Raw genomic sequence first — 57,671 nt, 5'->3', positions numbered from 1 at the left:
CGTACCGCCGGCCATCTTGTCGAACTGCGAACGCACCACGTACAGGTGGTTGTTGCGGCGCACCAGCGTCGTGGGCATCTCCAGCGTCGCGTCGACGACCTGGCGCTCCACGGTGAACGACGTGGCGTCGGCGTTCAGCCGCAGCCGGCTCAGGGTGTCGTTGCCGTAGTGCGCGAGCCACACCCGCCCCGACTCCAGGTGGAGCCCGTCGCCGTACTTGAGGCTGACGGTGCCCGTCACCTTCTGCATGGCGCCCGTCTTCAGGTCGATCCGGTACAGGCCGCCGCCCGCCGAGTCCACGGTGATCAGGTAGCCGCCGGTCGCGTCCGCCTCGATGCCGTTGAGGGTGACGGTCTTCGCCGGCTGCGGCGGTATGACGCCGGTGAGGTTGTACGCGGTGGTCAGCGTCCCCCCGTTGCCGCCGGCCCCGATCGCGGCCTGGAGCTGCGCCGGGGTGACGCGGTACACCACCGCCAGGTACGAGTCGGTGACGTACGCCGTCCCGTCCGGGGCGATGTCCAGGTCGTTGAGCAGGGACACCTCGGGGGCCGACACGGTGAAGTGCGCGACCCGCTTGCGGGTGGCGAGGTCGTAGACCATGACGCCCTTGGGGTCGGTGACCCACAGCCGGCCGGCCCCGTCGACCTTGAGCCCGGCCGCCGTCGTACGGCCGTCGGCGCCGTCCGGCAGGAACACCTCGGCGGCCTTCTGGCCGGCCGGGGTGCGGTAGATCGCGCCGGTGGCGTACGAGCCGACGTAGAAGTCGCCCGTTCTGCCGTCCACGGCGATGCCCTCGGGGAAGGCCCGCGCGCCCGGCAGCGTGAAGGCGGTACCCGCCGCGTACTTGGCGTCGGCCATGTCGTCGTCGGCGACGGCCGTACCGGCCATGCCGGTCAGGGAGAGCAGGCCGGCCAAGGACAGTCCGGCAGCCATCAGGGAACGGAAAGGACGAATGCGGTGCACGTGTGTCTCTCTTCTCTCGAAGGGCGGCTTCGGGCCAACCCGCCCAGGTGCGAGAGACCTTATGTTTCGGACGGCGCTCCCCGGCCGGGCCGAAATACGTCCCGCAAAACCTTCCGGGCGGCCGGAAAGCTCAGGTGGGGGCGGAGGTCGGGGCCGGAAACGAGCTGCGCATCCCGGGCCCGAGGACATTCGGACTTTCTCATGTCAAGGGCGGATTTTGCCGTTCCGCAGAGGTGACCGGAGGGCGGCGGACGTCCGGGGAACGAACGCGCGATCCGCTGTGCGCGCGACCTCATGATGTCCGGTCGAAATCTTCGACCGCCCGCGGGAGCGGCCGTTACCTTCACGACCATGTCCACGGAAGCCATTCCGAAAGGCACCCGGGAAGCCGGCGACGACGCGCCGCTGGATGACAAGGCGCGGGTCACCACCCTGGAGCTCTTCTTCGACCTCGCGTTCGTCTTCAACTTCACCCAGCTCGCCCGGGTCTTCAGCGACCGCATGAACCCCGAGGGGGTCCTGCAGATCCTGCTGATCTTCTGGCTGCTGTGGTGGATGTACGGCGGGTACGCCTGGCTCACCAACCACGTGCCGCCGCACGGCAAGCACCAGCGGCTGCTGCTGCTCCTCGGCATGGCGTCGTTCCTGGTGATCGGGCTCACCACCCCCAACGCCTTCGACGGCGACGGGGTCGCCTTCGGCGTCGGCTACCTGCTCATCGTCAGCGTCCACGCCGCGCTGTTCGCCTTCAGCGGCCCGCGCGCCGCCCGGAACATGCTGCGCATCGCGCCCTTCCACGTCACCGGGGCGCTCCTGATCATCTGCGCCGGGTTCCTCGACGGGGTGGCGGTCTACCTGTGCTGGGGCGGCGCGGTGCTGCTGGAGATCCTGGCGCCGGTCATCACCGGCGTCTCCGGCTTCGACCTGAAACCCGGCCACTTCGTGGAACGGCACGGCCTGCTGATGATCATCGCGCTGGGGGACTCGTTCCTGGCGCTGGGCATCGGCACCGACGGCGCCCCGGCGGGCCTGTCGGTCGTCACGACGGCCGTGCTCATCTTCGTCATCCCGGCCTGCCTGTGGTGGGTGTACTTCAACGAGTCCGAGAAGGCCCGGCGGGCCGAGGTCGCCCTGGAACGGCAGGACGCCACCACCCGGTCCCGGATGGCGCTGTCCGCCTTCTTCTACGCGCACGTCCCGATGCTGCTGGGCCTCATCCTGATCGCCGCGGCCGTGAAGAAGACCATCGCGCACCCCTTCGCCGAGCTGCCGCTCGCGCCGTCTCTGGCCCTCGCCGGCGGTGTGGCGCTCTACCTGGCGGGGATCGCCTGGTTCCACGGAATCCTCAAGATCGGCCCGCAGCGGTTCCACTTCGCCGCCGCCGCGCTGGCCTTCCTCACCGTGCCGGCCGGCCACTTCGGCGCGGCCGTCGGCGAGGTGATGTCCCTCGGGGCCCTGATCGTCTGCGCGCTGTTCATCGAGCACCGGTGGACCAAGCAGTCGGGCCACACCTGTTACGCACCCACGGAGAATCTGGAGGTGGTCGGCCGATGAGTACCACGGCGGACCGACTTGACGTCATCGACACCTGCACCCGCATGGGCTGGTACACCGACCAGCGCGACTGGGACGCCCTGGAGCAGGTGTTCACCGACGAGGTCCGGCTCGACTACACCAGTCTCAACGGCGGCGAGCCGGCCGTCGTCCCCGCCAAGGGCCTGGTCGGCGCCTGGTCCGGGCTGCTCGGCGCCTTCACCGCCACCCAGCACGTGTTCAGCAACTTCCTCGTCGACCTCGACGGCGACACGGCCGTGTGCACCGCCATGTTCCAGGCCACCCACCGGCTCCCCAACGAGCACGGCGGACCGCTGTGGACCCTGGGCGGCCACTACCGCTTCGCGCTCGTGCGCACCGGGGACGGCTGGCGCATCAACGACGTCGTCATGACCGCGACGTGGGCCGACGGCAACCGGCAACTGCTCACGCTCGCCGCCGAGTCGCAGAAATCCTGAAAACGACGGTCCCGGAATCTCAGGAAGTCGGCGGCAGCTTGTTGGTGAGCGGCCGGAAACGGAATCACTATCTTCTGGGAATTCTCTCGGGCTTATCGAGGAGTACACATGAGCGACCTCACAGAAGCGACCCGCGCGGTCGCCCGGCGCTGGTTCGACGCGCTCGCCTCCGGGGATTTCGAGACCTGTCTCGGACTGCTCGCCGACGACGTCGAGTGGATCAATTACACGCCGGTCCCCGGTTACAACGACGACATGAAGTGGATCGGCGCGATCCGCGGTCGTGACGCCGTACTCGCCAGCCTCCAGGTCTTCACCGGTGAGTGCGAGGTCAAGTTCGAGAAGCTCGTCGACCTGGTGGTCGACGGCGAAAAGGCCGCGGGCGTCATCCACGAACTCTCGGCGGTCCGGAACAACGGCGTCGAATTCGAGATCGAGTTCGTCCAGTGGCTGACCGTCCGCGACGGGCGGATCGTCCGCTGGAAGTCGTACACCGACCCGTCCCCGATCGTCCGCGCCCTGCGCGGGGACACGTCCGGACAGGTGGCCGCCTGATGAGCGCCGACCTGATCGCGGCCGTACGCGACCGTGACACCGCCAACGTGGCGGGGCTGCTGTCCGCCGGCGCCGACCCCTCCACCCGCGAGACGGCCACCGGCCTGACCGTGCTGATGATCGCCGCCGGGCAGGCCGACGCGCCGACCGTGCGGGCCCTGATCGGCGCGGGCGCCGACGTCCACACCGCCGACACCCGTGCCGGGGCGACCGCCCTGCACAAGGCCTGCCAGGGCGGCAGCCTCGACGTGGTGCGCGCGCTGGTCGAGGCGGGCGCGTTCGTCGACGCCGTCGCGCCCACCACCGGCCACACCGCCCTGATGGACGCCCTCTGGTACAAGTACCCGGACATCGCCGAGTACCTGCTCGCCCGGGGCGCGTCGCTCAAGGTGTACACGCACTACGGCTTCTCGCTGGAGCAGCACTTCGCGTACGAGCTGAACGTCAACACCTTCGGCAAGGACAAGCTGCTCGAGGCGGAGCGGCACCTCGACGCCCGGCGCGCGAGCGACGAGGCCGCGGTCGCCCGGCAGGAGCTGATGGCCGCCACCGCCGAGGGCGACACCGAGCGGGTGCGCAAGCTGCTGCACGCGGGCGCCGAGGTCGACGAGCGGGCACCCTTCCTGGGCGGGTTCAACGACTGGCACACGCCGCTGCTGGTCGCCTCCCGCGACGGGCACGGCGAGATCGTGGCGCTGCTGCTCGCGGCGGGCGCGGACGTCAACGCGGTCGAGCCGACGTTCGGTGCCGTGCCCCTGCACAAGGCGGTCTACAACGGCCACGCCGACATCACCGCCCAGCTCGTCGCCCGGCCCGGCATCGACCTGGACTTCCAGGGCGCCACCAACGGCTACACCCCGCTGCACGACGCGCTGTGGCACGGCTACGAGGAGTGCGTCCGCATCCTCGTCGGCGCCGGCGCCCGGCTGGACCTCGTCGGCCACGACGGCAAGACGCCGCTCGACCTGGCCGTCGAGGTGTTCGGCGCCGACCACGCGCTGACCGGACTCATCCGCGACACCGACGGGAAGTGACCCATGCTGTTCTACGTCCAGATGAAGTGGAAGCACGAGGGGCGCCTCACGCTCGACGAGCTGTGGGAGCTGGAGCAGGACGAGGCCGTCCACGCCCAGGAGACCCTCGACTCCGGTTTCTGCGTGGGGATCTGGAAGGTGGCGGCCCAGAAGCGGGTCATCGCCATCATCGACTCCCCGGACGCCGAGGAGCTCGACCGCACCGCCCTGGGGCGCCTCCCCATGCGCGAGTACCTGGAGTTCGAGCAGGTCTGGCCGCTGCGCGACTACCTCGGCTTCGCCGAGGACGTCAAGCAGCGCTACAAGGTCTGACCGGGACTCCCCGGCCCCCCGGGGCGCGCCCCCACCCCCACGGTGGCCGCGCCCCTCGTTCCCCGGGGCCGGGCGGGGGCCCGCACGGCCCCCGGCGCCCGGAGCCGCGGGGAGCCGGTACCGCCACCGGCTCCCCGTGAAGCCGCGCACCCGCCCCCACGCGCGCGCCGCACCCCACGTGCCCCCACGCGCGCGCCGCACCCGCCCGCCCGGGGCCGCAGGCCGCCGCCCCCACCGCGCGAAGGCACCGCCACCGCCCGCCCCCGGCGAGGAGCCGGGCCCCCGGGGGCGGGGCCCACACCGTCCGCACGGAAGACAGAAGGAGGGGCTCGCCGATGAGCGGGACCCGGAGCAGTACTCACGCGCTCCCCGCGCTCGGCCTCGGCGCGTTCGTCATCGGCACCGCCGAGCTGGTCGTCGTCGGCGTGCTCGGCCTCGTCGCGGGCGACCTGGACGTGTCCGTCGGGACGGCCGGGCTGCTGGTGACGGCGTACGCGCTGGGCATCTCGCTCGGCGGGCCCGTCGTCACCGCCGCGACCATCGGCATGCCGCGCCGCACCCTGCTGTGGCTCGCGCTCGCCGTGTTCGTCGTGGGCAACCTCGTCGCCGTGTTCGCGTCCGCGTTCGGGCTGCTGCTGGCCGCGCGGGCGGTGACCGGCGCCATCCACGGGCTCTTCATCGGCGTGGCCTCCGCCGTCGCCGCCGGGCTCGTCCCCGCCGAGCGCCGCGGGCAGGCCGTCTCCATGGTGTTCGGCGGCATCGCCGTGTCCACCGTCATCGGCGTGCCGCTCGGCACGCTCGTCGGCCAGTCGATCGGCTGGCGCGCCGCGTTCACCGGCATCGTCGTCCTCGGCGCGCTCGCGCTCGTCGCCGTCCTGGCCCTCGTCCCCACCGTCACCGGCAGCGGCGGCGGCGGGCTGCGCGCCCAGGCGCGGCACGCCTTCGCGCCCCGCGTGCTGGCCATGCTGGGCATCGGACTGCTGCTGCTCGGCGGCCAGTTCACCGCCTTCACCTACCTCGCGCCCTACCTGGAGGACGTCACCGGCATCTCCGGCGGCGGCGTCAGCGCCTTCCTGCTGATCTTCGGCCTCGCCAGCGCCGCCGGCACCTTCGCCGGCGGCAGGTTCGCCGACCGGAACGCCGACCTGACCCTCCTCGTCGGCAACACCGTGCTCGTCCTCGCCCTCGGCGCCCTCCACCTCACCGGTTCCCACCGGGTGCTCGCCGGGGTCGCCCTGGCCGCCTGGGGCCTCGTCGGGTTCGGCATCGTGCCGTCGCTCCAGCTGCGGATCATCTCCCTCGCCGGCCCCGGCGGCGACCTCGCCGCCACCCTCGGCGCCTCCGCCGTCAACGCGGGCATCGCCGCCGGAGCCGCCGTCGGCGGCTGGGCGGTCGCCGCGTACGGCGTCGACCGCGCCCCCCTCGTCGCGCTGACCGTCTGCGCCCTCGCCCTGCCCGCCACCTGGGCCGGACGCAAACTCACCCTCCCGACCGCCCTCGCGGGCCCCGCCACCCAACCCACCCCGTAGGAGACCTGCCGTGACCGAGGCAACCGGCCACCGGACCGTACGCGACGAAACACTGGACGTGCTGCGCCGGCTGGGCCTGACGACCATCTTCAGCAACCCCAGCCACACCGAGATGAAGCTCTTCGAGGCCTGGCCGGACGACGAGTTCCGGTTCGTCATGGGCCTCCAGGAGGCGTCCGTCGTCGGCATGGCGGACGGCTACGCCCAGGCCACCGGCGAGCCCGCGCTCGTCATCATCAACGGCGGCCCCGGCCTCGCCAACGCCATGGGCAGCGTCTACACCGCCGCCTCCGCCAAGACCCCCATGGTCATCCTGGGCGGCCAGCAGGCCCGCAAGATGCTCCTCGGCGACCCGTTCCTCATCGCCAAGGACGCCACCCAGCTGCCCAAGCCGTACATCAAGTGGGCCGCCGAACCCGCCCGCCCCCAGGACGTCCCGGCGACCATCGCCCAGGCGTACCGGATCGCCAAGCAGGCGCCGCAGGGCCCCGTGTTCGTCGCCGTGCCCGAGGACGACTTCGTACGCCCCGCCGACCCCCACCCGGTGCGCATCCCCACCGTCGAGGACGCCACCGTGCCGTCCCCCGCCGCGCTGGAGCGCATCGCCGCCGCCCTCGACGGCGCGCAGCGACCCGGTCTGATCGCCGGCGGGCCGGTCGACGCCCAGGGCGCCCGCGGCGCGCTGGTCGAGCTGGCCGAGAAGCTCAACGCCCGCGTCTGGGGCGCCCCCGTGTGGAACCGGGGCGCGTTCCCGGAGGACCACCCGCTGTTCGCCGGCGTCCTGCCGCCCATCCCGGAGCTGATCAACGAGCGGCTGTCCGCCCAGCACGACGTGGTCGTGGTCCTCGGCGGTCCCGCCTTCACGCTGTTCACCTCCTGGGACCTGTTCTCCACCGCCCCCGCCGACCTCGACCGGACCCCCCGGCCCACGCTGACCGAGGACGTCACGTTCCTGCACGTCACCGACGACCCGCAGGCCGCCGCCGCCACCCTGGCGGACGCGGCGTTCATCGCCCGGCCCGGTGACGTCGTCAGGGCCCTGGTGCCGCTGGTCGGCCGGCGCGAGCGGACCCCGCTCGCCCCCGTGCGCGAGCCCGTCCCCGTACCGGAGGCGACCACCCCGCTCACCCAGGCGTACCTGTTCCACCTGCTCTCCAAGGAGCTGCCCGAGACGGCCGTCCTCTTCGAGGAACTGCCCATCGCCCGGGCCGACTTCCACGAGCAGATCCCGCTCGGCGCCGGCAACGGCTACTTCGCCACCGCCAGCGGCGCCCTCGGCTTCCCCTTCGCCGGCGCCGTCGGCTACGCGCTCGCCCGCCCGGACCGCCGCGCGGTCGTGGTGGTCGGCGAGGGCTCCGCCCAGTACACCCTGCACTCCCTGTGGACCGCCGCCCAGCACAACCTGCCGGTCACCTTCGTCATCCCCGACAACGCCGGCTACCTGTCGCTGAAGTACTACCTCCAGGACCAGAAGTCGTGGGAGAAGGGCTACGACCTCAGCGGTGTCGACATGGCCCAGCTGGCCCGCGGCTTCGGGGTGCGCGGCGAGCGGGTCGAGACGCCCGAGGGCCTCCAGGCGGCGCTGCGCGAGTCGCTGACCGCCGACGGCCCCGTCCTCCTCGACGTCGTGGTCGCCGACCCCGGCCTGTTCCGCCTCTGACCGCCCGCCCCGACCCTGGGAGCCCCCATGACCACCGCACACCCCGAGGGCAAGGTCGTCCACCACCCGGCGGGCACCGGCCCGACGTACTGGTTCGGCGACGCCATCTACACCTTCAAGGCCACCCGCGAGAACACCGGCGGGTCCCTCACCTTCGCCGAGGCGTCCGTGCCGCCCGGCGGCGGCCCGCCGCCGCACATCCACCCGCACGCCGACGAGGCGTTCTACATCCTCAACGGCGACATCGAGTTCCTCAACGGCGAGAAGACCTTCACCGCCCACGACGGCGACTTCGTCTTCGTGCCGCGCGGCACCCGCCACCGGTTCCGCAACGTCGGCCTGCACGTCAGCCGCATGCTGTTCCTGTTCACCCCGGCGTACCTGGAGAACTTCTTCATGGAGATCGGCCAGGAGGCCCGCGCGGGCGAGGCGCCCGTCCCGCTCAGCGAGGTCCAGAAGCGGCAGATCGTCGAGTTCGCGCCCCGCCACGACCTGCACCTCGCGCCGTGACGCCGACCGTCATGCGGGCGGCGGTCATCGACGCCTTCGGCGCGCCGGACGCCCTGCGCGTACGGGAGCTGCCCGTCCCGCGGCCCGGCGAGGGCGAGGTGCTGGTCCGCGTCCACGCGGCCGGCGTCAACGCCATCGACCGGGCGACGCGGGCCGGGCGGGGCGTGGGCGTGGAGCGCTTCCCCGCCGTGCTCGGCTGGGACGTCTCGGGCACGGTGGCCGCCACCGGCCCGGGCGTCCGGCGGTTCACCGAGGGCGACGCCGTGTTCGGCATGCCCCGCTTCCCGGCCCTCGCCGGCGGGTACGCCGAGTACGCCGTCGCCCCCGAGGCCGACCTCGCCGCCAAGCCCGACGGCGTCGGCCACGTTGCGGCCGCGTCGCTGCCCATGGTGGGCCTCACCGCCTGGCAGACGCTGTTCGAGCACGGCGGGCTGCGGCCGGGCCACCGCGTCCTGGTGTCCGGCGCGGCCGGGGGAGTGGGGCACGTCGCGGTGCAGCTGGCCGTCGACGCGGGCGCCGAGGTCATCGGCACCGCGTCCCCCGCCAACCACGACTTCGTCCGCTCGCTCGGCGCCCACCGGGTCGTCGACTACCGGACGGTCCCCCTCCAGAAGGAGGTGGGGGACGTGGACCTGGCGGTCGACCCCATGGGCGGGGCGGAGTTCTTCCGCCTGCTCGACGTCGTACGCCCCGGCGGCATCGTCGTCACCCTCAAGGGGGAGGGGCCCGACCACCGCAGGACCGCCCAGGACCACGGCGTGCGCGCCGGCTTCACCTACGTGCACCCCGACGGACCGGTCCTCGGCCGGCTCGCCGGCCTCCTCGCCGCCGGCGCCGTCCGCCCCGTCGTCGCGCGGACCCTGCCGCTGGACGAGGTGGCGGCGGCGCACGCGTCCGGCGAGGACGGCCACGCCCGTGGCCGCCTCGTGCTCGACCTGACGTCCTGAGGCAAGGAGACCCGCATGATCCTGGTGACCGGAGCCACCGGCCACGTCGGGGGCGAGCTGACCGCACGGCTGGCCGCCTCCGGCCGGCCGGTGCGCGCCCTGGTCCGGAACGCCGCCGCACCCCCCGCGGGGGCGGAGGCGGCGGTCGGCGACCTCGACCGTCCCGACTCGCTGCGCCCCGCGCTGAAAGGCGCCCGCGGGGTGTTCCTGCTCCCCGGCTACGCGGACATGCCGGGCGTGCTCGGCGAGTGCGCCCGGGCCGGCGTGGAGCACGTGGTGCTGCTCTCCAGCATCGCCGCCGCGGACGGCGACATGGACAACGCCATCTCCCGCTTCATGATCCTCTCCGAGGAGGCGGTACGGGCCTCCCCGGTGCCCTGGACGATCCTGCGCCCCAGCGGCTTCATGTCCAACACCCTCCAGTGGACCGCCCAGCTCGCGGCCGGCGACGTGGTCCGCGCCCCGTTCCCCACCGTCCCGGTCGCCATGATCGACCCGTACGACATCGCGGCCGTCGCCGCCCGCGTCCTGCTCGACCCGGCCCACCACGGCCGCGTGCACGCCCTCAGCGGCCCCGAACCGCTGCTCCCCGCAGACCGGGTCCGCCTCCTCGGCGAGGTCCTCGGGCGCCCCCTGCGCCTCGACGGCCTCACCGACGAGGAGGCCCGCGAGGAGATGGCGGCCGACGGCACCCCGCCCGCGTACGTCGACGCCTTCTTCCGCTACTACGCGGACGGCACCCTCGACGACTCGCGGGTCCGGCCGACCGTCGCCGAACTCCTCGGCCGGCCGCCCCGCACCTTCACCCAGTGGGCCACCGCCCACGCCGACGCCTTCCAGGAGGACCACCGATGAGCACCGTGGAGACCGTCCGCTTCAAGCTGATGCCCGGCACCGACACCACCGACTTCGAGACCCTCGACCGGAGGGTCGAGGACGACTACATGGCCAAGCGCCCCGGCTTCCTGTCCCGCGAGGTGTCCCGCAGCGACGACGGCGAATACCTCGTCATCGTCCACTGGGCGACCCCGGAGGACGCGGACGCCACCATGGAGGGCTTCTTCTCCGCCGCCGAGACCCAGGACTTCCTCGCGGCCGTCGACAAGACCACGGTCGCGTCGGGCCGTTACGCGCGCGTCACGCGCTGACCCGGCGGCGACCCCGCCACCAGGGCGCCCGGCCAGGCCGGGCGCCCTTCGCCTTCCCCGACCCGAGGAGCGTCACCCATGACGGACGGCCGGTTCCTGCTGGCCCTCGCGTGCCTGCTGCTGCTCACCCGCACCGCCGGCCTGCTCGCCCGCCGGGCCGGCCAGCCCCCGACGGTCGCCGAACTGGCGGCCGGACTGCTGCTCGGGCCCTCGCTGCTCGGCGCGGTCGCCCCCGGCGTCCACCGCTTCCTGTTCGGCCCCGAGGTCCTGCCCGCCCTGGGCGCCCTCGCCGAACTGGGCCTCGTCCTCTACGCCTTCGGCATCGGCCGCCACCTCGCCGGACCGGCCGGCCCCGACCGCACCGCCCCGGCGGTCACCGCCGTCAGCGCGGCGTCCGTCCTGCTGCCGGCGGCCGCCGGAGCGGTTCTCGCGCTCGCCCTCGACGGCGCCCACGCCGGCCCCCGCGCCACCCCGGTCGCGTCCGCCCTGTTCCTCGGCTGCGCCCTGTCGATCACCGCCCTGCCGGTCCTCGCCCGGATCCTCGACGACGAAGGGCTGACGGCCACCCCCGCGGGGCGGGTGAGCCTCGCGGCGGCGGCCGTCGGCGACGCGGTGGCCTGGTGCCTCCTGACCGCCGCCCTGTTCGCCGCGGGCAGCCTCGGAACCCGGCACCTGCTGCCGGCGGCCGCCGGCCTGGCGGCGGTCGCCGTCCTCCTGCGCACCCGGCCGGGCACCACGAGCCGCGGCGCCGACATCACCCTCACCGTCGCCGGCTGCGCCCTCGCCGCCGCGGCCTCCTCCGCCGCCGGCCTCCACCAGCTGCTGGGCGCCCTGCTGTTCGGCCACCTGTTCGGCCGCCGGTACCCGGTGGCGGCCGGCGGCCCGGCGCTCAAGGGGCTCGACACGGTCACCACCGCGATCCTGCTGCCCTGCTTCTTCCTCGGCTTCGGCCAGCGCCTGGACCTCGGATCCGCCCCCTGGGACGCCACGCTCCTCGCGGTCCTCCTGCCGGTCGCCGTCCTCACCAAGACGGTGGGGTGCGCGGCGGCGGCCGCCCTCGCCGGGCTGCCGCGCCGCGAGTGGCTGCGCGTCGGGGCGCTGATGAACTCCCGCGGCCTGACCGAGATCGTCGTCATCTCCCTCGGCCACCAGGCCGGGCTCATCGACCGGACGATGCTCGTCGCCCTGACGGTGGTCGCCCTCGCGACCACCGCCATGACCTCCCCGGCGCTCCGCCTGGCCGACCGCCTGGCCGGCGGGCCTCAGTCGCGCACCGGCACCGGCTCGGGCTCGGCCCCCGCCACCGGCAGGGAGAGCGCGGCCCGCCGCTGAGCCCGGCGGCCGCTCACCCACAGCGCCACCGGCTCGGTGAACCGCGCCGTCACCGGCCCGAGGACGACCAGCAGCAGCACGTACGCCGTCGCCAGCGGCCCCAGCGCCGGTTCGACACCCGCGGCGACCGCGAGCCCCGCGATGACGATGGAGAACTCGCCGCGCGCCACCAGCGCACCGCCCGCCCGCCACCGTCCCCGTTCGCCGATCCCGGCGCGCTTGGCCGCCCAGTACCCCGTACCGATCTTCGTCAGGGCCGTGAGCACCGCCAGGACCAGGGCGGGGAGCAGGACGGGCGGGATGGTCGCCGGGTCCGTACTGAGGCCGAAGAAGACGAAGAACACGGCGGCGAACAGGTCCCGCAGCGGCATCAGCAGGTGGTGGGTGTTCTCCGCGACCTCACCGGACAGCGCGATGCCGACCAGGAACGCGCCCACCGCGGCCGACACCTGGAGTTCCTGGGCGAACCCGGACACCAGCAGCGTCAGACCGAGGACGACCAGCAGCAGCTTCTCCGGGTCGTCGCTGGAGATGAACCGCGAGATGTGCCGCCCGTAGCGCACCGCCACGACCAGCACCACGCCGACCGCGCCCAGCGCGATCGCCAGCGTCACGCCGCCCGCCGCCCAGCCGGCGCCGGCGAGCAGCGTCGTCAGGATGGGCAGGTACACGGCCATCGCCAGGTCCTCCAGGACCAGCACGCTCAGGATGGCCGGCGTCTCGCGGTTGCCGATCCGCCCGAGGTCGCCCAGCACCTTGGCGATCACCCCGGACGACGACACCCACGTCACCCCCGCCAGCACCACCGCCGCCACCGGGCCCCACCCCATCAGCAGCGCCGCGGCGGCGCCCGGCACGGCGTTGAGCACGAAGTCCACCGCCCCGGCCGGGGCGTGCGTCCTCAGGTGCCCGACCAGGTCACCGGCCGTGTACTCCAGCCCCAGCATCAGCAACAGCAGGACGACCCCGATCTCGGCGCCGATCTCGATGAACTCCTCGCTGCCGCCCAGCGGGACGATCCCGCCGTGCCCGAAGACCAGACCGGCCAGCAGGTACAGCGGGATGGGGGAGAAGCGCACCCGGGCGGCGAACCGGCCGAGCAGCCCGAGCGCCAGCACGACGGCGCCGAACTCGATCAGGAAGACAGCGGAATGCACGGCGTCACTTCCGTTCGAGGATGGCGTGCGCCGCGTCGACGCCCTCGCGCGTCCCGACGACGATGATCGTGTCCCCGCCGCGCAGCCGGAACTCCGGCCCGGGGGACGGGATGGGATGCGCCCGGCGCATCACGGCGACGATCGACGCGCCCGTCGCGGTACGCATCCGCGTCTCGCCCAGCTGCCGCCCGTTCCAGTACGAGTCGCCGGTCACCGTGACCCGTTCCGCCAGCAGCCCGAAGTCGCTGGTGTGCAGCAGGTTCGGGTTGTTGTGGCCCGGCAGCAGCGCCTCGGTCAGGGTGAGCGCCTCGGCGCCGGTCAGCCGCATCGACAGCCCGCACGAATCGGGATCGTCGTCGTGGTGGACGTTCAGGGTGCGGGTGCCGTCGCGGTGCGCGACGACCGACAGGGTGTCGTGCCGCCGGGTCGTGAGCTCGTACTGCACGCCGATCCCGGGCAGCGGGGTGGTCCTCAGTCGCGGTGCGGGCATGGCAGGTCGCCTCTCCAGTCGTTGTCAGCGGTACGGGCGGAGCCAGACGGCGCCGAGCGGCGGCAGGGTCAGCTCCGCGCTCGCGGGCAGCCCCTGCCAGGGCACGTCCTGCGCCCGCACCGGGTCCGGGTTCGTGACGCCGCTGCCGCCGTACGCCGCCGCGTCGGTGTTCAGCACCTCGGTCCACCGGCCGGCCGACGGCAGGCCGACCCGGAAGCCGGGGCGCGCGGCCGGCTGGAAGTTGAAGACGCACACCAGCGGCTCGCCCGACTCCCCGTGCCGCAGGAAGCTGTAGACGTTGTCCTGGGCGGCGTCGGCGTCGATCCAGCGGAAGCCCTCGGGCCGGGTGTCCCGGCTCCACAGCGCCGGATCGGCGAGGTAGTGGCGGTTGAGGTCGCGCACCAGGTCGCGGACCGCCGCGTGCGGGGCCTGCCCGGTCAGCGCCCAGTCCGGGCCCCGGTCGTGGGACCACTCGCTGTCCTGGGCGAACTCCTGCCCCATGAACAGCAGGTGCTTGCCGGGGAAGGCCCACATCCACGCCAGGTAGGCGCGCAGGTTCGCGAACCGCTGCCACCGGTCGCCGGGCATCTTGCCGAGCAGCGACCCCTTGCCGTGGACCACCTCGTCGTGGCTGATCGGCAGCAGGTGGTCCTCGGCGTACGCGTACATCATCGCGAAGGTCATCGCGTGGTGGTGGTACTGCCGGTGCACCGGGTCGTGGGCCATGTACGACAGCGAGTCGTGCATCCAGCCCATGTTCCACTTCAGGTCGAAGCCCAGGCCGCCCTCGTCGGTGGAGCGGGTCACCCCGTCCCAGGCCGTGGACTCCTCGGCGACGGTGACCACCCCGGGGCAGCGGCGCTGCACGGTGGCGTTCATCTCCTGGAGGAACTCGACCGCGTCGAGGTTCTCCCGGCCGCCGTAGGCGTTGGGCAGCCACCCGCCGTCGCCGCGGGAGTAGTCCAGGTAGAGCATGGACGCCACGGCGTCCACCCGGATCCCGTCGACGTGGAACTCCTCGCACCAGTACACGGCGTTGGCGACCAGGAAGTTGCGCACCTCCGCCCGCCCGTAGTCGAAGACGAGCGTCCCCCAGTCGGGGTGCTCCCCGCGGCGCGGGTCGGGGTGCTCGTACAGCGGCGTGCCGTCGAACCGGGCGAGCGCCCAGTCGTCGCGGGGGAAGTGCGCGGGCACCCAGTCCACGATCACCCCGATGCCGGCCCGGTGCAGCCGGTCCACCAGGTACCGGAAGTCGTCGGGGGAGCCGAGCCTCGCCATGGGCGCGTAGTAGGAGGTCACCTGGTAGCCCCACGAGCCGCCGAAGGGGTGCTCGGCGGGCGGCAGGAACTCCACGTGCGTGAAGCCCAGCCCCTTGAGGTAGGCGGGGAGTTCAGCGGCCAGCTCGCGGTAGCCGAGACCGGGGCGCCACGACGGCAGGTGCATCTCGTACACGCTCATCGGCGCCTCGGCGACGGGCCGTTCACCGCGCCGCCGCATCCACGCGCCGTCGCCCCAGCGGTACGCGGAGGCGTGGACGACCGACGCGGTGCCGGGCGCCGGCTCGGCCGACGTGGCCAGCGGGTCCGCCTTCTGGATCCAGCGCCCGTCGGGGGTGAGGATCTCGTACTTGTAGCGGCAGCCCGGCCCCACCCCCGGGACGAACAGCTCCCACACCCCGCTCGCCCCGAGCGACCGCATCGGGTGGGCGGCGCCGTTCCAGTGGTTGAGGTCGCCGACCAGGCGGACGGCCCGCGCGTCGGGCGCCCACACCGCGAAGGCGGTGCCGGCCGCCCGGCCGTGCCCGGACTCGTGCTCGCGGACATTGGCCCCGAGGACCCGCCACAGCTCCTCGTGCCGGCCCTCCCGTATCAGGTGCAGGTCCAGCTCGCCGAGCGTCGGGAGGTAGCGGTAGGGGTCGTCGTAGGTGAACACCTCGTCGCCGTAGGCCGCGGCGACCCGGTAGTCGGGGACGTCCCGGCCCGGCAGCACGCCGGCGAAGACGCCCCCGCCCAGGTGGGCCAGCTCGGCGAGCGTCCCGCCGGACGGGTCGGTGATCGTCACCCGGCCGGCCGCCGGGCGCAGCACCCGCACCGTCACCCCGGCGGGGCCGGGGTGGGCGCCGAGCAGCGCGTGCGGGTCGCTGACCTCACCGGTGGTGAGGCGCTTGAGGTCGGTGGCGGCCGGCTCGGTGCCGGCCAGTTCGCGGTTCACGAGGCGATGTCCCCGTTCGTGAAGACGTGGGCGACCTGCCGGCGCGGGTCGAGGCGTACGTAGTTGCTGCGGCCCCAGGTGTAGGTGGCGCCGTCGGCGGACAGCTCGTCGCGGACGGTGAACGTGCCGGTCCGCTCCAGGCCCAGTGCCGGCAGGTCCAGCGAGACCGTCGTCTCGCGGACGCCGTGCGGGTCGAGGTTCAGCACCACGAGCACCCAGTCGTCCCCGTGCCGCTTGGAGAAGCAGACCACCGCGTCGTCGTCGGCGCGGTGGAAGCGCAGGTTGCGCAGCTGCCGCAGTGACGGGTGGGCCCGGCGCACCTCGTTGAGGGTGCGCAGCAGCGGCGCCAGCGACGTCCCGGCCGCCTCCTCGGCGGCCCAGTCGCGGGGCCGGTACTGGTACTTCTCCGAGTCCAGGTACTCCTCGCTGCCCGGGCCCGCGGCCACGTTCTCGCACAGCTCGAAGCCCGCGTACACGCCCCAGGTGGGGGAGGCCGTGGCGGCGAGGACGGCCCGCACGGCGAACGCGGGCCGGCCGCCGTACTGGAGGTAGGCGTGCAGGATGTCGGGGGTGTTCACGAACAGGTTGGGCCGCAGGTACGCGGCGCTCTCCTCGCCGCCCAGCCCCGCCAGTTCGGACAGGTACGACTCCACCTCCTCCTTGGAGTTGCGCCAGGTGAAGTACGTGTACGACTGGTGGAACCCGACCCGCGCCAGGGCGTGCAGCATCGCCGGGCGGGTGAACGCCTCGGCGAGGAACAGCACGTCGGGGTCGGTGGCGTGCACCGCCTCGATCAGCCGCTCCCAGAACGCCACCGGCTTGGTGTGCGGGTTGTCCACCCGGAAGATCCGCACCCCGTGCGCCATCCAGTGCCGCAGGACCCGCAGGCACTCCGCGTGCAGCCCCTCGGGGTCGGTGTCGAAGTCGATCGGGTAGATGTCCTGGTACTTCTTCGGAGGGTTCTCGGCGTACGCGATCGAGCCGTCGGCCCGGTGCCGGAACCACTCGGGGTGCTCCTTCACCCACGGGTGGTCGGGGGAGCACTGGAGGGCGAAGTCCAGGGCGACCTCCAGGCCCAGCTCGCGGGCCCGGCCGGTGAAGGCGTCGAAGTCGTCGAGGGTCCCCAGGTCCGGGTGGACCGCGTCGTGCCCGCCGTCGGCCGAGCCGATCGCCCACGGCGAGCCCGGGTCGTGCGGGCCCGGCGTCAGCGTGTTGCCCGCGCCCTTGCGGTGGGAGGTGCCGATGGGGTGGATCGGCGGCAGGTACACCACGTCGAAGCCCATCGCGGCCACCGCGTCCAGCCGGTGCGCCGCTGTGCGGAACGTGCCCGAGCGGGGCGGCGGGACCACACCGGTCGCGTCCGGCCCGGCCGGGACCACCGCCCCCTCGGAGCGGGGGAAGAACTCGTACCAGGAGCCGTACAGCGCGCGCTCGCGGTCGACCCGCAGCGGCAGCTCGCCCGACGAGGTCACCAGCTCGCGCAGCGGCCGGGCCGCCAGCAGGCCGGTCACCACGGGGGCGAGGGCCGCGGCGTGGCGCTGTGCCGCGGACAGGGCGGGGTCGCGCAGCCGGGCGGCCGCCTCCGTCAGGGGGGCGCCCTCACCGGCGGGGAACGCCGCGGCGGCCCGCTCCAGCAGGACGGCGCCCTCCTCCAGGACCAGCTCCACGTCGATGCCCGCCGGGATCTTCACCTCCGCGGTGTGCCGCCAGGTCGCCACCGGGTCGGCCCAGGCCTCCACCCGGTACGTCCAGTCGCCCTCCCGGTCCGCCGACACGGGCGCGGCGTACCGGTCGGTGCCGGGGGCCGTCAGCCGCATGGGCGTCCACGGTCCGGGCTCCCCGTCCGGGCCGGTGAGCACCACGTTCGCGGCCACCGCGTCGTGCCCCTCCCGGAACACGGTGGCGCTCACCTCGAACACCTCGCCGGGCACGGCACGGGCGGGGCGCCGCCCGCCGTCCACCCGGGGCGTCACGTCCACCACGGGGATGCGCCCGACGGTGGGCGCGAACACCGGGGCGCCGGCGTCCGGCCGCGCCCCGGCCCCGGCCGTGGCTGCGTCGGCGGCACCGCGCGAGGGGCCCGCCGCACCGAGCGGGCGGGCGCCCCCGGCCCGGGCGTCCGCGGCCCGCGGGGTGCCCGTCTCGGCGGGCCGGGCCGCGCCCTTGGGCGTGGCGTTGCGCTGTCTGGTCCTGCCGTGCATCGTCGTGCCTCCTCGCACCGGGGTGCAGTCGCTGGAAGGGCGCCGGTGTCACCGGCGTATCGCGGTGGTGCCGTTGCTCACGGCGGAGATGATCCGGCGGTAGCCCGCGACCAGCGGGTGGTGCGGGTACGCCGGGCTGAAGAGCCGTTCGCCGGCGAGGGACGCCATCTCGGGGGCGTACGGCAGGACGGCCGTGATCCCGGTGGCGTACGCGGACTCGACCTCCTCGCGCATCCGGTCGTCGACCACGCCGTCGGGCACCATGCTGAGCGCCACGCTCACCCGTACGCAGCCGAGCCGGCCCGCCAGCGCCATGGTCTCGGCGGCGCCCGCGAGGTCGAGCCGGTCGGCCCGCGTGACGATCACCAGGGCGTCCGAGCTGGCCATCGCGGTGACGGTCTCGTTGTTGAACCCGGCGTGGGTGTCGAGGAGCAGCACGTCGAGGGCGAGCAGGTCGATGAGCCGGTCGAAGCCCTCGCGCAGCAGCCCCACGTCGTAGCCGCGCCCCATGATCTCGTTGATGCCGGCCGCCCCGCTCCTGGCCGGGACCAGGAAGACACCGTCGTGCCCCGCCTCCGCCCGGCAGGGGTAGGCCGCGTCCTCGATCTCGCAGTGGCCGACCAGGTAGTCGGCGAGCGAGCGGCGGGCGGCGGGCACGGTGTCACCGAACATCAGGTCCAGGGCGGGTGTCTGGATGTCCGTGTCCACGAGCGCGACCCGGCGGCCCCCGGACGCCAGGAGCAGCGCGAGGTTCGCGGCCGTGCTGGACTTCCCCGTACCCCCTCGGTAGGAGTGCACGGTGATGATCTGCGACATGGATCCCATCCGGTGAATCGGTCTAGTGGTCGTCCTGGTGGCCGTGGTGGAGCCGGTCGCCGGCGGTGGCGCTCCCCCCGGTGCCGTCCTTTCCCTCCGTGCCGTCGGCCCGGTGGTCCTCCGGCAGGCGCCAGTGGACGGCCATCATGGTGATGTCGTCCGACTGCTCGGACGGGCCGACGAACTCGCTCAGCACCCCGTCCATGTGGTCCAGCAGCTCCTCCCCGCGCACCGCCGCCCGCGCCAGCTCCGCGAGCATCTGGTCGTCGCCGAAGAACCGCCCCGACATCGAGCGGGCCTCGGTCACCCCGTCCGTGTAGACGAAGAGCGTGTCGCCCGGGCCGATCTGGGCGTACCCCAGCGAGAAGGTGCCGTCGGGGATGACCCCGACCGCGGGACCGGTCGGTTCGAGCAGCACCGGGTCCTTCCCCTCGCCGCTCACCAGCACGGGCGGGTTGTGGCCGCCGTTGATGTAGACGAGGTTGCCGGTGAGCGGGTCCAGTACGCCGAAGAACATGGTGGCGAAGTAGCCCTGCCGGATGTGGTTCCTGGTCAGGTAGTTGTTGGTGCCCACCACGGCGTTGAGCAGCGGGGTGGCGCCCACCACCGGGATGGCCCGGCTCTGCTCGCCCCAGCCGGCGTCCTCGCCCAGCAGGTCGGCGGCGATCAGACTCTGCAGCCCGCTCTGCTCGGCGGTGTGCCGCAGCAGACTGCGGATGAGCGCCATGAACAGCGCGGCGCCGACGCCCTTGTCGCAGACGTCGGCCACGACCAGCGCGAGACGGCGGTTGTTGACCAGCTCGAACACGTCGTAGAAGTCGCCGGCGACGGTCCGGGCGGGCCGGAAGCGGACGTGGATCTCCCAGCCGTCGGGGTTGGGCAACGAGTCGGGCAGGAAACCCATCTGGATCTCCCGCCCGATCTCCAGTTCCCGCTCGTAGCTGAGCAGTTCCGCGCGGGCGGTGACGTCCTCCATGGTCCGGGTGAAGTTGGCCCGCTCGTGGCAGTCCCGCAGCCGGGCCCGTACGAGGTCGGGGTAGAACGGCGGCACCAGGTAGTCGGAGCCGGCGTGGATGTGGCTGCCCAGCAGGTGCAGGTCGTGCTCCGCGAACGCCACGACGGTCGGCCGCTGCCCCTCGTCGTCCAGGCGCCGCGCCACGGCGCGGACGGTGTGGGGCGACAGCCCCGCGTACGCCAGCAGCACCTCGGTGGCGGGCAGCTGCCCGTGCTGGACGACCAGGACGTCGGCGGGCGTGCGGATGCGCACCACGGCACCCACGCTGTCCAGGGCCTTCAGCAGCTCCGGCGGCGCGCTGCGGTGCTCGTCCAGGAGCAGCACATTGGTCTGGAGCATGTCACCTCATCCCGTCCCGGGGCCGGCGGCCGTGGCCGAGCGGCGCATCACGAGCGTGCTGACATTGCGGCCGGCGACCAGCTCGTACTCGAAGGAGTCGACCGCCGTGAAGGCGAGGAAGACCCCGAGCCCGCCGATCTGCCGCTCGGCGAGCGGCACGTCGAGCGCCGGGGCGCGCATGCCCTGGCGCGGGTCGAAGGCCGGGGCGTCGTCCTCGAAGCGCACCCACACCTGGTCCGGGTCGATGCCGCCGTCCACGGAGATCTCGCCGGCGGTGCCCCGGTAGCCGTGCATGACGATGTTGGTCGCCAGCTCGTCGGCCGCGAGGCGCAGCCGGTACAGGGCGCTCTCCGGCAGCGCGGCCCGCGCCCCGAGCCCCAGCACGAACTCGGCCACCCGGTCCAGGCACGCCAGCCGCGCGGGGATGCGCAGCGCGTCCGGCGCCGCCGCCCCGGAGCTGCCCGCCGCCCCGCGGGCCCCGGGCACGCCGGAGCCCCCCGGCGCCCCCGCGCCGGCCGCCGCGGCGGACGCGCGGGCGGCAGGCGCACAGGTGGCCGGGGCGCGGGTGCCGGGGGCGCAGCCGGTGGCAGCGCCCGCGGGGCCGGCCGGGGCGCCGGACCCGGCGGAACCGCCGGACGGCGACGCGGCACCGGAGTCGAGGCCCATGTCTCCCGCCTCCTCAGGCGTCGATCAGGTCGATGCTGTGGTCGAACCCGGCCAGCCTGATCGTGTGGGCGACCGGCTCCTGGGCGCCGACGACGGCGATCCTGACGTCGTCGCCCATCTTCTGGCGGGCGAACACCAGGGACCGCAGCCCCGCGCTGGACATGTAGTCCAGCTTCTCGGCCCTGATGACCAGCTCGATCGACCCGGCCGCGGCGGCCTCGTCGATCGTGTCGTGGAAGCGGCCGGCGCTGGAGGCGTCCAGCTCGCCGGCGAGCTCGATCGTCGCCACCCGTTCGTTGACCCTGAGCCTCACGTCGAACGTCACGGTGCCATCTCCTTCTGCGTCGCTTGCGTCGCTTGTGTCGTGGGTACGGGGCGGCCCACGAGGATCACCGCCGAGTGCGGGCCCAGGTGGTAGCGCCCGGGGTGCTCCAGCAGGGGCTCCTCGCCCAGCGGGTGCATGCCGTACGGCATCAGGGCGCCCGTGTCGGCGAACAGGTGCCAGGCCTGGCCGTCGGGGAGTTGCGGGAGCTCCATGTCGTGGGGCTCCCAGTGGGCGTTGACGGCGACGTACACGTGGTCGTCGGGCACCCCGCCCTTGGCGTGCCGGCCGCACCGCATCAGGGCGACGACCCGGCAGTGGTCCGCCCAGTCCGGGTGCCAGGCGCGCACCCCGTGCCAGCTGACGTCCGGGTAGCCGCTGCCCATCGAGTCGATCCCGCGCGGGTGCTCGGTGTTGCGCAGCACCGGGTGCGCGTGCCGGAAGGCGATCAGGCCGCGGGTGAACTCCAGCAGCTCGGCGTTGGCCTCGACGAGACCCCAGTCGAACCACGACAGCTCGTTGTCCTGGCAGTACGTGTTGTTGTTGCCGAGCTGGGTGCGGCCCACCTCGTCACCGGCCAGGATCATGGGGACACCCTGGCTGGTGAGCAGGATCGCCATGAGGTTCTTCATCTGGCGCATCCGCAGGTCGCGCACGTGCGGTGAGGCGCTGGGGCCCTCCTCGCCGCAGTTCCAGCTGTAGTTGTCGTTGGCGCCGTCGGTGTTGCCCTCGCCGTTGGCCTCGTTGTGCTTGTCGTTGTACGAGACCAGGTCGTTGAGGGTGAACCCGTCGTGCGCGGTGACGAAGTTGACCGACGCGGCCGCCCCGCGGCCCCAGTACAGGTCCGGTGAACCGGCCATCCGGGTGGCCAGCTCGCCGGCGACCCCCGGCTCGCCCTTGACGAACCGGCGCACCGCGTCGCGGTACTTGCCGTTCCACTCCGACCAGCGGCCGTAGTTGGGGAAGTGGCCCACCTGGTACAGCCCGGCCGCGTCCCACGCCTCGGCGATCAGCTTGGTGTGCCGCAGGACCGGGTCGTACGCGAGCTGCTCCAGCAGCGGCGGGTTGGGCAGCGGGGTGCCGTCCGGGGCGCGGTCGAGGATGGCCGCCAGGTCGAAGCGGAACCCGTCGATGTGGTACTCGGCCACCCAGTGGCGCAGGCAGCCCAGCACGAAGTCCCGCACGACCGGGTGGTTGCAGTTGACCGTGTTCCCGGTGCCGCTGAAGTTGTAGTACTGCCCGTCGGGCGTGAGCATGTAGTACGTGGCGTTGTCGAGCCCGCGGAACGAGATCGTCGGCCCGTACTCGTTGCCCTCGGCGGTGTGGTTGAACACCACGTCGAGGACGACCTCGATGCCCGCCCTGTGCAGCTCCTTCACCAGCGACTTGAACTCGTCGGCCTGCATCCCGAACCGGCCCGTGGCCGCGTAGCCGGCCTTCGGGGCGAAGAAGGAAACGGTGTTGTAGCCCCAGTAGTTGTGCAGCCGCTCGCCCGTCACCGGGTTGGTGCGCGGGTTGTCCAGCTCGTCGAACTCGAAGACCGGCAGCAGCTCCACGCAGTTGACGCCGAGGTGCTTCAGGTACGGGATCTTCTCCCGCAGCCCGGCGTACGTGCCCGGCGCCGTCACCCCCGACGAGGGGTGCCGGGTGAAGCCGCGCACGTGCGTCTCGTAGATGACGAGGTCCTCGGTGGGGATCCGCAGCGGTGTGTCGTCGCCCCAGTCGAAGTCGTCGTTCACCACCTGGGCCCGGTAGGGGTAGACGTCGTTCCAGTCGGGCTCCCGCCCCCACACGTCCCGGCCCGAGACGAGCCGGGCGTACGGGTCGCTGAGCACCCGCCGGGCGTCGAAGCGGTCGCCGCTCACCGGATCGAAGGGCCCGTCGGCGCGGAAGCCGTACTCCAGGTTCTCCACGTCGAGCCCGAACACCGTCATCGCGTACACGCTGCCGGTGCGGAACTCGGCCGGGAAGGGAAGCTCCGCGGCCGGCTCGGGCGCGCCGCGCTCGAAGAGCACCAGGCTCATCGAGGTGGCGCGGTCCGAGTAGACCGAGAAGTTGACGCCGCCCGGCACCGGGGTCGCGCCGTACGGGAAGGGCCGTCCGGCCCGTACCCGGTAGCCGGCGATCCGGTGGGTGGGGTACGCGTCGACGCGTTCGCGCATCTCCGTCAGGTCCCGGGGGCTCATCGCGCCGCCCGCTCCAGCTCGGAGTCGACGTCCGCGCCTATCCGGAAGAAGTCCAGGAAGCCGGTGGCGTTCATGACGAAGGTGACCTCCTCCGACAGGCCGACGAGGGTGATCCGGGCGCTGAGCTGCTGGGCGCGCCGGTGCACGATGAGCAGGGTGCGCAGTCCGGCGCTGGAGACGTAGGACACCCCGGTGAGGTCGACGAGCACCTCGGCGCCCTGCCGGATGAAGGGCAGCAGCTGGGCCTGGAGGCCGCCGGAGGTGGTGCTGTTGATCTCCCCGTCGAGGGCGACGACGGTGACGTCGCCCTCGGAGCGCGCGTTGACCTTGACGGTCATCCGGTCACCTCCGTCCCGCCCCGGGGGGCGAGGCGGACCTTGACCTTCACACGGCCGGAGGTCTCGGGGAGCGTCACCGTCAGGGCGGCGGAGTCGAAGTCGGTGTGGGGTTCGCCCTCGATCTCGACGGACTCGATCCGCACCGAACCGGCCGGCAGCAGGTCGGGCGCGACCCGCAGCAGCCGGCCGTCCAGGTCGGACGGGTCGGGCTTGAACCAGAAGTCCATCGGCTTGCCGTTGACGAGCAGGTTGTTGTAGACGGCGGCCAGGTAGCACAGCTCCGCCGAGTGGTACATGCTCATCGAGTGGCTGCCCTTGAGCCGCTCCACGCCCAGCAGGTACGGCAGGCCGCTGGCCAGGGTGTTGAAGTAGACGGCGCCCTCGTCGTGGTCGAGGAAGAAGGCGTTGTAGAAGGACTGGGCGTCGCGTGCCTCGTCGCGGAAGTCCTCCCGGCCGGTGATGCCGTGCAGGATCAGGTAGGCGAGGATCGCCTGCTCCTGCTGCCACCAGGCCTTGCGGTCGTGCCAGGCGAAGCGGAAGTGCTCCTCGCCGTCCCGCTTGATCCGCTCGACCACGTCGTACCAGCCGCCGCGCTGCCGGTCGCCGCCGACCGCGGGCATCGTCTCGCCGAGGGACGCGGCGGTCTCCAGGTACTCGGCCTTGGGGCGGAGGCTGTGCATCCGCATCAGGTTCCAGGCGATCTTCAGGTTGTGGCCGACGACCGCCCGGTCCTGCTGCCAGCCGTGGGTGGTGTCGGGCGACCAGTCCTGGTGGAACCGCTCCTGGACGAACGGGCTGTTCTTCGGGTCGGGGAACCGCTCGACGATGGTGTCGAAGGTGTACTCCAGCATGTCGGCGTAGGCCTTCTCGCCGGTGGCCAGGTACAGGTTGATCAGGTAGGCGGGGGCGTGGTCGCCGACCGAGTTCCAGTTCTTGCGGGCCTTGTTCGGGCCCAGCGACTCGTGGTGCGGGCTCAGCAGGATCGGGTCGATGTGCGAGAAGTACCCGCCGTGCTCCGAGTCCAGGTAGAACCGGTCGAACAGCCGGATCGTGGCGTCGGCGTCGTTCCTGATCCGCGGGTCGCCGGTGATCCGGTACGTCTGGACGGGACCGGCGAGGGCGTAGATCTGCTCGTACGCCGGCAGGGCGTCGTAGTCGTCGGAGAACTCCGAGGTGAACAGCTTCTTCTCGACGTCGCCGTCGATGGACAGCCCGTGGTACCAGTACACGACGTTCTCGTCGGTGTCGACGAACCGCATGTGCTCGCGCAGGTACTCGGTGCCGCGCTCGGCGACCTCCAGGTACTCGTCGTCACCGGTCAGCAGGAACGCCGACGCCATGCCGTACACCAGCCGGGAGATCGTGTCGGTCTCCTGGACGTGGCTGGCGGTCTTCTCCCCGCCGAGCCGGATCTCGGTGCGGTACCCGGTGAAGTCGACCGGTCCGTCGCCGAACTGCGCCTTGCGGTAGAACGCGGCGATCTCCTTGATCTGCCGGACCCACCAGCCCGCCTCCTCGAAGCGGAAGTCGTCGCCCTGCCGGCCCGTGAAGATCAGCCGCTTGGCCTCGAACCGCAGCCGCTCCCCGCCGGGGTAGAAGACGCCGTACGCCAGGACGAAGGCGCCCTCGCGGAGCATGTCGTCGATGTGGCCGGTGGCGTCCTGGTACGGCTCTCCCAGGTTGTGCAGCAGCTCCGCGCTCGGATCGCCGTCCAGGGATATCCGGAACTCCGTGCCGCCCGGGGTGACCACGCTGACCACCCGGGCGTCGCGGTCGAAGCCGGTGACGCGGCCCGCGATGGTGTCGGAGAACGTGAAGTTCACGGTGTCGGAAGTGGTGGACATGGCATTCACGCCCCTCGCAGCACGAGCTCGTCGATGATGGTCCTGGCGAACAGATGGCAGTGGTCGCCCGTCCTCGCGGTCACCAGGTCCCCGTCCACGACGACGTCCTGGTCCACGTAGTTGGCGCCCATGTTGCGGACGTCCCCGATGAGGTTGTTGTGGCAGACCACCTTGCGGCCGCGCACCACGTACGGGATCGACGCGGCCAGCCACATGCCGTGGCAGATGATGCCCTTGACCACTCCCGACCGGGCGAACGCCCGGCGCAGCAGGTCGGTGGCCGGCGCCAGCCGCTCGATGTCCTCGGTGTAGCGCAGCCGGTCCGCGACCATGCCGGACGGCACGATCAGGGCGCTGTACTCGCGCAGCCGCCGGTCGTCGAGGTCCTCCAGGCTGCGGGTCACGGTCAGCGGCGCACGGTACTCGTGGCCGGTGAAGGTGATGGACCTGTTGCCCCACAGCCGGGTGAGGAAGTCGACGCGGGCGCCCTCCTCGGCGAACCGGCGCTGGTAGTAGGCGATCTCGGGCTCGTAGAAGTCGCTCTCCGCGAGGATCGCGATCCTCCGGCCGGTGAGCACCCCGTCGCGTACGGGTGTCTCAGCTGTGCCGGCCATGGGTCCCCCCTTCGGTTGTTCCCTCGGTGGTCCGCAGGTCGACGAGGAACGGCTTGTCGTCGGCGAACATCCGCTTGACCGCGTACGCCACCTGCTCGTGGTCGTCGACCCGCAGCGCCTCGACGCCGAACCCCTCGGCGATCCGGCTGAAGCCGATGTCGGGGTGGGACAGGTCGAACGGCGTCGGATGGGCGTGCTCGGGGATGTCCCGCTCCCGCCAGTACTGCTCGATGTTCAGGTCGAGCAGCTTGTAGCTGCGGTTGTTGCAGATCACGAACTTGGCGCCGATGCCGTGCCGGACGGCCGTGTACAGCGCCTGGAACGTGTACATCGAGCCGCCGTCCCCGGTGAAGGCGATCACGGTCTTGTCCGGGTGGGCCAGCTTGATGCCGAGCGCGCCGGGGATGCCCACGCCCAGCGAGCCGCCGCGGGTGGAGAACCAGTGGCCCGGCAGCCGCCCCGGCAGGTACGCGTTGAGCGGCCCGGCCGCCGTCAGCGCCTCGTCGAAGACCATCAGGTCCTCCGGGGCCTGCCCGGCCACCTCCCGCAGGAAGTGGTGCAGCAGCGAGCCGTCGTCCTCCGGTCCGGCCGGCTGCTCGCGGCGGCGCAGCTCCAGCCGCCCCGACGCCAGCGCCCGTGCCTCCGCCGACAGCCGGCCCTCCAGCTCGGTGGCGAGCGCGGCGAGCGTCGCCTTCGGGTCGGCGACCAGGCCGAGGGTGACCGGGTGGTTCTTGGCGATCTCGTACCCGTCGAGGTCGACGTGGACGATCCTGGCGTCCTCGCGGAACGGGTTGTCCAGCACCGGGAACACCTCGCCGAACACGTACGTGCCGACGATCAGCACCGCGTCCGCGTCCTTCACCGCCGCCCGGCTGACCTCGCCGAACATGTGGCCCAACTGGCCCCGGTACAGCGGGTGCCGGGCGTCCAGGTTCACCTCGGAGAAGTCCATGCCCCACACGTCGGCGCCCAGCTGCTCGGCCACCCGCACCAGCTCCGCCTGCCCGCCGGACGCCGAGACGCCGTCGCCCACGATGACGACCGGCTTCTCGGCGCCGGCCAGCAGCCGCGCCGCCTGCTCCACCAGGGAGGGCACCGGCAGCGCCCGGGTCTCCAGGAACGTGCTGGGGACGACCGGCTCGGTGTTGACCGCGTCCAGGACGTCCATGGGAAGGGAGACGAAGACCGGGCCGCGCGGCGGCGTCATCGCCATCTTCATGGCCCGGCGCAGCACCCGCAGCACCGAGTGCGGGTCGGTCACCCGGGTCGCGTACTTGGTGACGGGCGCCGCCATGGCGACCAGGTCGGCCGCCATCTGCGCGTCCATCGCGTCGTACCGGACCCCGGCCTCACCGGCGATCACCACGAGCGGCGAGTGGCCGCGCTTGGCCTGGTAGAGCATGCCGATCGCGTTGCCGAGACCGACGCCGCTGTGGAGCTGGAGCAGCGCCGGGCGGCCGGTGGCCCGGGCGTACCCGTCGGCGATGCCGGCGGCGACCGTCTCCTGCAGGGTCAGGATGTACTGGAGGCCGTCGTAGTCCTCCAGCGCGTCCAGGAATCCCTGCTCGACCGTTCCTGGATTGCCGAACATATAGGGAATTCCATCGGCGAGGAATTGCTCGATGATCGCCGCTTTGCCCTGCCTGGCCATGTCTTCCTTCTCTCGTCGGTCAACCGTTGAATTACCAGCCGAAGCGGCGCAGCCCGTCCTCGAGAACCTCGACGACCTTCTCGCCGGTGAGGTACGAGTCCGGCGTCGAACGCCCGGTGATGAACGGGTAGTCCACGATCACCGACGTTTCCTTGCCGAAATTGCCGTGGTAGCGGCCGTCCGGACCGGTGGCGTCGCGCAGGATGTACTCCAGCGGGTACGGCGGCGGCCCCATGACGAAGTCGGTGCCGAGGAATCCGGTCCCGTCCTTGTAGTCGTACTCCTTGCAGTGACCGGTGACGTGCTTGCCCCAGATGATCGACTTGCGGTCCTCCCAGTCACGGGCGAACGCGAGCGGGGCGACGCCGTAGCACTCGGCGGCGATCGGCTTCCCGGCGCGCAGGAAGGACAGGATGATCTGGTGCACCCGCTCGTTGTTGGCCAGGTCCACGATCGGGCCGGAGCCGCCGACGATCAGCAGCGCGTCGTACTCCTCCAGCTCCTGGGCGACCAGGTCCACGGCGCGGTGGTAGGCCTCCAGCTTGCGCAGGTAGTCCTCGTCCGCCGTGTAGGGGCGCTCCGGCACCCAGCCGGAGATGTCGATCGGGTCGGCCAGCCGGTCCGACTCGTCGATCTGCCGGGTGAGCTTGGCGACCTCCTCGGAGGTCACGGACTTGCCCAGCGGCGGGTCGATGTAGGTGGGGTCCATGCTCGGCGGGAGCGCGTGCGGCTGCCTGCCGGTCGGGGTGGCGAACACGACCTCGTAACCGCGCTGGTCGAAGTGGTGCAGCGGCCCGACGAGCTCCTCGCCCCAGTAGCCGTACTCCGACAGGATCACGAGGATCTTCTTGGCGTTCCTTCTGGCCACGCCTGCTCCTTCGGTATGCGGTGGTGGACCGGACCGGTGTGCCTCAACCGGTGCGCCGGCGGTGGGTCAGCGGTGGGTCGGCGGTGGTACGGGGCGGGTCAGCGGGCCTCGGGGCCGATGATCCAGTTCTCCTTCACGGCGAGGGAGAAGACGTACTTCGGGTCGGCCACCTCGTCGCGGGCGGCCGCCACCTGGCCGGTGAAGTACGGCGAGCGCAGCGCCTCCTTCAGGGCGTCGACGTCGTCGAACCAGAGCTGCTCGACGCTGTCGAAGCCGGCCTCGCCGAAGACGTAGGCGCCGTCCACGGTGTGGGCGTGCAGGTAGCGCCGCAGGCCCGGGGTGGCGCCGACGACGGAGGCGTAGCCGCCGAGGGTCCGCTTGCGGTACTCCGCCAGGTCCAGGCCCGGCCGGCGCTTCATCAGGACGGTGAGCTTCACCCACTCCTGGCCCTTGGCGAGCGCCGGGCCGGGGATGACCTCGTACGCCGTGGTGTCGACGACGATCGTCTGCCAGAACGCCGCCCAGTTGGGCTCGTCGAGCCGGGCGCCCTGGAGGAACTCCTCCGTCTGGAGCGAGGCGAGCTGCTCCTCGCCGTTGGCCAGCCAGATCTCCGCGATGCCCTGGTGGGGCAGGGCCGGCGTGCCGAGGTCGGCACCGGTCTCGACGCGGGTGTCGACCATGTACTTGCGGATCTGCGGGATCCTCGCGGCGTACTTCACGGCGTGGACGTCCACCCAGTAGTCCTGGAACTCCTGGGCGGTCATTCCCGGCTTGGGTGCCGCCAGAATGAACTGATGAATCATGGGGAAGTCTCCTTTTCGGCCCCGCGCGGTATGGCGCATGGAAATGCCACATTTCCGGGACGGTGCTCCGCCATCATTGGCGGCCGTCCGTTCGTGCGGCAATGAACCTCCGCCGACTTCCTGAACTGAGGTTCGGTCAGTCGGCCTTGAGTTCCGGTGGGTGCAGGAAGTAATGCGCGGCGGAGGCCGCCTGGGCCCCTTCGTGGACCGCCGCGGCCACCTGGTGGGAATGCAGGGACGTGACGTCGCCGGCCGCGTACACGCCGGGCACCGAGGTCTTCTGCTCGGAGTCGACCACGACGTAGCCGGCGTCGTTCAGCCGGACGCCGAGGGCGCGGGCGAGCGCGGTCTCGGGCGTGGCGCCCTGGAGGGAGAACAGGGCGTCGAGCCCGAGGCGCCGGCCGCCCCGGGTGACGACGGCGCGCAGGAGCCCGTCCGCCCCCTCGGCCTCCTGGATCCGGTCGTGCACCACCTCGATGCCGGCACCGGCGAGCCTCCGGCGAAACCTTTCGCTGATGTCGTCGCGGTGGCTGTTGGTCAGCAGCCGCACCCGGTCGGTCAGGGCGTGCAGCTGCATCGCCTCACCGGCGGCGGCGTCGGTGTGGCCGACGACCAGGATGTCGCGGCCCCGGTTCTCGTACCCGTCGCAGGTGATGCACCAGAACATCGAACGGCCCACGTACGAGCGCCAGCCGGGGAAGTGCGGGAAGTGGTCCAGCACCCCCGTCGCCAGCACGATCGTGCGCGCCAACCACCGGTGGCCCTGCGACCGCAGGGTGAAGCCGCCGTCCGCGTCCCGCTCGACGCCGGTGACCAGGTGGTGCACGACCCGCGCGTTGTCGTACCGGGCCAGCTGCTCGGCGGCGAGCCTGCGCAGGTCGACGGTGGCGATCCCGCCCGGGAAGCCCAGGTAGTTGTGGTTGACCTGGTGGTGCGTCGAGCGGCCGTGCCCGGTGTCGAACACCAGCACCCGGCGGTTGTAGCGCGCCAGGTAGATCGCCGCCGACAGCCCCGCGGGCCCGCCGCCCACCACGGCGGCGTCGACCCGCTCCGGCCCGGCCGGTGACACGCCCACGCCGCTCACCCCGCCGGGCGGTGGCGGCCCGCCAGGCGGCGCACCGCGGCCATCGGGATGGACAGCCACGCGGGCCGGTTGTGGGCCTCGTACACCGCTTCGTACACCGCCTTGTCGGCCTCGAAGGCGCGCAGCAGCACCGGCTGGCTGCGCGGGTCGGTCCCGCCCGCGGCCGTGTAACCCGCGCAGAACGCGCCCCGGTTGTGCACCGCCCACGCCGACGCCCGGCGCGCGAGCCGGGTGCCGTGCAGGTTCTGCGGCGACTGCTCGCCCGGCGGTACGCCCAGGACGTCGGCGAGCGCGTGGTGCGCGGCGTAGTCGAAGGACCGCAGCATCGAGGCGATGTCGCGCAGCGCGGGCTGGAGCCGCCGCCGCTCCGCCTCCGGCTGCCCCGGCTCACCCTCGAAGTCGATCACCACCCAGCCGTCCTCGGCGCGCAGCGTCTGCCCCAGGTGCAGGTCGCCGTGGACCCGCTGGACCAGCAGCGGCGCGTTGCCGCGCTTGGCCACCTCGCCCAGGTCCTGGTGCACCGCCCGCAGCTGCCGGGCGAACGGCAGCAGCGCCGGCACCTGGTCCACCGCCGCCTCCAGCCGCCGGGTCAGCGCCTCCACGAGCCGGTCGACCTGCGCCGGGTCCAGCTCCCGGGTCTCCAGCTGCTCGGCGAGCGCCGCGTGCACCCGGGCGGTGGCCCGCCCCAGCGCGTGGGCCTCCTCGGCGAAGCCGCCGAGCGGGGCGACGCTCTCGCACTCGCCGACCACGCAGGCCCGGGCCTCCTGGACGGCGATGGCCCAGCCGTCGCCCCGGTTGGGCACGAACTCCTGGAGCACGGCGAGGGTGATCCCGCCGCCCGGCGCCGACGGGGACGTCCGCATCCAGCCGAGGGGCGCCGCGCTCGGCACGTCACCGGCCCGCCGCAGCGCGGCCAGCATCTCCACCTCGGCGTTGGGGCCGGGGACGACGTGCCGCAGCACCTTGAGCATCATCCGGCCGCCGAACGCGACGGACGTGTTCGACTGCTCGGCCGTGAGCACCGCCGCCGGCAGCCCGGCCGGGATGTCCGCGCCGGGCAGCCGGTGGAACTCCACCGCACCCGCCGTCCCGCCCGCCGCGATCCGGTCGAGCAGCCGCCCCATCAGCTCGGGGTCGCCGGTCGCCTCGTACAGCAGCGCCCCGCCGCTCGGCCCGATGACCGCGCCGGTGAGGCCCGCCGGCACCGCGTCGCGCTCGCCGACCAGCAGCTGGTACCACTCGTCGTGCTCGGTGCGCACGACGACCAGCAGCAGCCGCGGCCCGTCGGCGCACACGGTCTCCACCAGTACGGGCTCCACTTCGGGCGCGGCCCAGTCCTTGCCGCCGAACCAGCGCTGCCGGGCCAGCCAGGCGGGCAGCAGGCGGTGCAGATCGGCGGCTATCCGCGCGGTCTCGGGCTCGGTCACGTCCGGGGACACGGTCATGCGGCGGACACCTTCGCGCTACGGGGGACGGAGGACTCCGGGACCGGACCGCGGTCCGCCCGGGAGAGCACGGTGATCGCGTGCGCGAGGGACACCATGGTCATGTGGTGGTGCCAGCCCCGGAAGGAACGCCCCTCGAAGTCGCGCAGTCCGAGCCGGTCGCTCACCTCCGCCTGGTCGCGCTCCACGCGCCGGCTGAGCATCGCGGTGCGGTACACCGTCCCGAGCCGGGGCCGGGACATGTTGGACAGCCAGTACTCGCTCGGCGCCCGCCGCCCCGGTGCGCCCCACGCGCCCAGGAGGACCAGGTCCTGCCGGCCGTCGCGGCCGCCGCCCGGGGAGCGCAGCCGCACCCGGGTGGAGCCGACGGAGGTGGCGCGGACGGCACCGGTGCGGTGGTCGAACCACTCGACGGGCATCCGGTTGCGGCTCAGCGCCCCGGTGAGGCCGGCGTCCGGGCCGGCCGCGGAGGCGGTGCCCGGGGCCCGGTCGGCGGGACGTAAGGACTCGACGAGCGTGTGCGACTTGGCCGGATCCACCCGTACCACGAAAGGCACCTGACGGTCCATCAGTTCGGTGCACAGCGGGAAGGGGGCGGTGTCGCGCAGGTCCATCACCACCGGCCGGGCGGGCATGTTCCATTCCTCGGTCATCCGGGCGACCGAGCCGATCGCGCACTGCTCCGGCGGGCAGGACCCGACGTGCTCCGGGATGGAGGCGCGCCGCCGCATCTCCGGCTCGTCGGTCCAGCACTCGGGCAGCGCCAGCCACCAGTCGACGGGGCTGCTGAGCTGGTCGGACGCGAGCCACAGGCCCATGCCCTGCTGGCAGTTGACGATCCGGCCGAGCTGGGCCACGAACTGCCGCTCGACGCCGACGGAGTGCTGGCCCACCTTGGTGATCACCAGCGGTCGCACCACCCAGGCCCGCGGTTCGGTGTGCCGGTGGAGGTGGCGGGCCATTTCCCGCCGCACCGGGACGCAGTCCCACGGCGACTTCGTGATGAATTGGTACAGGCTCTGTTCGACACCGCCGCCCGCGTGGGTGGCGAGGGCTCTCATGGTCTTCTTGCCGTCCACCGAGAGAAGGCCCCGCACATACAGCTCGCCCCAGCGGCGCTGGTCGCTCCGGGGAATGGAAGCGAGTGTCCGCGTGAGGAACTCGGCGAATATCGCGGGGGAATAATCCTCGGGCATATTCAGGTCTTCCACGACCGTTACCCAGCTCTCTCCACAGAAGTCTATGTCGGTCCGGAGGAAAAAGGCCAGCCGGTTTTTTACCGTGTTCACCGGGCCGTAACGGGAACCGTCACGACCGGCCCGCCCGCCCCGATCCGGATACCGGCGGCCGAGAACCGGAATTCGGAAACCGGACACACGGGAAAGGGGCCGGAAAGAGGACACGGTGATCCGGGCGCCGGCGCCCCGGCGAACCGGTGGCCGTCCCGGCGGCCGTGCGGCGCCGTTCCGGAAGCGGACCCCGGGGCCGGTGCGCGGGTGCGGCAGGTTCGGTACCGCGGCGCGTCACCGGCCCCGGGTCCGGCCCCGTCGCCTCGGGGGATGTGGGCGACGGGGGTGCGGACGGGGGCGGGGGATGGGGTCGGCCCGCCCCCGTCGGTCGTCGGCGCGCCCGGCCGGACACCGGGCCGGTGCCCTGCCGGGGCGCGCCCGGGGTCTACCGGCTGCGCTCCAGCTGCCGGTCGGCGCCGAGCCGGGCGAACAGCGGCGCCCAGTCGGTCGGCGTCTCGCCCAGCTCGTTGTACATCTCGAAGGTGCGCCCCACCGCGGCCGGCGTGCCGAGCGCCTGGACGCACGCCTCGGCGACCGCCGTGCGCGACACCCAGCCGTCGCCCCGGTCGCCCTGCTCCAGGCGCACCCGGTTGCCCGCGAAGCCCTCGTCCGTCAGCCAGCTGGGGCGTATCACGGTGTACGGCAGCCCCGACTCGCGTACGGCGTCCTCGCCGCGCAACCGCCAGTCCAGGAGCCGGCCGTAGGCGTTCATGGGGTGCTCGCGCCGCGTCACGAAGATCTGGCTGACCAGCACGAAGTGCGGCCGCTCACCGTGCTCGGTGGCCGCGGCCAGCACATTGCGCACCCCGTCGTACATGGTCGTCTCGGGGCTGTCGGGCCCCGAGTCGGCCGTGCCCGGCTCGACGCTGAACACCACACCGGCGCAGCCGCGCAGCGCGGTGGCCAGCGAGTCGGCGTACCGCACGTCGGCGCGGTGCTCCTCCACTCCGAGCGGCAGCCGTCCCCGTTCGGGGTGCCGGCTCACCACCCGTACCCGGGTGCCTTCCTGAAGCAGGCGGCGGGTCACCAGACTGCCCAGCCTGCCCGCGCCTCCGATAACCGCAATGGGACTCCGCATGGTCCCCTCCAAGGGTGATCCCCGCCGCTACACCCAGTTGAGGATGTCGTCGGCGCTCCTGAGTTCCGTTTCCGCGGGCACCCCGGTCATCGCGGGCACCCTGAGCCGCGGGTAGATGGTCACCCCGCAGAACCGCGACCCCGGCCAGAGCATGGCTCCGTCGCCGATGGCCGAGTAACGCTCCAGCCGTGCCGGCCGGGTCCGCTCCGAGCAGACCTCGGCCATGGGTCCTATGTAGGAGTCCTCGATCTCGGCGTACGCGCCGACGACGGCGGACTCACCGACGGCCGACCGGACCACGGCGGCGCCCTCGCGGACCTCGGCCCCGTCGCCGATGTCCGCGTGATCGAGCCGCACGCCGGGTCCGATCTCCACCTCGCGGCCGATCCGCACGCCCGGTCCGATCACCACCGAGCCCTCGTCGATCTTCTGGGCGAGGGTGGTGCCGGTGACGTCGTCCTTCGTGCGCAGGCTGCTCTCGTGGATCCAGCAGCGCGGCGAGGCGACGTCGGGCCGTGCCATCAGCCGGTTCATCTGCTCGTACGCGCCGTCGAGCACGAGCCCCAGGGTGTGCAGATAGTCCGGTACGTTGCCCAGGTCGCCGAGGCGCCCGATGGAGTGGGCCGCCACCGGCAGCCCGCGCGCGGCGAGCCACGGCAGCAGGTCCTGGCCCCAGTCGAGGCGCTGGTAGCTCTGCCGGAACAGTTCCGGTTCCCGGGCGAGCAGCCGCAGCCGGGCGCAGTCCACCAGGTACATCCCCGCGTTGGTGGGGAGGGTGACCTCCGGGTCCACCGTGGTGCGCGGGAACAGCTCCCCGAGCCGGGCCGGGTCGGGCTTCTCGACGAACCCCTGCACCAGGCCGTCGTCGTCGGTGCGCATCACCCCGTACTTGCCGGCGATCTCCTCGGCGGTGCGCCGCACGGCGGCCACGGTCACCAGGGCGCCGTGCCCGGCGTGCGCCGCCTCCATCGCCCCCAGGTCGAAGTCGAAGAGGGAGTCGACGGGCAGCACCAGGGCCCGGCCCTGGAGGTCCCACTGCTCGAGGTTGTGCAGGGTGGCGCCCGCCGAGCCGACGTTGTACCGGTCGAAGCGGGAGCGCGAGTAGGTGATGTCGACGCCGTAGCGCTCGCCGTGCCCGAGTAGGAGCTTGATCTGGGTACGGTTCTCCAGGCCGTGCGTCACCACGTAGAAGCGGCGGATGCCCTGCTCGCGGCAGGCGTCGACCACCCACTCCACCAGGCGCCGCCCGGCGAACGGGATCAGTGCCTTGCTGCGGATGTGGTCCGGGGACTTGAGCGTGATGGGCTTGGCCCGCTCGCCCCGGCCGCCGGCGAGGAGTATGCCGACCGTCTCCCGGTTCCTGTCCGTACTCATCCAGCGCCCCCCTCGATTCGGGCAATCATCGACGCCCGGGATTCACACCGCGGAAATCCGACGTTCCCGTCGACCGCCCGGCCGACCGTTCGCTCTACCAGTCGTCGTCGGGGTGCTCGGTCTTCATGGTCGCCTGCACGGTGGCGGAATTCGATCCTCCGAAGATGCCGGCGGCACCCTGCCCGCCGAGGCCCAAGATCAATGCCAATGCCACCGCGAGGAACACGGGTATGGAGATTGCCTTCTGCTGCATTTTCCCTCCCCTGGCTGAAAGGCCCCTCGGCCTCTCGCCACGAGAAATATGCCGTACGACAGCGCCCCATTGGGCGTTTGAGTAGCATCATGATCACGCAATGCGAGAATCGGAAGGAGAGGCAAATGTGCACAAGTTCGGACTTAGCCCCGCATTCGAACGTCACCAAGCTGTGTGCCCGTGGTCTCGAGGTCTACCGCCGCGCCCTGCTGCAAGGCCCGGTTTCCGAGGAAGTGCCCGACTGCCTCCTCCGCTTGGGGCTGATGCGGCCATTGGCCGAAACCCCCACACTCATGGCGGCCGTCCCCCCGGACATCGCAGGCCGCGAACTGACCCGCCCCATAGAGCGCGAGGTCCTGACCCACCAGCACACCATCGCGGCCATCCGTGACTCGATCGCAGCGGCCGAGACGGTCTACCGCTCCACCCGCTCGGCCACCACCGGCCCCGTACGGCTCCTCCAGGGCGCCGAAGTCATCCAGGCGGCACTCCAACAGGCCGCCGAGGCCTGCCGCGAGGAGCTCCTGACCTGCCAGCCGGGCGGCGGACGCGCCCCCGAGAACCTCGCCCGGTCCCTCTCCCGGGTCCTCGCCATGCACCGGCGCGGGGTCAAACAGCGCACCATCTACCAGCACACGGTCCGCGCCCACGGCCCCACGCTCGCCTACATCGAGCGGGCCACCGCGTCGGGCGCCCAGTTCCGCACCATCAACGAGGTCTTCGACCGCCTGATCATCTACGACCGCACCACGGCGTTCATACCGGACCCGCGCCACGAACTGAGAACCGCCGCCCTGGCCATCGACCACCCGGCGATCGTCCACTACCTGGCCAAGGTCTTCGACCACACCTGGGAACGGGCCGAGGCGGTCAGCATCACCCAGGAGTACGCCCGCCCCCCGCTCATGACCGACGAGACCCGTCGCGCCGTGCTGCGCCTGATGGTGGAGGGCTACACCGACGCGGCGATCGCCGGCCGGCTCGGCGTGAGCCCCCGCACCGTCTCCACCCACATCAAGAAGGCCTCCGACCTCCTGGGCGGCCGGAGCCGGGCCCACCTCGCCTACCTCCTCGCCCAGTCCGACCTCCTCGACACCGGCCCCGCCTGACCCCCGCACGCCCACCGACCCCACGCCCACCGCACCATGAGCCGGCCCCACCCCTCCGCCGATGTGCACCGCACATCCCCCCACCGGCCCGGGCCCCACTACAGTCCCCGGAAGGCACACGACCCACCCGAGGAGCCCGCGATGAACAGGCCGAGCACACCCGCACCGGCCCCTGCGCTCCCGGGCCCGCTTCCCGGTCCCCTCGTCGGCACCGACTGGCTCGCCCCACGTCTCGGCACGCCCGGACTCGTGGTGTTCGACGCCTCCGTGGGCACGCACCGGAACCTGCCCCACCGCATCCCCGGGGCGCGGCCCTTCGACCTCGACGGGCCCCTGTCCGACCACACGAGCCCCCTGCCCCACACCATGCCGGGCACCACCGCACTCACCGAGGAACTCCGGGCGCTCGGCCTGCACGACACCGACACCGTCGTCGTATACGACGGAGCCGGCATCCACTCCAGCGCCCGCGCCTGGTGGATGCTCCGGGCCCTGGGCTTCGACCGCGCCGCCGTCCTCGATGGTGGGCTCCCCGCCTGGACCGCGGCCGGTCTCCCGCTCGACCCGCGGCCGCCCCGTTACACGGGACCCCGCGGCGACCTCACCGCCCGCCCCCGGCCCCACCTGCTGGCCGACAGCGCCCGCGTGGCGGCCGCCCTGGTCGACCCGGACGCGGCGGTGCTCGACGCCCGCACCCCCGCCCGCTTCGCCGGCACCGCCCCCGAACCCCGCCCGGGCCTGCGCGGCGGCCACATGCCGGGCGCCCTCAACCTCCCGTTCGGCGACCTCCTCGACGACACCGGCCGGATGCGCCCCCCGGCCGACCTGCGCGCCCACTTCACCACCCTGGCCGGCCCCCGCCGCACGCTCCTTTTCACCTGCGGCTCAGGCGTCACCGCCTGCGTCCTCGCCCTGGCGGCCCACCTGTCCGGCTACACCGACACCGCGGTCTACGACGGCTCCTGGACCGAATGGGGCGCCCCGTCGAACCTGCCGGTGACGACCACGCCGGACACGGCCTGACCACCACTCGCGCTTCCCGCGAGCCACCGATAGAACGAAGGGCGATGACCACCCCACCACCGCCCTTCACCCGGCGCGCCCTTCTGATGGCGGCGGCGCTCGCTCCCCTGGCGGCATGCGCGAAGGACCGGACACCCGCGCCACCCCCGTCACCCCCACCACCCACCGCGACAGCCGCCACACACCCACGCCTGTACGACCTCGAACGGAACTTCGGGGCCCGGCTCGGCGTCTACGCCCTCGCCACCGGCACCGGCCGGACGATCGCGCACCGCGCCGACGAACGGTTCGCGTTCTGCTCGACCTTCAAGGCCCTCGCGCTCGCGGGCATCCTCTCCCGCCATTCCCTGTCGTACCTGGACAAGCTCCTCAGGTACACCGCGGCGGACCTCCAGAACACCCCCCTCACCAGCCGCCACGTCACCACCGGCATGACCCTCCGCGCTCTGGCCGACGCGGCGGTCCGCCACAGCGACGGCACCGCCGGCAACCTCCTGCTCCGTGACCTCGACGGCCCGGCCGGGCTGGCAGCGTACGTTCGCACCCTCGGCGACACGGTCACCCGCATGGACCGCACCGAACCGGCGATCACCGAAGCCACCCCGGGCGACCCTCGCGACACCACCTCACCCCGCGCGCTCGGTACCGACTTCCACCGGCTCGTCCTGGGCGACGCCCTCCCGCCCGGCGAGCGGCACTTCCTCAGCGACCTGCTGCGGCGCAACCGCACCGGTGACAACCGCATCCGCGCCGGAGTCCCCCGCGGCTGGCCGGTCGCCGACATGACGGGCACGGGCGACTACGGCACGCTCAACGACATCGCCATCGTTCGGCCCCCGAACGCCCCACCACTCCTGATGCGCCCTCATGTCGAGCAAGCCCGCTCGGGACGCCCACTACGACGAGGCTCTTCTCGCCCGAGCCGCCGCCTACGCCGTCTCGGTCCTCACCTGAGGGCGATGACGGTGACTCGACCACCGCACAGGGTCGTAAGATCTTCGGGGTCGGACGTGAGGATCGTGACCGGCCCCGGCGCGGCCAGGGCGGTGGCGGCAAGCATGGCGTCGATGGCGTACTTGTGGCCGTGCAGACCGGCGTCGGCGAGAAGGCCGGCGGCGTGGCGGGCTATCGGCTCGGTGACCGGTTCGACGACGAGCCGGGAGAGCGTCCACTCCAGGGCCGGCCGGTTGATACGCGGGTGCACGACCTCCACCAAGGTGGCCGCCGAGGTGATCACGCGCAGATCGTCGGTGCGGGCGAGGGCGAGCCAGCCGGTGATCGTCCGGTCGCGTTGCACGGCTTTGGCCAGCCCCTCGCTGTCCAGCACGAGGGTGCCACCGGGTGCCGCGGTCGACCGGGTCACGCGGCGCTCGCTCCACCCGGTGCCTGCTCGACCCGCGCCCGGGCCAACTGGTCTCGCAGCGACTGGATCTCCTCGTCCGTGACGGGGCCGTGTTCGGCCTCGGCCACGGTGATGAGCTCGTTGAGATTGTCCCGCTCGATCTGCCGGGCGACGGCCGCAGCCACGTAGCCCGACAGCCCGCCCGGCCCACTGCGGGCCTTGGCGGCCTCGGCGATGTCACGCGGCATGGTGATCGAGTACTTGCCGGTAGGCTCGCTCATGCTACCTATCCTACCTTCGATCCTCCCGGACGGCCGCCCCAGGCAACGCGTCGCCCCACCCGCGCTCGCCCGATGGGCCGGTGGACCCGCTCATGCTTCCGCCCTGCAGCAACCCCCGTCCATGGCGTGACGGGACCTGATTGGGTAGAGGTGATCCACCGATGCTCGCAGGTTGCGTCGACGACAGCGCCATGGCGCCGACCTTGCTCAGATGCCTCTCAATGCCCCGCCCGTCGTGGACGAGCGGGGTCGTTCGTTTCCGTGCTTGATGCGACGTGCGGCGTCGCTGCGCCGGCTGGATGTTCGCTCCGGTGGCCATACGGAGTACCACTGCAGGCTGAGAACTGCGGTTCGGGGCCAAGGTGAGTACATGGCACATGGTGACGAGGGGGCAACGCCGCGGCGAAGGGGCTGGTTCGGCTCCATCCACGCATGGGCGGCTACAGCTGCTGCTGTCGTCGCCCTGGCTATTTCGCTCTACAACTTGGCCGAGCTCCAGCAGGAGCCGACCATTGAGGTGAAACTTCCGCATCTCATGCGAATCGGCCCAGCAGGCAAGGGGACCTTGATCTACTTTCAGCCGACGGTATCCACCAGGCATAAGTCGCAAGAAGTCGAGGTAATCGGTGACGTGCGCTTGCGACTCAAACCCACCGGGTCAATCTCCTCGTCGCAGAGTCCAAAGTTCTACTGGCAGAGCAATGGGGTGCCTACTTTTGATTTCGAGACCGACGAAATCAGGATTGAGTGGTCTGGCGACCCGGCCCCATTCCTCGTCAGTCAGGACAAGCCTCAGCAGCCAATGTTTCAATTTCAGGACGACAGTTGGGCGCTTCAGCCCGGCCGATATGAAGGGTTCATTCAGCTGAGCCGGTCCGGGAATCGCAAGCCGTTGACCGAAGATTTCTGTCTGATTGTGTCAAAGAGAGCCACCGCCGAAATGCGCGGAGGGGGTGAGCGAGGAATCTACTTCTTCCGCAATGATCTGCCCAAGTTCACCTCCTCCAGCAAGTACTCGAGCTGCTACGTCAGGGAAACAGACTGAAAGTCCTGACGGGTAGCGGTAACAGTGTGTGCTTCAGGGGGGCGAGTCCCTGGACCGCTGGTTGGGCACGGCATTTCGGTGAGGATGCATCGAGCAGGCAGTACATCGTCTGGCTCGTCATTCGGAGAGGGACCACTCGAGCAACCTGCAACGGCCAATGATTCGAACCTGCGCACGCGGTTCTGGAGGGCGCGTGTGCCTCACGAGTCTCTGCAGGTCATCCGCCGGTGAGTGGCATTCCGAGCCCCGTCCCGGTCCACGAATAGGCCGTAAAGACGGAAGGCGCCCGGCGACCGTGGTGTACGAGGGAACGTAGCCTGACACCCCTGATCCGAGGCCTCTGCATCTGTCCGGGGCCTTTGGCGTTCACCTGCTGCGATCCCACACGGACGACGACTAGAACGGGGGAGTCCACGCCGACGGCCACTTCGTCACATGTCCGGGCGGGGGCCATATGTCCGAGCCGTTGTGTACGCGCCATTGACGGCCCAGCCACTCGCACTCCGGTATGGCACCTTCCCAGTCGTCGGTGCAGCGGTCGGCCCAGTCGCGACCCACCAGCACCGGCCGGGTCAGCACCCCGTTCGCGGTGTCCTGGACACGCAGAACCATGCCAACACCGTTGATCCCCGGGTTACCCCGCGGTCCGTACGACATGCTGTGAGCACCGGAGGAACAGAGGTCCAGGATCGTGTCTTTGAGCACGGCCGGCTCGCGGCCGGTCAGTTCCAGTCCGTCCAGGGTCACGCGCGGACCGTGGGCGGCGTCCGCTGCCACGCAGAAGAGCCGATCAACGCGGTTGAAATACGTGTAAACAGCGGGCACCGATGGGTGGAAGCCGAGTTGGAGGCCGTAGACGTCCGGGAAGAAGGGTTCAGCTGGGAAATGTTTGAGCTCAAAGGCTTCCGGAAGCGCAGCTCTGACCCCGTCGGCGGACATGCCGAACTGCAGCGGGCCGACGCTCTCCAGCGGATTCAGCAACCACACCGGCCGGCCTGGCTCCGTCGAGGTTCCCCCAGCTTCCGAAACCATTCGCTGTTCCCCTTGTTCGTCGTCCCGAGACCCGAACCTGACTTGTGTCGATGCCTTCCGGATCAGGCCGCGAATAGGCCGCCGCCCCCGTCATGCGGCTGATCGGCGTGGCACACGCCTGCATGCAACAAGACCCCGCGTCCAGCGTTTCCGCTGATCACGGGGTCCCTTGGCACTTCCTGTGAAGTGCCCCCGGCAGGATTCGAACCTGCGCACACGGCTCCGGAGGGCCCTTGTGACTATCGCGTTTCAGCACGTCAGAGGCCCGGTGGCTGGCTGAAGCCTCTCATGGGTCCACGGATAGGCCACAGGTGGAGAGACGCCTCAGTTCATCGGACGCGCTCTTGTACGGCGGGGAGGAGTGACTGGCGAAGCGGTGCTCTCCCTCCAGGACAAATGGCGATCGGACCGAAACGGGGACACTCGTCGAGTGCTGTCGCAGAGCCGCTGCCACGTGTACGGACGACTCAAGCGAAATAGCCGGGGAAGTCTCCGCCAGGTGTTCCGATGAGAGGGGCTCGATCGAGGAATGTGTTGTTCATTTCGCAACTGGTTTCGGGCAGTAGGAGGCATGCGTGGCAGGCGGCTAGGTTGAGCCCGCCGACCCCGTTGGCATCGGCCTCCATGCACAAGGGGTCGGAGGAGCACCGAGAGGCGCGTTCCAGGGCGGATGACAGGCTTCTCAACAGTTCCGCGATCTCTCCTCGCGCGATGATGCCGCCCAGGCTGCCCGCCGAGTCGCTGGTCGCGGTGTAGAGGAGGACGCCACTCATCTCGTCGCTGGCGTAGAGCCGTTCCCGTAGAGACGCTGCGGGATAGCCGCAGTCCAGGCTCCACTCGTTGATCAACACATGGGCCAGCGTGTGCAAAAGAACGAAGCGCGACGTCAGTGGCGAGCGGGGATTCTCCCACTCCTGTTCGCGGAGCAGGTCCTCGTGCGCGGCCCGCATGCGTTCGGTTCTGTCGGACTCGGTGCGGAGCACAGCCGACTCCCACTGTTGGAGTCGCTCTTGGTCCAAGGTGAGGAAGACGCCCTCGCCGACGACGTCGATAGCCGGGAGCCAGCCGAGGTCTGGGCTCTTGCTCAGGCGGCTGATGCGATCACGGTCGGCCTTCGAGCCTTGCGGGGGACGGATGCGGGTGAAGCCGGTGAGGGCACGAACCTCGCGGAGGCGTTTGACCAACATGACGCGGTCGATGCCGGGGAGGTCAGAAGGGTCCTCCTCGGGGGGCTCGCAGACGAAGTGCTTGTTCTCAGGCGTGTCCTCAGTGACCCTGCAGAGCTGTTCGTACTCCTCCTGCCGGAGTGGCTCGCCGGCGGCGAAACGGATCTGGTCCTCGTCGTCCTCTGCGGGTTCGGGGTGGGCTGCGTTCTCAAGGGTGCGGACGGTGCGTAGCACCTGGGAGAGGGAGTATCCGCTGGGCGTGAGCCAGCCTTCGTCCTCTGCGAACTCCTTGATGCGCTCGTCGCTCTTGTTGACGAGGTGCCTACGGTACGCCTCGATGAGTTCCATCAACTTCGTGTGCCACGGGGGGATGGACAAGGCGGACCGCAGGTCGGCGAACCACGCTGCCGAGGAACCACGCTGGAGGGTCCGGGGAGGACGGTTGCATCCGCTTTCTGTCGCGTTAGGGCCCAGCCACGGGCGGATCCCGTGGCAGCGAAGGCCCAGGGAGCGGAGAGCCATCTTGCCGAAGGCACCTTCCATCGATGCCTTCTGCCCGCAGCTACAACTGATGACGATGCCGCGGAGACTAGCGGTGCGACCGTCGGTCTCCAGTGTCAGCTCCGCGGTGGCTCGCGAGCATGTAGTGGGGCGAAGGCCTTTGCGCTTCGGATCGGCGTGGACCCAGTCCCAGTAGGGGAACTCGTCGAGGTGTCCGTTTTCGCAGGCCACCATGAATCGCGAGGGCACGAGCAGGGTCGAGCACTGGACGCAACGGTTGTTGTCCGGTCCCACGCTGAGGTCGCGGAATGCCTTGAGTGCCTTGCACTCGGGGCACGAGTACGTGGCTGGGAAACGACGCACGCGCACGCCACGCCCGGTGGCCACGCGGGCTGCGGGCGGGCGCCGAAAGCCGTTGACGTGCAGCATCGGTTCCAAGCGCTGGTCTCGCAGATCGGGTTCGCCGGTCACGTCCCAGGTGTCCAGACCGCTGACGATGTAGGACTGATCGGCGACGGCGAGCAGGCCACCCACGCCGTACGTGGTGATCTGTTGGGCACGCCGGATGGAGCCGATGGAGGGGCGCTTGCGATCGTCGCTGGCCGCCGCGGTGCCGGGGTTGGTTCTGCGAGGCATGTCAGCTCTCCAGGTACAGATGGGACTCGACGTCGACGTCGCGCAGGCTCCACAGGGTGGGACGGGCCTCGGTGAGATCGTGGTCCTGATGAGTGCGGAGCAAGGCGAGGTCCGGTCTACGCCGGGGATCGGCTTTGAACTCGAAAGCGGCCTCGTACTCCAGCCTCTCGTTCGTCTCGACGAGGTGGCGCCAGTGGTGGACGAAGGCGCGGATCTCCGCGTCTGCCTGGGCGGCCTCTGAGGGCGAGATGGCTTGGATGCGGTTCACCAACTGCTGCCGAACCGAGGAGAGCTGATGGGTGAAACTGTTCACATCCTTGGCGTCTGTGTTCTTCCGAAGCTCGGGGTGCAGCAGGCGGGCGAGGCCGAGGAACGTGGCATGAAGGGCCTTGTCACGGGCGCGGGCCGCGAACGGCGTCACGCTGGTCGATTCGACTTGGCGGTACAGAGCCGAGTGGTAGCTGACGAAGTTCTCGTAGTGGGAGAGGTCCCGGGACCGGGCTGCGTTAAACAGGGTGACGACGAGACCGGGGTGGGCTCGGCCGACACGGCTGGTGGCTTGGATGTACTCGGCGGTGGTCTGCGGCTGTCCCGCCACGGCCATGAGGCCGAGACGATCGAAGTCGACACCGACGGAGATGATGTTGGTCGCCAGCGGCACATCTAGAGCCGATCCAGTCCGTAGAGATCGGCCGAGGGCACCGAGGAGTCCTGGAAGGTCACTGGAGGGAACGCGGCTGGTGATTTCGGTCGGTAGGACCTGCCGCGGCTCCACCGCGTCCCGCATGGCCAGTGTCCGGAGCCGTTCGTTGACGTCTGCGTTGACCTGTAGCTCTGCGGCGCCAAGGAGTCGCAGACTGTTGAAGTATCCGAGCAGTGTCCAGTAGGTATCGCGTACGGCCTCGTCCGGGAACGGCAGGTGCTTGGCGGTGTGAAGAAGGGACGCGTAGGCGCGGATGAGGAGGGTCGCTTGGGATAGCCCGGGCGCGAGAAGGCCGACGTAGAGGCGTGAGGGCCTGCGTTCAGCGGGGGCCTCGACGGCGAACCATGAGTCGCGGGCGTCCAGGCCGGACGGCGGGAACTGAGCTACATCCCTGCCGAAGAGAGCCCGCCCTTGCTCTTGGGCTCGTCGAATCGTCGCGGTGGAAGCGATGATCTTCGGGTGGGCGCAGGCGATGTCCACGGCCACTTCGTACAGGCCGGCGAGGGTGCCGAGGGGGCCGGAGATCAGGTGGAGTTCGTCCTGGATGACGAGCTCGGGTGGTGGGGTGCCCTGCTGGAGTCGGTCCTCGTCCCGGTTGAACAGGGCGGCGACGTCCTCACGCCAGGCAATGCGGGCGAACTTGTCTGCGGTGGCGATGACGAGTGTGGGGCGGACCCGGTAGAGCTCGGTGTCGACGACATGTACGGGGAGCCCGGAGGAGAAGTCACATGTCTGGTCATCGCAATGGATGATCATGCGGTTCCCGGGCACGTCGACCTTGTGGTTGCGGACCAGGAGAGGGGTGCCGCACCAGGGGCAGTTCTTGAGTTGGACCGGGTTTTCCTCGTGGAGCTTCTCGCCTCGTGCCAGCTTCTTCAGCGCCTTGTCGGCATTCTTGAGCCTGTTGGGTGTGGCGGCCTTCCCCACCCACATGCCGATGGAGATCTTCTCTCCTCCCAGACGTTCGGGCTGCTCGGCACGTATGGTCTCCATCGCGCAGATCAGCAGGGCCGCCCGCTCGAACTGCTGCAGGGTGAGTAGACGCAGGGTGTACCGCATGAGCACGGTAACTCCGCCACCTGCTGCGCCATGACTCAGACGCCGGTGGAAGACGGTGAAGGCGATTAGCCCGAGGTAGGCCTCCGTCTTGCCACCACCGGTTGGGAACCACAGGAGGTCGGCGATGGCCCGGTCGGGGTGGGTTGCGTCCGCCATGCCGTTCAGGCACAGCAGCACGAACCCGAGCTGGAAGGGCCGCCATGTGCCCTCGGGCGAGGGCGCGCCGGCACGTTCCCGCTTGATCCATTGACCTCTGCCGCGCTGCAGCGCCATGACGCGGTTGGCCAGGCGGAAAGCCTCCAACGCACATGGATCGTTCTCCAGCAGATCGATCCCGGCGTTCATGCGCTGCCGCGCGATGCGGCAACGCTCCAGCTGTTCCTCGGCCAGGCGCAGGTAGGCGGGGTCGCTGAAGATTCCGTCGCGCAGCAGTCCCGCATCCTTGGCGCGGTCGTCGATCCAATTCCCGTACAGGGAGACGAATGTGCGCAAGGAGCGAATAAGTTCGCGCTTTGGCGCATCGGCGAGGTATCCCATCTCCAGGAGTGTCGCGGGGACGGAGGAGTTGGAGTCGGAGAGGAGGACCTCGCTAACGGGGACGTGCTCCGTCCACACGGAGCAGACTCCCGCGGGCGCATCGTGCCGCTGTGGCCGGCCGACCGGTGCGGGGGTCCAGGACCAGTCCGCCGCGCAGCCGTGGCCGACGGCGAACGTGGGGGCATGGCGATGCAGCAGCAGGGCGAGTCGGCTCTCTTCGTCGAGATCGCGGACTGTCGGACGTTCGACGAGCGCCGGGCTGTCGTCGGGAACCGTGATCTGTAGTCCCACCTGGAAAAAGCACTTCGGATCCTTGATCTCCTGCTGCTCCACGGTGTGAGTGTTCATCAGGGTGGCAGTTACGGAGATCGTTCTGCCAGGCCCCTGAGGAGGACGGACCCGCAGGTGCAGGTACAGGCCTTCGTCGAGTTTCAACGCTTTGTTGGGTGCAGCCAGAACGTCCACGGGTGTGGGTGAGAGCAGCAGGGGACGGCGGCGCCAGCGCACGTCGGGTTGCTGGGTGCTGCGCTGTTCGGCACGTTGGGGCTTGAGTGATTCGCCTGCGGCGTTCACCGGTTCGTACACGGCGGCGAACGCCTTCACAAGGATGTGACGGCTGCGCGCGGGGTCGACGGCGAAGGTGAGACCGGTGGCCGAGGGACGGGCGACCTTCGTGAGGACGATGCCTGTGTCGGGTATTTCATCCACCGTTACAGAGGAGTCAGCATCGTCAAGATCCTGTTCTGCGGTCTCCGGGTCGGGATGTTCCGTCTGCGTCGGGTCCACGACGCGGGGGAACAGGACCCCGGTGGAGTAAGTGCTCGCGGGCCAGTCGTGGAGTATCTCCACGTCATGGCGATGTTCGCCGTGGGGACCGAGCAGGTCCGATTTCAAACGCTCGGCCAGCTGCCCGCGAAACCAATAGTGTCCCGCATGATCATCCGTCATGTGTCCTCGCTCTTGCGATCGTAATGGAATCGGCCGATTCCGATCAGCCGTGGTGCGAGCCAAAGTCCGCAGGGACCGAGACCGGCACGGACGGCTGCGGCATCCTCGCCCGCTACGGTCTCGACGAGGTCGATTCGTGTGTCGGTGACATGGCGAGGCCAGCTCGCTGGCTGATGCGACCTCCATTGCTGCATGAAGCGATACAGGTCATGGCGGAAGACTTCGGAGGCGACACCAACGATCTGTTTGCCGTGCATGATGGCGTAGCCGGGAGCCATCCGGTTCTTGTGGTCCTCGGGCACATCGGTCAGTCTCGTCCAGACCACCTCGTCGCCGGAGCGGACGTTGTGCGCCAGGTATGCCTGTACCTGTCTGGGGTCGCAGGAGACCTGTTCCAATCCTGCCGGGTGATTACCACGGACATCCTCACCTAGGAACGAAAGCCCCAATCGTTGGCTCGGCCTGTAGCCGTATCGCCCCCATCGCTGCGTGCCTTTGACCTTGCGTACCAGCCGAAATCCGCGGTGACGAGTAGCGTATGCATCGGGCGGTTGCAGACGGTAGAGATCGTGGCGGGCCCGGGTCATCGCGACGTAGAGAGCCCGAGCAGCGTCGCAGCGATCGGCAGCCACTTGCTCGTGGTCGTCGTCCAGTGCGCCAGGGTCGACGACGAGCACCCGGTCGAACTCCAGGCCCTTGGCCCGGTGGAACGTGGATACGATCAGGCCGTCCTGCTGCTGTGCCACGAGGCTGTCCGGCAGGTTGCTGCGGACGATGGCTTCGTGAAGCCGCCCCAGCTCGACGACGCGCCCGCTCCGGTCGCCCGCGGCCCGCAGAAGCAATTGCCATGCGCTGCGACCCCGGTCGAGGTCGGGGGTGTGCGGCAGAGATTGCCAGGCATCCAGGAACCGGTCCTGCGAAATGGAGAGGGCATCGGGCAGGCGAGAAACGACCTGAGCGACCCACGAGGGCACAGAGTGATCACCGGTGCCTCTACGGACCCGGTGGTCGATGCCCAGATCGGCCAGCCACCGCGAGATGAGCAGTGCGTCACCGTTGGTGGCGCACAGGATGGCAGTGGTGAGGCTCGCGTCGCACAGGGAAGCCCGCACATATTGGACCTGCAGATTTCCGAACTCCAGCTTGGAGGCCAGCTCCGTGCGCAGTTGCTCGTGGACCGCGTCGGCCTCTGCGCGGGTGGAGCACGCGCGGACCGCGGCCTCGTACGGGTGGGCACAGGCGGCCTCGTCGGAAGCGGCTCGGAAATTCTCATCAAGGGCGAATTCCACGAGCTCGTCGGAGAACCGGTCGCGGAGCCAGGAGAAGAATCTGCCCGTCTCACAGGCTCGCTTTTCGGGGTCCTGGACCTGGAAACCATAGATGGCCTGGGCCGGGTCGCCGACAATGGTGAACCCGCACTCGTAGGCGTCAAGGAAGGTCTCCACGAGTTGTCGGCGATCACCGACGAGATCCTGGACTTCGTCGATGACGATGTGTCGGACCTCGTCGAGTGACTCGGGAGCTCGCATCTCGTCTTCGATGACTCGGGTGGCCGCACGGATCCTTTCGTCGAAGGCGCGCGCGTACCAGGTTTCGTCGTTCGCCGTCCCACAGAGCAGACTGAGGGCCCAGGCGTCGAACGTTGCAACACGCACATGTCGGGACCTGCCGCTCAGCGACCGCAGTCGCTCACGCAACTCCGCTGAGGCGGCGCGCGAGAAGGTCAAGACGAGGAGGTCTCCGCTGGCGAGACCTTCCGAGACCAGGTATTCGAGCCGTCTGACCAGTGTGAAGGTCTTGCCGGTTCCGGCACCGGCGGTGACCAGCGCCTTGCGTCCCGCCGGCTCCTCGACGATGCGGCGCTGGGCATCCGTCAGTTCCGGTGCAGTGGCCGTGGATGCGGTCATCGGTCCGTCTGGTGCCACAGATGTTCCATGCGAGTGTAGGCGAGTCCGCGACCAAAGTTCTTGATGTTGTCGGCGACATTGAGGATCAGGCAGGAGTCCTTGCCCCCGTTCAGTTCGCCTCGTAGGCCTCGGCCGATCATCTGGATGTAGGTATTGGGGCTGAAGGTGGGACGGGCGACCACGACGGCTCGAACGGCGGGCGCGTCGAATCCCTGCGTCAGCACCCTGTAGTTGGTCAACACTCTGATTTTCTTGTCCTTGAACGCGGCGATGCGGCGGCGCCGAATGCTCGGTGGTGTCCGTCCGTCGATCGAGGCCGCCGTGATACCGCGGTCCTGCAGCAGAGCGGCAAGGACCTGGGCGTGTTCCACCGAGGTGGCGAAGACCAGTACCGGCCAGTCGGGGTGCAGTTCCTCGATCCTGTCCACGATGCGCCGGGTGCGTTCGACGTCTTGTGCGAGGCTCCTGATGACGTCTGCTGGCAGGGCCATCGCGTGACTTCTCTGTATCTCTGTCACTTGATCTTTGCTGAGAGAATAGGAACCACCGAGGAGTTCCTCGTGTTCGACGTCGGCCAGGACCTTCAACGACTGCAGGTGACTGTAAGCATCGTTGTTCTCGAACACACCCTGATCCAGACGCTTTTGTCCGAATCGGGAGACCAGAGTTCGCGTCTCATCGTCGTTGTCCCCGCGGAATGCGGTGGCCGTCAGACCGACGAGATGACGTGAGGTCTGGTACTGGTCGATGCCCAGGGCGTCGAGGATTTGGGTGTAGGTCTTCGGTACGGCGAAGTGGGCCTCATCGACGATCACGAGGGCGCATGCACGTAGCCAGGCGTAATCCTCCTTCGGGAGCCGCTTGACGGCGGTGTCGTCGATGGCGACGACAACCTGCGGCCCTTCCGAGACGGGAACGGCATCCGGGATCCCGCCCCACAAGCGGGTGATGCGAAGCGGCTTGTCCGTTCCCTTGCTCTGCCAGACATACGCCCAGGTCTCGATGGCTTGTTCCGCCAGTTCCTGGCTCTGCGTGATCCACAGGATCGGCCCGTTGATGAGGCCGTCATGCAGGGCTCGGACGCCGGCCTCGGCTGCGATGCGCGTCTTGCCCGACCCGGTGGGGATCTGCAGCATGGCCCGCTTCTCAGCGTTCTGGGCGAGGTGCTCGTACATGCGCTGCACCAGGATTACCTGGTAGTCATGCAACTTCAGCGGCCTTCGCGGGCCCGGCACCGTCTCGTACGGCTTGGGGCTGTTAGGAGTCTGCGGATCACCGGCCCAAGACTCCGGAAAGCCATAGGTTCGAACGAAACGCCGTGCCGCTGTGCCGCCCGTCCAGCTCTGCGGTGCATCGAAGCCCGCCTCGGCGAGTGTGGGTGCGAGGACCCGCAGCACGTCTTCCCCGTGAGCGGCGAGCAGCAGTTCGGCCGCTCGCAGGCCATCGACCGGGGTTCCGCGCAACTCCGCGTCGGCCAGCGCCAGACCGGGGGGCAGCTCGGTCAGCAGCCGGTTCTCGCCGACGGCAAGCAGGAGCTTTTTGGATAGATCGGTCTCCTGGCGAACGAGAAGCAACTTTTTGTCGTCACGGTCTCGTGCCTGCTGACGCAGCAACTCCCGACAACCGTCGACCCCCAGTCGTAGCCCAAGGAGTCGGTCCACGGCCTGCAGGGTCGACTCATCGTCTCGCTCCCCGGACAGCAGCACTGTGAACCCGTCGAGCGTTTCGGTCAGGATCTGCTCACCTCGCCCCTCCGGGCTGCGGACGATCTTGACTAGCTCGGAACAGTGCGCCAGTTTCCAGGCGGCACCTCGAGGGAGCACCTGACGCAACCGAGGAAAGACATCCGTCACGGGGACCGGCTCTGTCAGCGGGACGGAGTGGATTTCCTCGACCAAGAGGTCGGAAGGGTTGCGGAAGCGGAACCGGTCGATGAGGAGTTGTGCGTCGGCCTCCGTGGGGACCAGAAGCGTCGGAACGCGTTCATGAACCAGAACCTCGTACTGGTCTTCCTCGAAGGTGACGGCGATGCTGTCGCTCTGTTGCATCTCCCAGTGCTCACCTACCTGGCAACGGAACAGGCGCCCCCCGTCCCCGAGAGTGCCGGCAGGGGCCGAACTGGCCAGGAAGACATAGGCGCTTCCCACGAAGGAGGCGTCCGTCCCCGTGTCCGCACGCTTGGCCAATTCGCTCCACAAGGCGGCGGGGACGTCCTGGATCGTGGATGGCAACCGGAGCACACGTGCGTAGGCCACGGCGATGTCGGCGACGGGCAGTAAGCGGTCGTCCACAGGCAACTCGGCGCTCACGGCTGCACTCGGCCGCCTCGCGCCGATCGAGGTGCAGAGCATGCCCTCCTGGTGAAGCATCCAGACCAGGGGCGACTCGACGCGAAGATCACCGCCCTGACCGGTGGTCCGGATGCATCTCCAGTCGGGCACGATCCCAGGGTCGGGAAGTTCTCGTGTGAAAGCGGCCCTTCCTTCCTGGGATAGCTCTGGCAGCAGGTGCAGGGGACCAGGAGTGTCCTGGCCGACCAGGCTCACGGAGGACGGCCGAGGACGGGAGGTATTGGGCGGCAGAGCTGAGCAGAATTGGTTGTACATGACGCTGTTGTAGTCGCTGAACCAAGGATCGGAACGAGGGTTCATCCGCAGTATCGGACGGTCCACCGCGCCAAGGACCTTGAGTACCTCGGTGTCAGCCGCATGGAAGACTGGGTCGACCAGCAGCGAGGCATCACGCCGTCCGTCCTCCGGCACCACAGGCCCCGCCAGGATGCAGTCGCGGACGAGACGGAACTGACCAGAGGCGGTGCGCACCTTGAGCGCCTTCTCCGGTTCGGGAAAGCGTTCTTTGACGACCTTGACCATCTCGACGCCATCGACCGTGCGCGCCAGAGCCCAAAATTCCTCCCAGTCGTTGTTCCGGTACCGGGTGAACTTGGATGCGACGGCGGCTCGCAGCCGTCCGACCGCGTTCGCCTCTTCCACGCCCAGTACCTGCAGTGCCTCCAGCGCCTCGGGGTCCTGTGTGATCGCGTCGTGCAGGTACACCGTGGGATCGTTGGGAAGGCGGACACCATCGTGTCGGCGGAACACCTTGCGCTCGGACGGCGAACGAAAGTCGCCCCGCTCGGTGAGCAGGACTCGGGCCGTACGCGCCTCGGTCGCTTGGAGTTGCGTACCGGTCTCGACGATGGAGGCAGCGAGCCTCAGCGCATACTTCGCTGCTTCCACGCTACGGTCCGCGACGAGCGCTTCGAGCCAGGTGCGCAGTGAGGACGGAGCCACGTCGACCTGGTGGAGGATGTCCCTTGCCCTTGATCGCCTTTCACGGCTCTCCACGCTGTGGTGACACCAGTTCTTGGGGCGCCCCGCGTGGGTAGCCCACTGTTCGAGCCAGGCCGGCTGGAGATTTTCCGGGTGCAGCAGCAGTTTTTTGGGGAGTCGGAGGATTCCGTCCTGGTCCGGCAGGGAGGGCCGGTGTGCGGCTGCTTGCAGTACCTTCTGGCTCAGCATCTCGTCGCCCCACTGAGAGGCCTCCCGACCACGAGCCGTGAGCAGAGTAAGGTAGGACCCCGGGTCCTTCTCCTCGTACAGGTCTGGGATGGAATCGACCACCAGCTCCGCCGCCCTGGTCACCAACTCCTCGTTGAAGTCGCTCTTTGTGAGGTTCTGGCGGTCCTCCGGAGTCTTCCAGGGCGCGTTGAGGATTCCGGTCAGAGTCGTGTCGTAGTGGGTTGGGAAGTAGGCCCAGAAGTTGCCACGTTTCCCGCGTTGCGGGACGCCCTTGTCGGGAACCGCCCAGGAGATAGTCACGACAGGTCGATCATGCAATTCTCCCGCCGTCCGCGCAGCGGTGGAGCTGGGCTCGTGGTCGACGCTGAAGACGAACCAGCGCTCGCTGCTGTGACGGATGCCGTTGCGGTGCTCAACGACGCGGTGCTCAACGCCCCGCGTCTCCTGCGTGATCTCTCGACTCAATTGGTGGCCGGCGCGTGTGTCCTCCAGCACCAGGCGATCCACGTGAGGGGAAAAAAGCATGAAGTGTGCTGGAAAGTTGACGATGTCCCGACCTAGCCGGTCATCCGCCCCACCATGCAGTCGAAGCACCACCGTCGTCGATGCCCAAGTCATCAGTTCGTCGAGCTGCTTGTCACGCAGACGCTCCGAGTTCAAGTCCAGCGGCTGCGCCATCCGCAATACCGGCGTGGGGTCCAGCGCCGAAAGATCCGGGATCGTTTCTCGGATACGACGCGACGACCACTCTTTGTCAAACCCGAAGGAGCCGGTTGTGCTGTAGAAGCGGGGAGTGTCCGACACGCTTAGGACCGATTTGACGCCGACCCCGAAGCGTCCGATCTTGCCGGTCCGCTTCCGGGAAACGGCCATGCGGAGGATCGTGTCGGCGCCGGCAGCGGTCATCGGTGTGCCGGTGTTGGCGCAGTAGAGGTGGGTGTCGGTGAGGAGTACGTGGATCGTGCCCACAACTCCGGGCGCGCGTTCCATATTCTCGTCCGCGCCGTTTTGGACGAGCTCGTAGATCTGTCGCTCGCCGTAGCCCCCCTGCGTGATACGTCGCTCGTTGTTCGCATGCTCCAGAACGTGGCCGGGATCCGCCCGATAGACGTTCAGGACACGCCGTGACAGGTCCTCAACAACATTTACGACGTCGTCCGACTCCGACGTTGAATTGAACATGGAAAACGTCCCCCTAGGCTGCGTTGGGAATTGCGGCCTTTGACATGGACGATGGGCTTCCAAACCACCGTCGGATGACTCGACATGAGCGAAGACCTCCAGTCGCTGGTACGGCGACATGGAAGCGCGATGCGGCTCTGAAACGTGGCGCCCCCAGGCGTACGGGAATCCACAGCATCGGGACGGATCCCTATCAGTTCGCACTTTAACCACCTCATTCGCGCCCAGCAAGGACTGTTGACAACAACAGGGGGATGTGGGACGCCCGCCTCTGTGACTTCAAGCTTCATTTATGGTGTTTTATGAAGCTTGAATCGAATTGTGATATATGCACCGTTTACGCCAGAATTTTCTTAATGTTTCAAATTGACTGTTTTGTGACACTGGCATTGTGAAGACATCCGCACCTCGGACGCCTCGTGGAATGGTGAGGAGAGTTTATTGTGGTGCGCGAGGGCAGTGGTGAACCAAGCAGTTCACTGGGCTAACCGCAGGCTATTCTGGAGATAATTTATCCCCAAGCATTTCGCCTGACGGTATCTCGCCCGTGACGCTTGGTGCACTCCCATGCCGATTCCCGCAGGGACGCTCTACGACTGCAAGCCCTTCATGCATGGCCTGCGCGATTATGGCGGTGCCGTAACGCCGGATTCGGCGAATGTTAGGCGGATAAAAGATGTTTTCGGTTCTCTTTCAGGGGTCCTCGTCCTCCCATCGCAGGGCTTCCTCCGTGCGACCTCGAGCGCCGCTGTGATGCCCGGCATGCCCTGGGTCCCGGTGCCGTGGTGGGCCGGCGCCCTCTTCACCGGTCTGCGTGCGATCCGGCAGACTGTGCCCGTGGATGACCGGTGCCCTTGCATCCAATCGCTATTCCGTCCTGCAAGACGCCTTGGCACTTTTTGAGGCGGACCTCAACACGGACGATCCAGTTCGTCGTCAAGCGGCCCAACTCGCAAACCTGTGCGTGCAAATCATCCGTGAGTAGGCCACGCTCATGCAGGAGGCAGACCAGCATCTCCCCAGAACAGCACGAGACCGAATCATCCCCGTACATGTGGAGCGGTCCCTTGAGGGGCTCCGCTGCAACAACCGTCGCGCCACCCGCTGCGCGGCCTGCGCGGAGGTCTACCGCCGAGACACCTTCCACCTGATCACCGCCGGACTCTGCGGCGGCAAGGGCACCGCCGAACAGGTCGGCACACACCCCCGCGTCTTCGCCACCCTCACCGCACCGAGCTTCGGCCCGGTCCATAACCGCCCCTCCAGCGGGCGGCCCTGCCGCTGCGGTGCCCACGACGACACAGACCCGGCCCTCGGTACGCCCCTCGATCCGGACGCGTACGACTATGAAGCGGCCGTGCTCTGGAACGCCCATGCCGGAGCCCTCTGGCGGCGCTTCTCGATCTACCTGCGCCGTGAGATCGCCAAGCGCGCCGGACTCACCCAACGCGCGTTTCGGCATCACGCACGCGTCTCCTTCGCCAAGGTCGCCGAGTATCAGAAGCGGGGTGCTGTCCACTTCCACGCGGTCATCCGCCTGGACGGCCCGGAGGGCGGCGATACGGCACCTCCGGCCTGGGCGTCCGCCGAGCTGCTGACCGGCGCCATCCATGCCGCCGTCGCCGCCACCCGTGTCAACGGCCCGGAGGTCGACGGTCGCGCCCACGCCTTCACCTTCGGCCGCCAACTCGACGTACGAACCATCCGCTCCGCCGACTTCGACGGCGGCCAGGAGCTGACCGACCGGGCCGTCGCCGCGTACATCGCCAAGTACGCCACCAAAGGCGCCGAAATAGCGACCGGCACCCTGGACCGGCCGATCCGCTTCCTCGCCGAACTGGCACAGGCACGGATCACCGACCACGCCCGCCGCATGATCCGAACGGCCTGGACCCTCGGCGCACGCAAGGACCTCGAACACCTCCGCCTGCGCGCCTGGGCCCACATGCTCGGCTTCCGCGGCCACTTCTCCACCAAGTCCCGCCACTACTCCACCACCCTCGGCGCCCTCCGCGACGCCCGCGCCGAATGGCGCCGCGCACAAGCCGCCACGGCCGCTCCCCAGGACGGCGAAACCACGCTCGTCCTCGCCCACTGGGTCTTCGCCGGAACCGGCCTGAGTAACGGCGAGGCCTGGCTCGCTGCGTCCCTCGAACCCGCCCCCGGAACGGAAGGAGGACCGACATGGACGCCCATCGCGACGAGCTCATGACCGTTCGCCAAGTCCTGGATGAGCTGGGCGGTGTCTCCCGTCGGACGTTCTACCGCTGGCGAGAACTGGGGTACGGGCCGGCCGCATTCAAGCTGCCCAACGGAGAGCTGCGGATTTGGCGGAGTGACTTCAACACCTGGCTGCGACAACTGGAGGAGGCGGCGTGAAGTCTCTCGATGTGAAGGTCTGGGGAGTCCGTAAGCGGGAAACCAAAACGCCCTCGTACGGTGTCCGCTGGTCCGTCGCGGGCAATGTGTTCTTGGAGTCATTCCGCACCAAGGCGCTTGCAGACCACTACCGCACGAAGCTCATGCGTGCGATGCGCGAGGGCGAGGAGTTCGACACGGAGTCGGGACTTCCGGCCTCGATGGAAGAGAAGAAGTCGGCCGTGTCGTGGTACGCCTTCGCCCTCCGGTACCTCGCCATGAAATGGCCTCATGCCGCCCCCAACACACGGGACGGCATCAACGAAGCCCTCACCAGCGTGACGCTGGAACTCCTCGACGAGCGCGCCGGACGACCGTCCGACGAGGAAATCCGCAGAGCACTGCGCAATTGGGCCTTCGTGCTGCCGGGGCCCGATGACCGGGAAGTCCCGGACGACGTGCGGAACGTTCTCCACTGGGTGTCCAAGGCGTCCCGGCCGATCGCCGATCTCGCTGAAGCGGCCACGGCTCGCACGGTCCTCGACTCGCTGAAGCTCAAGCTCGACGGCACGGCAGCAGCGGCGGAGACCGTGCGGCGCAAGCGTCGGACGCTCGTCAACGCCGCGAACTACGCCGTCGACCTGGGGGAGCTGCGGGAGAACCCCATCACGGCTGTCCGCTGGCAGAAGCCGAAGGTATCCAACCAGGTCGACCCGCGGGTTGTCGCCAATCCGGAGCAGGCACGGAACCTCCTGGCGGCGGTTTCCTACGTGGGCGGGTACCGGCGTGCTCGTGGTCGTCGCCTCGTGGGTCTGTTCGCCGCCATGTACTTCGGTGGCCTGCGGCCGGCGGAAGCGGTCGGCATCGTCGAGACGGACCTTAAGCTGCCCGAGCAGGGCTGGGGCTCGGCGCTGCTCCACCGGACCCGTCCGTCCGTCGGCAAGCAGTGGACCGACTCGGGGGAGACCCATGACGACCGCGGGCTGAAGAACCGGCCGACCGAGGACGTCAGGCGGGTGCCCATCCCGCCCCACCTCGTCGCCGTGCTCCGCGAGCACCTGGCCACCTTCGGCACGGCGGACGACGGACGGCTCTTCTTCAGTGAGAAGGGCTCGGTCGTCCCGTCCTCGACCTACTACCGCGTGTGGCAGGAAGCTCGGCTCCTCGCGCTTCCGCCGGCCGTCGCGGCCTCGCCGCTCGCGAGTCGGCCGTACGACCTTCGGCACTCGGCGCTGTCGACGTGGCTGAATGCGGGTGTCGACCCCACCGAGGTGG

46 protein-coding genes and 2 pseudogenes (2 of these 48 only partly in view) are annotated in these 57,671 nt (G+C 70.2%); 19 read left to right on the top strand and 29 right to left on the bottom strand.

The genetic code is table 11. The features are described from left to right. On the bottom strand, positions 1 to 933 hold the 5' portion of the coding sequence (locus A4V12_RS26275; protein WP_159028942.1) for an SMP-30/gluconolactonase/LRE family protein. The gene continues 42 nt to the left of window position 1, outside the view; the window shows 933 of its 975 coding nt (coding positions 1–933); its start codon is at positions 931 to 933; its stop codon lies beyond the left edge, outside the window. Positions 934 to 1,314: 381 nt separating this feature from the next. Here A4V12_RS26275 and A4V12_RS26270 point away from each other — a divergent pair, with 381 nt between their 5' ends. From A4V12_RS26270 to A4V12_RS26220, 12 genes are all read left to right on the top strand, one after another. Then, positions 1,315 to 2,517, top strand: coding sequence for a low temperature requirement protein A (locus A4V12_RS26270; protein WP_159028941.1), 1,203 nt, complete (start codon positions 1,315 to 1,317; stop codon positions 2,515 to 2,517). Further along, positions 2,514 to 2,975, top strand: coding sequence for a nuclear transport factor 2 family protein (locus A4V12_RS26265; RefSeq protein ID WP_064071884.1), 462 nt, complete (start codon positions 2,514 to 2,516; stop codon positions 2,973 to 2,975). Before A4V12_RS26270 ends, A4V12_RS26265 begins: the two co-directional genes overlap by 4 nt. 108 nt (positions 2,976 to 3,083) lie before the next feature. After that, positions 3,084 to 3,530 (top strand): nuclear transport factor 2 family protein, encoded by a 447-nt coding sequence (locus A4V12_RS38160; RefSeq protein WP_107415518.1) that lies wholly within the window; start codon positions 3,084 to 3,086, stop codon positions 3,528 to 3,530. Then, positions 3,530 to 4,564 (top strand): ankyrin repeat domain-containing protein, encoded by a 1,035-nt coding sequence (locus A4V12_RS26260; RefSeq protein WP_107415517.1) that lies wholly within the window; start codon positions 3,530 to 3,532, stop codon positions 4,562 to 4,564. The genes A4V12_RS38160 and A4V12_RS26260 overlap by 1 nt, the downstream gene beginning before the upstream one ends. A gap of 3 nt (positions 4,565 to 4,567) precedes the next feature. Next, positions 4,568 to 4,876 (top strand): muconolactone Delta-isomerase, encoded by a 309-nt coding sequence (locus tag A4V12_RS26255; RefSeq protein ID WP_064071883.1) that lies wholly within the window; start codon positions 4,568 to 4,570, stop codon positions 4,874 to 4,876. A gap of 335 nt (positions 4,877 to 5,211) precedes the next feature. Then, complete coding sequence (locus tag A4V12_RS26250; protein WP_064071882.1) at positions 5,212 to 6,405, top strand: MFS transporter; 1,194 nt, start codon at positions 5,212 to 5,214, stop codon at positions 6,403 to 6,405. A 10-nt stretch (positions 6,406 to 6,415) separates the two neighbouring features. Beyond that, a complete protein-coding gene (mdlC, locus tag A4V12_RS26245; protein ID WP_064071881.1) occupies positions 6,416 to 8,065 on the top strand; it encodes a benzoylformate decarboxylase in 1,650 nt (549 codons plus the stop codon). A gap of 27 nt (positions 8,066 to 8,092) precedes the next feature. Next, positions 8,093 to 8,575 carry a cupin domain-containing protein gene (locus tag A4V12_RS26240; RefSeq protein ID WP_064071880.1) on the top strand — a complete coding sequence of 161 codons (483 nt, stop codon included), beginning with the start codon at positions 8,093 to 8,095 and terminating at the stop codon, positions 8,573 to 8,575. Further along, positions 8,572 to 9,522 carry an NADP-dependent oxidoreductase gene (locus A4V12_RS26235; RefSeq protein WP_234372341.1) on the top strand — a complete coding sequence of 317 codons (951 nt, stop codon included), beginning with the start codon at positions 8,572 to 8,574 and terminating at the stop codon, positions 9,520 to 9,522. The genes A4V12_RS26240 and A4V12_RS26235 overlap by 4 nt, the downstream gene beginning before the upstream one ends. A 15-nt stretch (positions 9,523 to 9,537) precedes the next feature. Continuing rightward, a complete protein-coding gene (locus A4V12_RS26230) occupies positions 9,538 to 10,377 on the top strand; it encodes an NAD(P)H-binding protein (RefSeq protein ID WP_064071879.1) in 840 nt (279 codons plus the stop codon). Next, positions 10,374 to 10,670, top strand: a complete 297-nt coding sequence (locus A4V12_RS26225; protein WP_064071878.1) for an antibiotic biosynthesis monooxygenase family protein — start codon at positions 10,374 to 10,376, stop codon at positions 10,668 to 10,670. Before A4V12_RS26230 ends, A4V12_RS26225 begins: the two co-directional genes overlap by 4 nt. Before the next feature lie 78 nt (positions 10,671 to 10,748). Next, on the top strand, positions 10,749 to 12,002 hold the full coding sequence (locus A4V12_RS26220) for a cation:proton antiporter (RefSeq protein WP_064071877.1): 1,254 nt from the start codon (positions 10,749 to 10,751) through the stop codon (positions 12,000 to 12,002). On the opposite strand, the gene A4V12_RS26215 is transcribed toward A4V12_RS26220, so the two are convergent. The 21 genes from A4V12_RS26215 to A4V12_RS37710 all read right to left on the bottom strand — a co-directional run bounded on the left by A4V12_RS26215 (position 11,933) and on the right by A4V12_RS37710 (position 36,046). Next, positions 11,933 to 13,159 (bottom strand): cation:proton antiporter, encoded by a 1,227-nt coding sequence (locus A4V12_RS26215; RefSeq protein ID WP_064071876.1) that lies wholly within the window; start codon positions 13,157 to 13,159, stop codon positions 11,933 to 11,935. The two genes, A4V12_RS26220 and A4V12_RS26215, sit on opposite strands and share 70 nt — an antisense overlap. A 4-nt stretch (positions 13,160 to 13,163) precedes the next feature. Continuing rightward, on the bottom strand, positions 13,164 to 13,649 hold the full coding sequence (locus A4V12_RS26210; RefSeq protein WP_064071875.1) for a cation:proton antiporter regulatory subunit: 486 nt from the start codon (positions 13,647 to 13,649) through the stop codon (positions 13,164 to 13,166). A 24-nt stretch (positions 13,650 to 13,673) separates the two neighbouring features. Then, positions 13,674 to 15,860 carry a 1,4-alpha-glucan branching protein GlgB gene (gene glgB / locus A4V12_RS26205; RefSeq protein WP_199831392.1) on the bottom strand — a complete coding sequence of 729 codons (2,187 nt, stop codon included), beginning with the start codon at positions 15,858 to 15,860 and terminating at the stop codon, positions 13,674 to 13,676. Beyond that, on the bottom strand, positions 15,857 to 18,061 hold the full coding sequence (locus A4V12_RS26200; RefSeq protein ID WP_079137352.1) for an alpha-1,4-glucan--maltose-1-phosphate maltosyltransferase: 2,205 nt from the start codon (positions 18,059 to 18,061) through the stop codon (positions 15,857 to 15,859). Before A4V12_RS26200 ends, glgB begins: the two co-directional genes overlap by 4 nt. Before the next feature lie 48 nt (positions 18,062 to 18,109). Beyond that, positions 18,110 to 18,877 (bottom strand): MinD/ParA family ATP-binding protein, encoded by a 768-nt coding sequence (locus tag A4V12_RS26195; protein WP_064071874.1) that lies wholly within the window; start codon positions 18,875 to 18,877, stop codon positions 18,110 to 18,112. A 22-nt stretch (positions 18,878 to 18,899) separates the two neighbouring features. Next, positions 18,900 to 20,231, bottom strand: coding sequence for a PP2C family protein-serine/threonine phosphatase (locus A4V12_RS26190; protein WP_064071873.1), 1,332 nt, complete (start codon positions 20,229 to 20,231; stop codon positions 18,900 to 18,902). Positions 20,232 to 20,237: 6 nt separating this feature from the next. Further along, positions 20,238 to 20,897: an ATP-binding protein gene (locus A4V12_RS35635; protein ID WP_079137351.1), complete on the bottom strand. Its 660-nt coding sequence runs from the start codon at positions 20,895 to 20,897 to the stop codon at positions 20,238 to 20,240. Between the two features lie 13 nt (positions 20,898 to 20,910). Next, positions 20,911 to 21,222: an anti-sigma factor antagonist gene (locus A4V12_RS26180; protein WP_064071872.1), complete on the bottom strand. Its 312-nt coding sequence runs from the start codon at positions 21,220 to 21,222 to the stop codon at positions 20,911 to 20,913. Continuing rightward, positions 21,219 to 23,405, bottom strand: coding sequence for a glycogen debranching protein GlgX (glgX, locus tag A4V12_RS26175; protein ID WP_234372340.1), 2,187 nt, complete (start codon positions 23,403 to 23,405; stop codon positions 21,219 to 21,221). Before glgX ends, A4V12_RS26180 begins: the two co-directional genes overlap by 4 nt. Next, positions 23,402 to 23,743 (bottom strand): STAS domain-containing protein, encoded by a 342-nt coding sequence (locus tag A4V12_RS26170; protein WP_064071871.1) that lies wholly within the window; start codon positions 23,741 to 23,743, stop codon positions 23,402 to 23,404. The genes glgX and A4V12_RS26170 overlap by 4 nt, the downstream gene beginning before the upstream one ends. Then, entirely contained in the window at positions 23,740 to 25,587 is a 1,848-nt protein-coding gene (locus A4V12_RS26165; RefSeq protein WP_064071870.1) for an AGE family epimerase/isomerase, read from the bottom strand. Before A4V12_RS26165 ends, A4V12_RS26170 begins: the two co-directional genes overlap by 4 nt. Positions 25,588 to 25,592: 5 nt before the next feature. Further along, entirely contained in the window at positions 25,593 to 26,201 is a 609-nt protein-coding gene (locus A4V12_RS26160) for a DJ-1/PfpI family protein (RefSeq protein WP_064071869.1), read from the bottom strand. Next, positions 26,185 to 27,852 carry a thiamine pyrophosphate-binding protein gene (locus A4V12_RS26155; protein WP_064071868.1) on the bottom strand — a complete coding sequence of 556 codons (1,668 nt, stop codon included), beginning with the start codon at positions 27,850 to 27,852 and terminating at the stop codon, positions 26,185 to 26,187. The genes A4V12_RS26160 and A4V12_RS26155 overlap by 17 nt, the downstream gene beginning before the upstream one ends. Positions 27,853 to 27,883: 31 nt before the next feature. Beyond that, on the bottom strand, positions 27,884 to 28,720 hold the full coding sequence (locus tag A4V12_RS26150) for a type 1 glutamine amidotransferase domain-containing protein (RefSeq protein ID WP_064071867.1): 837 nt from the start codon (positions 28,718 to 28,720) through the stop codon (positions 27,884 to 27,886). 98 nt (positions 28,721 to 28,818) lie between these two features. After that, complete coding sequence (locus A4V12_RS26145) at positions 28,819 to 29,523, bottom strand: EthD domain-containing protein (protein WP_064071866.1); 705 nt, start codon at positions 29,521 to 29,523, stop codon at positions 28,819 to 28,821. Between the two features lie 136 nt (positions 29,524 to 29,659). Next, positions 29,660 to 30,598: an NAD(P)/FAD-dependent oxidoreductase gene (locus tag A4V12_RS26140; RefSeq protein ID WP_159028940.1), complete on the bottom strand. Its 939-nt coding sequence runs from the start codon at positions 30,596 to 30,598 to the stop codon at positions 29,660 to 29,662. Between the two features lie 5 nt (positions 30,599 to 30,603). Then, a complete protein-coding gene (locus tag A4V12_RS26135) occupies positions 30,604 to 32,052 on the bottom strand; it encodes a maltokinase N-terminal cap-like domain-containing protein (protein WP_064071865.1) in 1,449 nt (482 codons plus the stop codon). Further along, positions 32,049 to 33,248, bottom strand: a complete 1,200-nt coding sequence (locus A4V12_RS26130; RefSeq protein ID WP_079137349.1) for an IS701 family transposase — start codon at positions 33,246 to 33,248, stop codon at positions 32,049 to 32,051. The genes A4V12_RS26135 and A4V12_RS26130 overlap by 4 nt, the downstream gene beginning before the upstream one ends. Positions 33,249 to 33,726: 478 nt before the next feature. After that, entirely contained in the window at positions 33,727 to 34,419 is a 693-nt protein-coding gene (locus A4V12_RS26125; protein WP_064071863.1) for an SDR family oxidoreductase, read from the bottom strand. A 27-nt stretch (positions 34,420 to 34,446) separates the two neighbouring features. Further along, positions 34,447 to 35,793 (bottom strand): sugar phosphate nucleotidyltransferase, encoded by a 1,347-nt coding sequence (locus A4V12_RS26120; protein WP_064071862.1) that lies wholly within the window; start codon positions 35,791 to 35,793, stop codon positions 34,447 to 34,449. A gap of 94 nt (positions 35,794 to 35,887) precedes the next feature. After that, positions 35,888 to 36,046: a hypothetical protein gene (locus A4V12_RS37710; RefSeq protein WP_159028938.1), complete on the bottom strand. Its 159-nt coding sequence runs from the start codon at positions 36,044 to 36,046 to the stop codon at positions 35,888 to 35,890. A 293-nt stretch (positions 36,047 to 36,339) separates the two neighbouring features. Here A4V12_RS37710 and A4V12_RS26115 point away from each other — a divergent pair, with 293 nt between their 5' ends. The 3 genes and pseudogenes from A4V12_RS26115 (at position 36,340) to bla (ending at position 39,132) form a co-directional block, all read left to right on the top strand. Continuing rightward, positions 36,340 to 37,155 carry a helix-turn-helix transcriptional regulator gene (locus tag A4V12_RS26115; protein WP_159028937.1) on the top strand — a complete coding sequence of 272 codons (816 nt, stop codon included), beginning with the start codon at positions 36,340 to 36,342 and terminating at the stop codon, positions 37,153 to 37,155. A 141-nt stretch (positions 37,156 to 37,296) separates the two neighbouring features. Further along, positions 37,297 to 38,178, top strand: a complete 882-nt coding sequence (locus A4V12_RS26110; protein WP_064071860.1) for a sulfurtransferase — start codon at positions 37,297 to 37,299, stop codon at positions 38,176 to 38,178. A 44-nt stretch (positions 38,179 to 38,222) separates the two neighbouring features. Then, positions 38,223 to 39,132 (top strand): annotated as a pseudogene (gene bla / locus A4V12_RS26105) (class A beta-lactamase). Here bla and A4V12_RS26100 read toward each other — a convergent pair. Together A4V12_RS26100 and A4V12_RS26095 are read right to left on the bottom strand one after the other, a co-directional pair. After that, positions 39,125 to 39,541, bottom strand: a complete 417-nt coding sequence (locus tag A4V12_RS26100; protein ID WP_064071859.1) for a PIN domain-containing protein — start codon at positions 39,539 to 39,541, stop codon at positions 39,125 to 39,127. The pseudogene bla and the gene A4V12_RS26100 sit on opposite strands and share 8 nt — an antisense overlap. Next, complete coding sequence (locus tag A4V12_RS26095; protein ID WP_064071858.1) at positions 39,538 to 39,801, bottom strand: hypothetical protein; 264 nt, start codon at positions 39,799 to 39,801, stop codon at positions 39,538 to 39,540. The genes A4V12_RS26100 and A4V12_RS26095 overlap by 4 nt, the downstream gene beginning before the upstream one ends. Positions 39,802 to 40,171: 370 nt before the next feature. On the opposite strand from A4V12_RS26095, the gene A4V12_RS26090 reads away from it, so the two are divergent. After that, positions 40,172 to 40,846 carry a hypothetical protein gene (locus A4V12_RS26090; RefSeq protein ID WP_064071857.1) on the top strand — a complete coding sequence of 225 codons (675 nt, stop codon included), beginning with the start codon at positions 40,172 to 40,174 and terminating at the stop codon, positions 40,844 to 40,846. Positions 40,847 to 41,242: 396 nt separating this feature from the next. Here the strand turns inward: A4V12_RS26090 and A4V12_RS26085 are convergent, their stop codons facing one another. The 5 genes from A4V12_RS26085 to A4V12_RS26065 all read right to left on the bottom strand — a co-directional run bounded on the left by A4V12_RS26085 (position 41,243) and on the right by A4V12_RS26065 (position 54,038). Next, the gene (locus A4V12_RS26085; RefSeq protein WP_064071856.1) at positions 41,243 to 41,833 is read right to left on the bottom strand and encodes a hypothetical protein; all 591 of its coding nucleotides are present in this window, start codon (positions 41,831 to 41,833) and stop codon (positions 41,243 to 41,245) included. A 512-nt stretch (positions 41,834 to 42,345) separates the two neighbouring features. Then, positions 42,346 to 44,181 (bottom strand): DUF1998 domain-containing protein, encoded by a 1,836-nt coding sequence (drmB, locus tag A4V12_RS26080; RefSeq protein WP_064071855.1) that lies wholly within the window; start codon positions 44,179 to 44,181, stop codon positions 42,346 to 42,348. 1 nt (position 44,182) lies between these two features. Next, on the bottom strand, positions 44,183 to 47,428 hold the full coding sequence (locus A4V12_RS26075; RefSeq protein ID WP_064071854.1) for a helicase C-terminal domain-containing protein: 3,246 nt from the start codon (positions 47,426 to 47,428) through the stop codon (positions 44,183 to 44,185). Further along, positions 47,425 to 49,335, bottom strand: coding sequence for a UvrD-helicase domain-containing protein (locus A4V12_RS26070; protein ID WP_064071853.1), 1,911 nt, complete (start codon positions 49,333 to 49,335; stop codon positions 47,425 to 47,427). The genes A4V12_RS26075 and A4V12_RS26070 overlap by 4 nt, the downstream gene beginning before the upstream one ends. Beyond that, on the bottom strand, positions 49,332 to 54,038 hold the full coding sequence (locus A4V12_RS26065) for a DEAD/DEAH box helicase (protein ID WP_064071852.1): 4,707 nt from the start codon (positions 54,036 to 54,038) through the stop codon (positions 49,332 to 49,334). The genes A4V12_RS26070 and A4V12_RS26065 overlap by 4 nt, the downstream gene beginning before the upstream one ends. Positions 54,039 to 55,092: 1,054 nt before the next feature. Between A4V12_RS26065 and A4V12_RS26060 the strand changes: the two genes are divergently transcribed. From A4V12_RS26060 to A4V12_RS26050, 3 genes and pseudogenes are all read left to right on the top strand, one after another. Then, positions 55,093 to 56,250: a replication initiator gene (locus tag A4V12_RS26060; protein ID WP_064071851.1), complete on the top strand. Its 1,158-nt coding sequence runs from the start codon at positions 55,093 to 55,095 to the stop codon at positions 56,248 to 56,250. Beyond that, positions 56,247 to 56,417 carry a helix-turn-helix transcriptional regulator gene (locus tag A4V12_RS26055; protein ID WP_031107406.1) on the top strand — a complete coding sequence of 57 codons (171 nt, stop codon included), beginning with the start codon at positions 56,247 to 56,249 and terminating at the stop codon, positions 56,415 to 56,417. The genes A4V12_RS26060 and A4V12_RS26055 overlap by 4 nt, the downstream gene beginning before the upstream one ends. Further along, positions 56,414 to 57,671: pseudogene (locus tag A4V12_RS26050) on the top strand (tyrosine-type recombinase/integrase) (it continues 115 nt past the right edge of the window). The gene A4V12_RS26055 and the pseudogene A4V12_RS26050 overlap by 4 nt, the downstream one beginning before the upstream one ends.

Origin of the sequence: Streptomyces noursei (assembly GCF_001646665.1) — a bacterium.
In the GTDB taxonomy this organism is placed as follows: Bacteria; Actinomycetota; Actinomycetes; order Streptomycetales; family Streptomycetaceae; genus Streptomyces; species Streptomyces lavendulocolor.
The sequence above is the reverse complement of the archived record's forward strand: the minus strand, read 5'-3'. Positions and strand labels throughout refer to the sequence as shown.

Bases quoted from the DNA above. Each gene is read 5' to 3' on its own strand.
- A4V12_RS26270 (WP_159028941.1), top strand. From the start codon at position 1,315: ATGTCCACGGAAGCCATTCCGAAAGGCACCCGGGAAGCCGGCGACGAC.
- A4V12_RS26265 (WP_064071884.1), top strand. From the start codon at position 2,514: ATGAGTACCACGGCGGACCGACTTGACGTCATCGACACCTGCACCCGC.
- A4V12_RS38160 (WP_107415518.1), top strand. From the start codon at position 3,084: ATGAGCGACCTCACAGAAGCGACCCGCGCGGTCGCCCGGCGCTGGTTC.
- A4V12_RS26260 (WP_107415517.1), top strand. From the start codon at position 3,530: ATGAGCGCCGACCTGATCGCGGCCGTACGCGACCGTGACACCGCCAAC.
- A4V12_RS26255 (WP_064071883.1), top strand. From the start codon at position 4,568: ATGCTGTTCTACGTCCAGATGAAGTGGAAGCACGAGGGGCGCCTCACG.
- A4V12_RS26250 (WP_064071882.1), top strand. From the start codon at position 5,212: ATGAGCGGGACCCGGAGCAGTACTCACGCGCTCCCCGCGCTCGGCCTC.
- A4V12_RS26240 (WP_064071880.1), top strand. From the start codon at position 8,093: ATGACCACCGCACACCCCGAGGGCAAGGTCGTCCACCACCCGGCGGGC.
- A4V12_RS26230 (WP_064071879.1), top strand. From the start codon at position 9,538: ATGATCCTGGTGACCGGAGCCACCGGCCACGTCGGGGGCGAGCTGACC.
- A4V12_RS26225 (WP_064071878.1), top strand. From the start codon at position 10,374: ATGAGCACCGTGGAGACCGTCCGCTTCAAGCTGATGCCCGGCACCGAC.
- A4V12_RS26220 (WP_064071877.1), top strand. From the start codon at position 10,749: ATGACGGACGGCCGGTTCCTGCTGGCCCTCGCGTGCCTGCTGCTGCTC.
- A4V12_RS26210 (WP_064071875.1), bottom strand. From the start codon at position 13,649: ATGCCCGCACCGCGACTGAGGACCACCCCGCTGCCCGGGATCGGCGTG.
- A4V12_RS26200 (WP_079137352.1), bottom strand. From the start codon at position 18,061: ATGCACGGCAGGACCAGACAGCGCAACGCCACGCCCAAGGGCGCGGCC.
- A4V12_RS26195 (WP_064071874.1), bottom strand. From the start codon at position 18,877: ATGTCGCAGATCATCACCGTGCACTCCTACCGAGGGGGTACGGGGAAG.
- A4V12_RS26190 (WP_064071873.1), bottom strand. From the start codon at position 20,231: ATGCTCCAGACCAATGTGCTGCTCCTGGACGAGCACCGCAGCGCGCCG.
- A4V12_RS35635 (WP_079137351.1), bottom strand. From the start codon at position 20,897: ATGGGCCTCGACTCCGGTGCCGCGTCGCCGTCCGGCGGTTCCGCCGGG.
- glgX (WP_234372340.1), bottom strand. From the start codon at position 23,405: ATGAGCCCCCGGGACCTGACGGAGATGCGCGAACGCGTCGACGCGTAC.
- A4V12_RS26170 (WP_064071871.1), bottom strand. From the start codon at position 23,743: ATGACCGTCAAGGTCAACGCGCGCTCCGAGGGCGACGTCACCGTCGTC.
- A4V12_RS26165 (WP_064071870.1), bottom strand. From the start codon at position 25,587: ATGTCCACCACTTCCGACACCGTGAACTTCACGTTCTCCGACACCATC.
- A4V12_RS26160 (WP_064071869.1), bottom strand. From the start codon at position 26,201: ATGGCCGGCACAGCTGAGACACCCGTACGCGACGGGGTGCTCACCGGC.
- A4V12_RS26155 (WP_064071868.1), bottom strand. From the start codon at position 27,852: ATGGCCAGGCAGGGCAAAGCGGCGATCATCGAGCAATTCCTCGCCGAT.
- A4V12_RS26145 (WP_064071866.1), bottom strand. From the start codon at position 29,523: ATGATTCATCAGTTCATTCTGGCGGCACCCAAGCCGGGAATGACCGCC.
- A4V12_RS26135 (WP_064071865.1), bottom strand. From the start codon at position 32,052: ATGACCGTGTCCCCGGACGTGACCGAGCCCGAGACCGCGCGGATAGCC.
- A4V12_RS26130 (WP_079137349.1), bottom strand. From the start codon at position 33,248: ATGCCCGAGGATTATTCCCCCGCGATATTCGCCGAGTTCCTCACGCGG.
- A4V12_RS26125 (WP_064071863.1), bottom strand. From the start codon at position 34,419: ATGCGGAGTCCCATTGCGGTTATCGGAGGCGCGGGCAGGCTGGGCAGT.
- A4V12_RS26120 (WP_064071862.1), bottom strand. From the start codon at position 35,793: ATGAGTACGGACAGGAACCGGGAGACGGTCGGCATACTCCTCGCCGGC.
- A4V12_RS37710 (WP_159028938.1), bottom strand. From the start codon at position 36,046: ATGCAGCAGAAGGCAATCTCCATACCCGTGTTCCTCGCGGTGGCATTG.
- A4V12_RS26115 (WP_159028937.1), top strand. From the start codon at position 36,340: ATGGCGGCCGTCCCCCCGGACATCGCAGGCCGCGAACTGACCCGCCCC.
- A4V12_RS26110 (WP_064071860.1), top strand. From the start codon at position 37,297: ATGAACAGGCCGAGCACACCCGCACCGGCCCCTGCGCTCCCGGGCCCG.
- A4V12_RS26095 (WP_064071858.1), bottom strand. From the start codon at position 39,801: ATGAGCGAGCCTACCGGCAAGTACTCGATCACCATGCCGCGTGACATC.
- A4V12_RS26090 (WP_064071857.1), top strand. From the start codon at position 40,172: ATGGCACATGGTGACGAGGGGGCAACGCCGCGGCGAAGGGGCTGGTTC.
- drmB (WP_064071855.1), bottom strand. From the start codon at position 44,181: ATGCCTCGCAGAACCAACCCCGGCACCGCGGCGGCCAGCGACGATCGC.
- A4V12_RS26075 (WP_064071854.1), bottom strand. From the start codon at position 47,428: ATGACGGATGATCATGCGGGACACTATTGGTTTCGCGGGCAGCTGGCC.
- A4V12_RS26070 (WP_064071853.1), bottom strand. From the start codon at position 49,335: ATGACCGCATCCACGGCCACTGCACCGGAACTGACGGATGCCCAGCGC.
- A4V12_RS26065 (WP_064071852.1), bottom strand. From the start codon at position 54,038: ATGTTCAATTCAACGTCGGAGTCGGACGACGTCGTAAATGTTGTTGAG.
- A4V12_RS26055 (WP_031107406.1), top strand. From the start codon at position 56,247: ATGACCGTTCGCCAAGTCCTGGATGAGCTGGGCGGTGTCTCCCGTCGG.